Annotated in this window: 53 protein-coding genes, 1 pseudogene and 2 riboswitches (2 of these 56 cut by a window edge); of the genes and pseudogenes, 38 read left to right on the top strand and 16 right to left on the bottom strand. The window is 43.4% G+C overall.

Annotated elements, in window-relative coordinates; all coding sequences use genetic code 11:
• The 4 genes from AC6HZ4_RS19620 to AC6HZ4_RS19605 all read right to left on the bottom strand — a co-directional run.
• Window positions 1-428 carry the 5' portion of a methylthioribulose 1-phosphate dehydratase gene (locus tag AC6HZ4_RS19620; RefSeq protein WP_497491384.1) on the bottom strand. Its footprint begins 184 nt before the window's first position, so only the first 428 of its 612 coding nucleotides appear in the window; it begins with the start codon at window positions 426-428; the stop codon falls past the left edge of the window.
• The gene (locus tag AC6HZ4_RS19615; protein ID WP_497491383.1) at window positions 425-1,087 is read right to left on the bottom strand and encodes a 2-hydroxy-3-keto-5-methylthiopentenyl-1-phosphate phosphatase; all 663 of its coding nucleotides are present in this window, start codon (window positions 1,085-1,087) and stop codon (window positions 425-427) included. The genes AC6HZ4_RS19620 and AC6HZ4_RS19615 overlap by 4 nt, the downstream gene beginning before the upstream one ends.
• The gene (gene mtnW, locus AC6HZ4_RS19610; protein ID WP_497491382.1) at window positions 1,084-2,328 is read right to left on the bottom strand and encodes a 2,3-diketo-5-methylthiopentyl-1-phosphate enolase; all 1,245 of its coding nucleotides are present in this window, start codon (window positions 2,326-2,328) and stop codon (window positions 1,084-1,086) included. The genes AC6HZ4_RS19615 and mtnW overlap by 4 nt, the downstream gene beginning before the upstream one ends.
• Before the next feature lie 242 nt (window positions 2,329-2,570).
• Window positions 2,571-2,673, bottom strand: a riboswitch (SAM riboswitch).
• 47 nt (window positions 2,674-2,720) lie between these two features.
• Window positions 2,721-3,911, bottom strand: a complete 1,191-nt coding sequence (locus AC6HZ4_RS19605) for a pyridoxal phosphate-dependent aminotransferase (RefSeq protein ID WP_497491381.1) — start codon at window positions 3,909-3,911, stop codon at window positions 2,721-2,723.
• A gap of 193 nt (window positions 3,912-4,104) precedes the next feature.
• Between AC6HZ4_RS19605 and AC6HZ4_RS19600 the strand changes: the two genes are divergently transcribed.
• The 9 genes from AC6HZ4_RS19600 to AC6HZ4_RS19560 all read left to right on the top strand — a co-directional run bounded on the left by AC6HZ4_RS19600 (window position 4,105) and on the right by AC6HZ4_RS19560 (window position 12,594).
• Window positions 4,105-4,884, top strand: a complete 780-nt coding sequence (locus tag AC6HZ4_RS19600; RefSeq protein ID WP_497491380.1) for a carbon-nitrogen family hydrolase — start codon at window positions 4,105-4,107, stop codon at window positions 4,882-4,884.
• 84 nt (window positions 4,885-4,968) lie between these two features.
• Window positions 4,969-5,114: riboswitch (SAM riboswitch) on the top strand.
• A gap of 97 nt (window positions 5,115-5,211) precedes the next feature.
• Complete coding sequence (mtnK, locus tag AC6HZ4_RS19595) at window positions 5,212-6,393, top strand: S-methyl-5-thioribose kinase (protein ID WP_497491379.1); 1,182 nt, start codon at window positions 5,212-5,214, stop codon at window positions 6,391-6,393.
• A complete protein-coding gene (gene mtnA / locus AC6HZ4_RS19590; RefSeq protein WP_497491378.1) occupies window positions 6,390-7,436 on the top strand; it encodes an S-methyl-5-thioribose-1-phosphate isomerase in 1,047 nt (348 codons plus the stop codon). The genes mtnK and mtnA overlap by 4 nt, the downstream gene beginning before the upstream one ends.
• A 340-nt stretch (window positions 7,437-7,776) precedes the next feature.
• Window positions 7,777-7,995 (top strand): hypothetical protein, encoded by a 219-nt coding sequence (locus tag AC6HZ4_RS19585; protein WP_497491377.1) that lies wholly within the window; start codon window positions 7,777-7,779, stop codon window positions 7,993-7,995.
• Window positions 7,992-9,104 carry a GerAB/ArcD/ProY family transporter gene (locus tag AC6HZ4_RS19580; RefSeq protein ID WP_497491376.1) on the top strand — a complete coding sequence of 371 codons (1,113 nt, stop codon included), beginning with the start codon at window positions 7,992-7,994 and terminating at the stop codon, window positions 9,102-9,104. Before AC6HZ4_RS19585 ends, AC6HZ4_RS19580 begins: the two co-directional genes overlap by 4 nt.
• Window positions 9,094-10,650 carry a spore germination protein gene (locus AC6HZ4_RS19575; protein WP_497491375.1) on the top strand — a complete coding sequence of 519 codons (1,557 nt, stop codon included), beginning with the start codon at window positions 9,094-9,096 and terminating at the stop codon, window positions 10,648-10,650. Before AC6HZ4_RS19580 ends, AC6HZ4_RS19575 begins: the two co-directional genes overlap by 11 nt.
• Entirely contained in the window at window positions 10,650-11,837 is a 1,188-nt protein-coding gene (locus AC6HZ4_RS19570; RefSeq protein WP_497491374.1) for a Ger(x)C family spore germination protein, read from the top strand. Before AC6HZ4_RS19575 ends, AC6HZ4_RS19570 begins: the two co-directional genes overlap by 1 nt.
• A gap of 51 nt (window positions 11,838-11,888) precedes the next feature.
• Window positions 11,889-12,035, top strand: a complete 147-nt coding sequence (locus tag AC6HZ4_RS19565; RefSeq protein ID WP_497491373.1) for a YvrJ family protein — start codon at window positions 11,889-11,891, stop codon at window positions 12,033-12,035.
• A 109-nt stretch (window positions 12,036-12,144) separates the two neighbouring features.
• A complete protein-coding gene (locus AC6HZ4_RS19560; protein ID WP_497491372.1) occupies window positions 12,145-12,594 on the top strand; it encodes a DinB family protein in 450 nt (149 codons plus the stop codon).
• A gap of 71 nt (window positions 12,595-12,665) precedes the next feature.
• On the opposite strand, the gene AC6HZ4_RS19555 is transcribed toward AC6HZ4_RS19560, so the two are convergent.
• A complete protein-coding gene (locus tag AC6HZ4_RS19555; protein ID WP_497491370.1) occupies window positions 12,666-13,292 on the bottom strand; it encodes a DUF955 domain-containing protein in 627 nt (208 codons plus the stop codon).
• Window positions 13,293-13,596: 304 nt separating this feature from the next.
• Between AC6HZ4_RS19555 and AC6HZ4_RS19550 the strand changes: the two genes are divergently transcribed.
• From AC6HZ4_RS19550 to AC6HZ4_RS19540, 3 genes are all read left to right on the top strand, one after another.
• Window positions 13,597-13,770 carry a hypothetical protein gene (locus AC6HZ4_RS19550; protein WP_497491369.1) on the top strand — a complete coding sequence of 58 codons (174 nt, stop codon included), beginning with the start codon at window positions 13,597-13,599 and terminating at the stop codon, window positions 13,768-13,770.
• 693 nt (window positions 13,771-14,463) lie between these two features.
• Window positions 14,464-14,643 carry a hypothetical protein gene (locus AC6HZ4_RS19545; protein ID WP_497491367.1) on the top strand — a complete coding sequence of 60 codons (180 nt, stop codon included), beginning with the start codon at window positions 14,464-14,466 and terminating at the stop codon, window positions 14,641-14,643.
• A 182-nt stretch (window positions 14,644-14,825) separates the two neighbouring features.
• On the top strand, window positions 14,826-15,275 hold the full coding sequence (locus tag AC6HZ4_RS19540; protein ID WP_497491366.1) for an NUDIX hydrolase: 450 nt from the start codon (window positions 14,826-14,828) through the stop codon (window positions 15,273-15,275).
• 146 nt (window positions 15,276-15,421) lie between these two features.
• Here AC6HZ4_RS19540 and AC6HZ4_RS19535 read toward each other — a convergent pair whose 3' ends face one another.
• On the bottom strand, window positions 15,422-15,619 hold the full coding sequence (locus AC6HZ4_RS19535; RefSeq protein WP_497491365.1) for a hypothetical protein: 198 nt from the start codon (window positions 15,617-15,619) through the stop codon (window positions 15,422-15,424).
• Between the two features lie 294 nt (window positions 15,620-15,913).
• Here AC6HZ4_RS19535 and AC6HZ4_RS19530 point away from each other — a divergent pair, with 294 nt between their 5' ends.
• On the top strand, window positions 15,914-16,444 hold the full coding sequence (locus AC6HZ4_RS19530; protein ID WP_497491364.1) for a DUF3267 domain-containing protein: 531 nt from the start codon (window positions 15,914-15,916) through the stop codon (window positions 16,442-16,444).
• Window positions 16,445-16,594: 150 nt separating this feature from the next.
• On the opposite strand, the gene AC6HZ4_RS19525 is transcribed toward AC6HZ4_RS19530, so the two are convergent.
• Window positions 16,595-17,353, bottom strand: coding sequence for a hypothetical protein (locus AC6HZ4_RS19525; protein WP_497491363.1), 759 nt, complete (start codon window positions 17,351-17,353; stop codon window positions 16,595-16,597).
• A gap of 178 nt (window positions 17,354-17,531) precedes the next feature.
• Between AC6HZ4_RS19525 and AC6HZ4_RS19520 the strand changes: the two genes are divergently transcribed.
• From AC6HZ4_RS19520 to AC6HZ4_RS19495, 6 genes are all read left to right on the top strand, one after another.
• On the top strand, window positions 17,532-19,070 hold the full coding sequence (locus AC6HZ4_RS19520; protein WP_497491362.1) for an MDR family MFS transporter: 1,539 nt from the start codon (window positions 17,532-17,534) through the stop codon (window positions 19,068-19,070).
• A gap of 132 nt (window positions 19,071-19,202) precedes the next feature.
• Window positions 19,203-19,883, top strand: coding sequence for a response regulator transcription factor (locus AC6HZ4_RS19515; protein ID WP_497491361.1), 681 nt, complete (start codon window positions 19,203-19,205; stop codon window positions 19,881-19,883).
• Complete coding sequence (locus AC6HZ4_RS19510) at window positions 19,883-21,358, top strand: sensor histidine kinase (RefSeq protein WP_497495783.1); 1,476 nt, start codon at window positions 19,883-19,885, stop codon at window positions 21,356-21,358. Before AC6HZ4_RS19515 ends, AC6HZ4_RS19510 begins: the two co-directional genes overlap by 1 nt.
• Before the next feature lie 298 nt (window positions 21,359-21,656).
• Complete coding sequence (locus AC6HZ4_RS19505) at window positions 21,657-23,417, top strand: alpha-glycosidase (protein WP_497495782.1); 1,761 nt, start codon at window positions 21,657-21,659, stop codon at window positions 23,415-23,417.
• A 250-nt stretch (window positions 23,418-23,667) separates the two neighbouring features.
• Window positions 23,668-24,342, top strand: coding sequence for a response regulator transcription factor (locus AC6HZ4_RS19500; protein ID WP_497491360.1), 675 nt, complete (start codon window positions 23,668-23,670; stop codon window positions 24,340-24,342).
• On the top strand, window positions 24,339-25,331 hold the full coding sequence (locus AC6HZ4_RS19495) for a sensor histidine kinase (protein ID WP_497491359.1): 993 nt from the start codon (window positions 24,339-24,341) through the stop codon (window positions 25,329-25,331). The genes AC6HZ4_RS19500 and AC6HZ4_RS19495 overlap by 4 nt, the downstream gene beginning before the upstream one ends.
• On the opposite strand, the gene AC6HZ4_RS19490 is transcribed toward AC6HZ4_RS19495, so the two are convergent.
• From AC6HZ4_RS19490 to AC6HZ4_RS19480, 3 genes are all read right to left on the bottom strand, one after another.
• Window positions 25,332-27,302, bottom strand: a complete 1,971-nt coding sequence (locus AC6HZ4_RS19490) for an FtsX-like permease family protein (protein WP_497491358.1) — start codon at window positions 27,300-27,302, stop codon at window positions 25,332-25,334.
• Entirely contained in the window at window positions 27,299-28,045 is a 747-nt protein-coding gene (locus tag AC6HZ4_RS19485; RefSeq protein ID WP_497491357.1) for an ABC transporter ATP-binding protein, read from the bottom strand. The genes AC6HZ4_RS19490 and AC6HZ4_RS19485 overlap by 4 nt, the downstream gene beginning before the upstream one ends.
• An 85-nt stretch (window positions 28,046-28,130) precedes the next feature.
• The gene (locus AC6HZ4_RS19480) at window positions 28,131-29,021 is read right to left on the bottom strand and encodes a LysR family transcriptional regulator (protein ID WP_497491356.1); all 891 of its coding nucleotides are present in this window, start codon (window positions 29,019-29,021) and stop codon (window positions 28,131-28,133) included.
• Window positions 29,022-29,118: 97 nt separating this feature from the next.
• Between AC6HZ4_RS19480 and AC6HZ4_RS19475 the strand changes: the two genes are divergently transcribed.
• The 6 genes from AC6HZ4_RS19475 (at window position 29,119) to AC6HZ4_RS19450 (ending at window position 35,968) form a co-directional block, all read left to right on the top strand.
• Complete coding sequence (locus tag AC6HZ4_RS19475) at window positions 29,119-30,030, top strand: DMT family transporter (protein ID WP_497491355.1); 912 nt, start codon at window positions 29,119-29,121, stop codon at window positions 30,028-30,030.
• A gap of 546 nt (window positions 30,031-30,576) precedes the next feature.
• A complete protein-coding gene (locus AC6HZ4_RS19470) occupies window positions 30,577-32,769 on the top strand; it encodes an ArnT family glycosyltransferase (RefSeq protein ID WP_497491354.1) in 2,193 nt (730 codons plus the stop codon).
• 247 nt (window positions 32,770-33,016) lie between these two features.
• Entirely contained in the window at window positions 33,017-33,994 is a 978-nt protein-coding gene (locus AC6HZ4_RS19465) for a glycosyltransferase family 2 protein (protein WP_497491353.1), read from the top strand.
• On the top strand, window positions 33,981-34,394 hold the full coding sequence (locus AC6HZ4_RS19460; protein ID WP_497491352.1) for a GtrA family protein: 414 nt from the start codon (window positions 33,981-33,983) through the stop codon (window positions 34,392-34,394). The genes AC6HZ4_RS19465 and AC6HZ4_RS19460 overlap by 14 nt, the downstream gene beginning before the upstream one ends.
• Entirely contained in the window at window positions 34,394-35,296 is a 903-nt protein-coding gene (galU, locus tag AC6HZ4_RS19455) for a UTP--glucose-1-phosphate uridylyltransferase GalU (protein ID WP_497491351.1), read from the top strand. Before AC6HZ4_RS19460 ends, galU begins: the two co-directional genes overlap by 1 nt.
• A 246-nt stretch (window positions 35,297-35,542) precedes the next feature.
• Window positions 35,543-35,968 carry a DUF4395 domain-containing protein gene (locus AC6HZ4_RS19450; protein ID WP_497495780.1) on the top strand — a complete coding sequence of 142 codons (426 nt, stop codon included), beginning with the start codon at window positions 35,543-35,545 and terminating at the stop codon, window positions 35,966-35,968.
• A gap of 82 nt (window positions 35,969-36,050) precedes the next feature.
• Here AC6HZ4_RS19450 and AC6HZ4_RS19445 read toward each other — a convergent pair whose 3' ends face one another.
• A complete protein-coding gene (locus tag AC6HZ4_RS19445; RefSeq protein WP_497491350.1) occupies window positions 36,051-37,217 on the bottom strand; it encodes a cation:proton antiporter in 1,167 nt (388 codons plus the stop codon).
• A 331-nt stretch (window positions 37,218-37,548) separates the two neighbouring features.
• On the opposite strand from AC6HZ4_RS19445, the gene AC6HZ4_RS19440 reads away from it, so the two are divergent.
• A complete protein-coding gene (locus AC6HZ4_RS19440; RefSeq protein ID WP_497491349.1) occupies window positions 37,549-38,040 on the top strand; it encodes a DUF6141 family protein in 492 nt (163 codons plus the stop codon).
• A gap of 467 nt (window positions 38,041-38,507) precedes the next feature.
• Window positions 38,508-39,227: a TerC family protein gene (locus AC6HZ4_RS19435; RefSeq protein WP_497491348.1), complete on the top strand. Its 720-nt coding sequence runs from the start codon at window positions 38,508-38,510 to the stop codon at window positions 39,225-39,227.
• A gap of 118 nt (window positions 39,228-39,345) precedes the next feature.
• Here AC6HZ4_RS19435 and AC6HZ4_RS19430 read toward each other — a convergent pair.
• Window positions 39,346-39,492: pseudogene (locus tag AC6HZ4_RS19430) on the bottom strand (DapH/DapD/GlmU-related protein); the annotation flags it as partial.
• A 180-nt stretch (window positions 39,493-39,672) separates the two neighbouring features.
• On the opposite strand from AC6HZ4_RS19430, the gene AC6HZ4_RS19425 reads away from it, so the two are divergent.
• The 3 genes from AC6HZ4_RS19425 to AC6HZ4_RS19415 are packed head-to-tail and all read left to right on the top strand — an operon-like array spanning window position 39,673 to window position 41,714.
• Window positions 39,673-40,197 (top strand): sigma-70 family RNA polymerase sigma factor, encoded by a 525-nt coding sequence (locus tag AC6HZ4_RS19425; protein ID WP_497491347.1) that lies wholly within the window; start codon window positions 39,673-39,675, stop codon window positions 40,195-40,197.
• Window positions 40,190-40,786 (top strand): hypothetical protein, encoded by a 597-nt coding sequence (locus AC6HZ4_RS19420; protein WP_497491346.1) that lies wholly within the window; start codon window positions 40,190-40,192, stop codon window positions 40,784-40,786. The genes AC6HZ4_RS19425 and AC6HZ4_RS19420 overlap by 8 nt, the downstream gene beginning before the upstream one ends.
• A gap of 16 nt (window positions 40,787-40,802) precedes the next feature.
• Complete coding sequence (locus AC6HZ4_RS19415; protein ID WP_497491345.1) at window positions 40,803-41,714, top strand: DUF4349 domain-containing protein; 912 nt, start codon at window positions 40,803-40,805, stop codon at window positions 41,712-41,714.
• Window positions 41,715-41,800: 86 nt separating this feature from the next.
• Here AC6HZ4_RS19415 and AC6HZ4_RS19410 read toward each other — a convergent pair whose 3' ends face one another.
• Window positions 41,801-42,994 carry a YhgE/Pip domain-containing protein gene (locus AC6HZ4_RS19410; protein ID WP_497495779.1) on the bottom strand — a complete coding sequence of 398 codons (1,194 nt, stop codon included), beginning with the start codon at window positions 42,992-42,994 and terminating at the stop codon, window positions 41,801-41,803.
• Between the two features lie 197 nt (window positions 42,995-43,191).
• On the opposite strand from AC6HZ4_RS19410, the gene AC6HZ4_RS19405 reads away from it, so the two are divergent.
• On the top strand, window positions 43,192-43,809 hold the full coding sequence (locus AC6HZ4_RS19405) for a TetR/AcrR family transcriptional regulator (RefSeq protein WP_497491344.1): 618 nt from the start codon (window positions 43,192-43,194) through the stop codon (window positions 43,807-43,809).
• Window positions 43,810-44,035: 226 nt separating this feature from the next.
• On the opposite strand, the gene AC6HZ4_RS19400 is transcribed toward AC6HZ4_RS19405, so the two are convergent.
• Together AC6HZ4_RS19400 and AC6HZ4_RS19395 are read right to left on the bottom strand one after the other, a co-directional pair.
• Window positions 44,036-47,236 carry a sensor domain-containing protein gene (locus AC6HZ4_RS19400; RefSeq protein WP_497491343.1) on the bottom strand — a complete coding sequence of 1,067 codons (3,201 nt, stop codon included), beginning with the start codon at window positions 47,234-47,236 and terminating at the stop codon, window positions 44,036-44,038.
• Between the two features lie 46 nt (window positions 47,237-47,282).
• Entirely contained in the window at window positions 47,283-47,453 is a 171-nt protein-coding gene (locus tag AC6HZ4_RS19395) for an AbrB/MazE/SpoVT family DNA-binding domain-containing protein (protein ID WP_497491342.1), read from the bottom strand.
• Between the two features lie 301 nt (window positions 47,454-47,754).
• Between AC6HZ4_RS19395 and bioA the strand changes: the two genes are divergently transcribed.
• From bioA to AC6HZ4_RS19370, 5 genes are all read left to right on the top strand, one after another.
• The gene (gene bioA / locus AC6HZ4_RS19390) at window positions 47,755-49,119 is read left to right on the top strand and encodes an adenosylmethionine--8-amino-7-oxononanoate transaminase (protein ID WP_497491341.1); all 1,365 of its coding nucleotides are present in this window, start codon (window positions 47,755-47,757) and stop codon (window positions 49,117-49,119) included.
• Window positions 49,116-50,267 carry an 8-amino-7-oxononanoate synthase gene (bioF, locus tag AC6HZ4_RS19385; protein ID WP_497491339.1) on the top strand — a complete coding sequence of 384 codons (1,152 nt, stop codon included), beginning with the start codon at window positions 49,116-49,118 and terminating at the stop codon, window positions 50,265-50,267. The genes bioA and bioF overlap by 4 nt, the downstream gene beginning before the upstream one ends.
• 16 nt (window positions 50,268-50,283) lie before the next feature.
• Window positions 50,284-51,048 carry a dethiobiotin synthase gene (gene bioD / locus AC6HZ4_RS19380; protein ID WP_497491338.1) on the top strand — a complete coding sequence of 255 codons (765 nt, stop codon included), beginning with the start codon at window positions 50,284-50,286 and terminating at the stop codon, window positions 51,046-51,048.
• On the top strand, window positions 50,999-51,991 hold the full coding sequence (gene bioB / locus AC6HZ4_RS19375) for a biotin synthase BioB (protein WP_497491337.1): 993 nt from the start codon (window positions 50,999-51,001) through the stop codon (window positions 51,989-51,991). The genes bioD and bioB overlap by 50 nt, the downstream gene beginning before the upstream one ends.
• A gap of 70 nt (window positions 51,992-52,061) precedes the next feature.
• Entirely contained in the window at window positions 52,062-52,817 is a 756-nt protein-coding gene (locus AC6HZ4_RS19370) for a 6-carboxyhexanoate--CoA ligase (RefSeq protein WP_497491336.1), read from the top strand.
• Window positions 52,818-53,156: 339 nt separating this feature from the next.
• Here AC6HZ4_RS19370 and ltrA read toward each other — a convergent pair whose 3' ends face one another.
• The gene (ltrA, locus tag AC6HZ4_RS19365) at window positions 53,157-54,818 is read right to left on the bottom strand and encodes a group II intron reverse transcriptase/maturase (protein ID WP_497490542.1); all 1,662 of its coding nucleotides are present in this window, start codon (window positions 54,816-54,818) and stop codon (window positions 53,157-53,159) included.
• A 741-nt stretch (window positions 54,819-55,559) separates the two neighbouring features.
• On the opposite strand from ltrA, the gene AC6HZ4_RS19360 reads away from it, so the two are divergent.
• Window positions 55,560-56,693: a sugar ABC transporter substrate-binding protein gene (locus AC6HZ4_RS19360; protein WP_497491335.1), complete on the top strand. Its 1,134-nt coding sequence runs from the start codon at window positions 55,560-55,562 to the stop codon at window positions 56,691-56,693.
• Window positions 56,694-56,710: 17 nt separating this feature from the next.
• Window positions 56,711-57,132: the 5' end (the start) of a methyl-accepting chemotaxis protein gene (locus tag AC6HZ4_RS19355; protein ID WP_497491334.1), read on the top strand. The gene runs 1,291 nt beyond the window's last position; 422 of the gene's 1,713 nt are visible here — the first part of the coding sequence; it begins with the start codon at window positions 56,711-56,713; the stop codon falls past the right edge of the window.

The following is a 57,132-nucleotide window of genomic DNA, read 5'->3' as shown; positions in this document are numbered from 1 at the left end:
GCATGGTTTTCGATAATCGGAATGGAGATTTCTGCACCTTCCTCCCAAATACCGAGTGCTTTAATGATTTCTTGATCGCGCAGCTTTACTTCTTTATTATATAGATTTGTGATGACATTGTTTTCTACAGTATGAACGTGAAGCACACAGCCGGCATTGCTGTTATTGTAGACGTGAACGTGCAGCAGCGTTTCTGCCGATGGGCGAAGATGCGTTTCCATAGCTGGCTTGCCGTCCTTGTCAACAAGTAAAAAATCATCCGGCGTTGTTTTTGTTTTATCCTTGCCGCTTGCAGTGATTAAAAACGTTAACGGCTCATCGCTTACTTTGATGGAAATATTGCCGCTCGTTGCCGGAAACCAATCACGGTTTGCCAGCTCCTTTTTCACGTCGCTAAGCTCTTGCCAGCGCCGAAACAATTCCTTCATCCTGTTGTTACCTCCACTAGTTTCTCTAGTTCTTTTTGAATGTCATAAAACGTTTCAAACGGTGTATACGCAATGCCGAGCTCCTCGCACTTTTTAATTAAATAATCGCGTGCAAATACTTTGTCCGCAAGCTTCGCGGCTTGCACGTCCGTAACGGAATCTCCGATCATAATTTTCATGCTGCCTTCCTTGCCAAGCTTGCGGATGACAGTTGGCTTACATAAGCCGCAGTCGTTGTCGCAGGCATCATCGCATGAATGAATCCAATTGACGAGAATATGCTCACCGGAAAAATCAGTCGCGTTGCAATATACATGCTCTTCATCAATAAGACCATCAAGCATTGGAAGGACAAAAAAGTCCATGCCGCCCGATACAACGTAAAAATCGATATCATGCTTCTTTGTAAAGGCAAGCAGTTCCTCAAAGCCCGGGCGGATGAGTGCAGTTTCCTTTATGTAGGAGACAATGTCTTCTTTTAAGGAAACTGGAAGAAGACCAAACATACGATGCACGCCTTCACGGATAGAAAGCTCCTGTGATAGCACCTGCTCAATGATATCGTTGACTTTTGGAGGACCAAATTTTTTCATGATGGCAACGATGTTGTCGCTGCTTGTGATGGTGCCGTCAAAGTCGCAAAAAATTTGGATGCTCATGCTTTCACCTCTTCAGTCGGGTTGCCCCATAAACGAAGCGCTGTTTGCAAATGCTCATCTTCATATTGACTGAGCGGAATGCCTTTGATAACAGCGTCAATCGCTGCGCGGAACGCTTTGCCGCCCGCTGCTGTGCCGGCAGGGTGACCGTGTACGCCGCCGCCTGCATTGACAATCGAATCGATGCCAAAGTCGTTGAACAATAGCGGTACAAGTCCCGGATGAATGCCAGCTGATGGTACCGGAATGGAACGCTTAAATGGTTCATTTGTATCGCTAAGCGCTACTGCGATGCCGAGAGCCTGCTCGCGCTCAAGCGCTACGCTGCCGTACGGAGACGGGAAGAGTGAGAAGTCCGCCCCGCAGATGCGCAGCAATTTTCCAAGCAGAAGCGGAGAGGAAAAGCCATAAAACTCAGACGGTGTCAGAGCTCCGCTTACAGATGGATGCGCCATAATTGGGATATAAATATCCTTGTCCTCTGCCAATGCTTGCAGCACGTCAAGTCCGTAAGCAAACACGTTGAATAATAGAACATCTGCACCAAGATCTGCTGCGCGTTTTGCTTTTTCCCTTAAATCGTATGTGCGTCCTGATAGATTGACCGCATACAGCGTGCGAGTACCTTGCTCCTCATAAACGGAGCGAAGCACCTCTTTGCCTGCTGTGATGCGTTCTTCAAATGGTGTGAGCGGGTTATCGAATAGAATCTCGTCATCCTTTACAAGATCAACGCCGCCTAATGCCTGTTCCTTCAGCTGCTCTGTTAGGTATGCCATGTCTCGTCCAATGACACCTTTAAAAATGCTCATTAAAAGCGGGCGGTCATAGACATTAATGAGATCGCGAATCCCGTCTGTGCCAAACTTTGGACCTGGGAACGCTTGCTTTAAATCGTCAGAAAATATTAAATCAACAAGCTTGACCGTTCCGTCAAGAGACAGCTTTCCGAATGCCGTTACAAGCATCGCCGGCAGATCAGGGCTGTAATTTGCGCTTGGATAGTGGATTGTCACTAAGCCGCGCGTCACACGTTTTCCTAAGTATGCGTTTGCCGCGGCGTTTTCCTCTAGCTCTTCGATGCGAATGACATTGCCTTTATGCTTTTGCAGCTGCTGCTGCTCGAGCAGCGGCAGGTCAGTCCATGACCCAATTGTTAAGCCGAGCGCAATGCCTTCAGCTTTTTTGGCTAAGTTATGAGAGCTGTCGTGTATAAGATAAGTAGCTGTAATCCCGCTCATTGTATCCCTCCTAAATAAAGAAAACTTGACCAGCGCCAAGCCCTTGGAAAGGTTGGTGATAGCCTAACTGTACTTATATATGTAGCATTTCCCGCTGCATCGAATTGGTTCTTGTATGGAAATATTTTCTACACTTTAGGAATAAAGTGTAAGTGCAGCTGCGGCTCTGTCTTCGCCAATCGGCGGGTTTCCTTTAAAAGAATAAAAAAACCTCTCGACAAGGAGAGGTTGTATGACCTGATTCCTTATCTATCAGCGCCTGCGCTGTGAGAATTAGCACCGTGCTCAGTCGAGTCGGTTGCCGGGCTTCGTCGGGCTCATCCCTCCGCCTGCTCTTGATAAGAATGGACTAGTGTACAAATTTTGCTATATTGGATTCTGACAGAAAGTACTTACATTGTCAATGTTTTTTGGAAAAGGCCAAGCTTTGCAATGCGGCGGATCGCTTCCTGTAAGCGCTCCTCTGTATGGAGCAGACCGACGCGCACATATCCTTCGCCATGTTCACCAAAGCCATTGCCCGGAGCAACTGCGACGTGCGCCTGTTCTAGTAAGATATCGGCGAATTGCTGCGATGTATAGCCACTCGGAACAGGGAGCCATGCAAAGAAGGAGCCTTCTGGTGCCTTCACATTCCAGCCAATGGAATGACAGGCAGATACTAATGCTTCGCGGCGTAATGCATAGCGGGCTACAAGCTCGTCAACGCACGTTTGCGGCTGGAGCAATGCTTCCCTTGTTGCTTCTTGAATGGCACCAAAAATGCTCACATACATATGATCCTGCAGCAGGTTAATCGCTTCAATGACGCTTTCGTTTCCGACTGCAAAGGCGATGCGCCAGCCAGCCATATTGTAAGTTTTCGACATTGTGTAGATTTCAATACCTGTTTCCTTTGCGTCCTCTGCTTGAAGGAAGCTAATCGGCTTTTTCCCGTCGAACCCGATTGCGCCGTATGCGAAATCGTGGCAAACTAAAATATTATGCTTATTTGCGAAAGCAACTGTTTCCTCAAAGAACTCCTTTGTCGCGATTGCACCTGTCGGATTGTTCGGGTAGTTGAGGAACATGAGCTTTGCTTCGTCCGCAATTTCCGGTGCAACCCTGCTATAATCAGGAAGAAAGTTGTTTTCGGCAAGCAGCGGCATCATGCTCATCTTTGCGTTTGCAAGAGCGACGCCGGACCAATAATCCGGATAGCCTGGGTCCGGTACTAAAATCGTGTCTCCGGGCTCAGTAAAACAGATAGGAAGTTCGACAAGGCCGGCTTTGCCCCCAAATAAAATTGCGACTTCCTTTTCCGGATCAAGTGTTACACCGTATTCGCGCTTATAAAACACCGCAACTGCTTCCTTTAAGCTGTGTGTTCCGCGAAATGGAGGATATTTATGATGCACAGGATTTGCGGCAGCCTCCTGCAGTGCTTGTACGATATGGTCCGGAGTTGGTTGATCCGGGTTCCCTTGTCCTAGATTGATGACATCATGCCCTTCGCTCATCACTTTGTTTACCTTTTGTACGAGTGAGGCGAAAAATTGAGTCGGCAGCTGTGTTAAAGTGTGAGAAGTTTTAAAAGATTTCATATCTTTCACCTCTTTGAAAAAATCTTGCAATTCTAGTGACCAATCATATATGTTTATGAGTGGTTTGTAAAGAAAAAAATGGGGGCGGGAATAGCGCTGTTTTTACGATTTTAATGGAATATGTAAGTTTTTTCTATTGTCCCCTTTTCTATAATTATAATATAAAAACTAGATACAGGAGGTTCTTATAATTATGAAAGTAGCATGCTTGCAAATGGACATTGTATTTGGCGATATTGAGGAAAATGTAAAGCGCGCGGCGGAGCAGCTCTCTGCTGTAATGGAGCAGAAGCCTGATGTTGTTGTGCTGCCCGAGCTTTGGACAACCGGATATGATTTAACGCGTCTTGATGTGCTTGGTGATGTTGACGGAGTACATGCAAAGAAGGTAATGAGTGATTGGGCAAAAACGTATAGCGTAAACATCGTCGGCGGTTCGATTGCGAAGCGTACGGACGATGGCGTAACAAATACAATGTATATGTTCGACCGAAGCGGCGAGCTTGTCGGCGAGTACAGTAAAGTGCATTTGTTCCAGCTGATGGATGAGCATAAGTTTTTAGCATCTGGCAGCGACGCAGGGCATTTCACAATCGACAATGTGCTATGCGCCGGCTTTATTTGCTACGACATTCGTTTTCCTGAGTGGCTGCGCGTGCATACGTCGAAGGGAGCAGAGGTGCTGTTTATCGTTGCGGAATGGCCGCTGCCGCGTCTTGCGCATTGGCGTACATTGCTGACGGCACGCGCGATTGAAAATCAATGCTACGTCGTGGCATGCAACCGCGCTGGAAGTGATCCAAACAATGTGTTTGCGGGGCATTCCATGATCATTGATCCTTGGGGCGAAATTGCAGCGGAGGCAGGAGAAGAAGCCGAAACGCTCGTTGGTACGCTTGATTTTGCGAAAATCCCTGAGGTGCGTCGCGGCATTCCAGTTTTTGAGGATCGCCGTCCAGATTTATACAAGTAAAAATAGCAGAAAAGCTATTGACTTTCCTATCTTTGAACTGTATATTCTTTTCAGAATCTTAAAATTTTCTGACAATCATATATACTCTTATCAAGAGCAGGCGGAGGGATTTGGCCCGATGAAGCCCAGCAACCGGCCGTAATACCATTGTGAAATGGGGCGCAAACGTGGCGCCTAGTAAGGCACGGTGCTAATTCCAGCAGAAAGAGAAACTTTCTGACAGATAAGAGGGGAGAAGAATGCTTTCAAACCTCTTTCGTTAACGAAAGGGGTTTTTCTTATGGAAAACCCCTTATTTACGAATACTAATTTAGGGGGGCTATTACGATGACATATAAACCATTAACAGTAGAAACTGCAGTCGAGCTGGCAAAGCAGCACGGATATTTTGAAGAAGATGCGCTCTTAACGTGCAATGAAATCGGAGACGGTAATTTAAACCTGGTGTTCCACATTACAAGTGAAGAGAGGGGAATTATCATTAAACAGGCCCTTCCATATGCAAAGGTTGTCGGCGAAAGCTGGCCGCTCTCTCTTCGCCGCGCGACGATTGAAAGCAATGCGCTGCAAACAGCAGCGAAATATGTACCGGAGCTTGTGCCGGAGGTTTTCTATCATAATGAGGAAATGGCGATTACTGTTATGGAGGATTTATCCCGCATGACAATTGCGCGCAAGGGGCTCATCGACGGCGAGGATTATCCGTTATTATCTGAGCATATCGGAATGTACGCGGCGAAAACTTTGTTTTACACATCTGACTTCGGTATGGAAGCACAAGAAAAACGCGTGCTAGAAGGGAAATTTGTGAATCCGGACTTATCTAAAATTACGGAGGACTTAGTCTTTACGGATCCGTTTGGAAACTACAATACAAACAACTTTGAGCCAGAGCTGCAGCCAGCGGTTGAGGAGCTTTGGAACGACAGAGAGTTAAAGCTGCAGGCGGCACAATATAAATATAAGTTTTTAACGAATAAACAGGCATTAATGCACGGCGATTTGCATACAGGAAGTATTTTTGCAACTGCGTCTGAAACGAAGGTGATTGATCCTGAGTTTGCCACGTTCGGGCCGATCGGTTTTGATTTGGGACAATTTTTCGCAAACCTGCTGATGAATGCAATCTCTCGTGAGAAGGCAAAGCGTGAGATTTTGTTCTGGCATGTTGAGAATACTTGGAAGGTATTTTCGCAAACCTTTACAGCGCTGTGGCAAACAGAGGGCGCAGATGCTTACGTGAATGCTGCTCCGGAGTGGCTGGAGGTCGTACTTGAAAACATCTTCCGCGATGCGGTCGGATTTGCAGGCTGTGAAACAATCCGCCGTACAATCGGTTTGGCGCATGTAGCTGACTTAGATGGCATTGCTGACAAAGAGGCTCGTTTAGAAGCAAAGCGTCATGCGCTTCGTCTTGGCAGAGCGCTGCTTCTTGCAAAGGAACCGGCCCTTGATATTTTCCGCACACAGTTTACAGCAGCGGAACAAAGAAAGGAAGTACAAGCATGAGCACAGTATTAGCGATTCCTCAGTCTGTAGAATGGAAGGGCGACTTTATTTCTTTATTAAATCAAACAAAGCTTCCAACAGAAGTAGAATATAAAGCTTTAACAACGATCGAGGATGTATGGAACAGCATCGTCGCGCTTGAGGTGCGCGGTGCCCCTGCAATTGGTATTACTGCTGCATTTGGACTTGCGATGCGTGCGAAGCAGTATGATACAAACGATATCGCAGAGTTTTTAACAAATCTGCGCCGTGACCGTGACTACTTGGCAAGCTCCCGTCCGACGGCAGTGAACCTGTTTTGGGCGCTTGACCGTGTTGTGGCGAGCGTAAATGATACGTTCACAGTTGCAGAGGCGAAGGCACGTGTGGAGGAAGAGGCGCTTCGCATTCAGCAGGAGGACGAAGAGGTGTGCCGCGCGATTGGTGAAAATGCGTTTACGCTCTTTAAAGATGGGGATAAAGTCATGACGATTTGCAACGCGGGAAGCATTGCAACAGCCCGTTACGGCACAGCGCTTGCTCCGTTTTATGTAGCGAAGGAAAAAGGAGTAGACTTAAAAGTATATGCAAGCGAAACACGTCCTGTACTGCAAGGTGCTCGTCTGACAGCTTGGGAGCTGCAGCAGGCTGGAGTCGATGTCACGCTCATTACAGATAATATGGCAGCAAATACAATGGCGACAAAAGGCATTGCTGCAGTGATTGTCGGCGCGGACCGAATTGTCGCAAATGGTGATACAGCGAACAAAATTGGAACGTTTGGCCTGGCAGTACTCGCTAAGCATTTTGGTATTCCCTTCTATGTGGCTGCTCCTCTGTCCACATTTGATCCTACGCTTGCGACAGGTGATGAGATTGTGATTGAAGAGCGCAATGAAGCAGAGGTTACGCATGTGCATGGTACACGTGTTGCACCAGAAGGCGTTGCGGTATATAACCCGGCATTTGACGTGACGCCAAATGAGCTCATTACAGGAATTATAACGGAAAAAGGAATTCTTCGCGGCAATTATAAGGAAGAAATCGCGAGGCTGTTTGCGTAAAAAGATTGTTAAGAGTTTTTTAGTGCAAGCAAATGAGATAGCACATAAAATATTATGGGTTTTACGCAAAAACGCTGTTGAACGATGCAACAGCGTTTTTTATTTCGAGATTTGAATCCTCTAATTCTTCTCATTTTTTAACTTTGTTCCTCATTCAGCATCTCAAAAACAGTAAATCAGTGATGGCTTCCATTGATGAATTACGAGGCAGTTCATCTCTTTCCCAAAGTGCAATAGAGGTCGTTCCTATATACGGACTATTGAATTATATACTCTGCATTTCTTTCCAAGTGTTACACATACTACAAGTAATGAAAATCGCAGCAGCAAGGAGGGAAATATGGTGAGTACAATGGTCTTTGTCTTATATTTCTTTATTCTTATAGCATTTACGGCATTATTAGATTCCTTCTTGTATCAACAAAGCTTTTGGAAGGCCTTATTCCGTCTTGTTACATACTCTGAGCATCGTCTTGTTATCTTTATGACGCTATTTATGGGGTTAGCCTGGAGTGGCGTGAATGACTGGCGCAGTAGAAAGAAGGAAAGGAATCTATGAACGAATCAATGAAGGAACATCTCTCAGCTTGGCAGGCTCTTATCCTCATTATGAATTTTGAAATCGGCAGTGCCGTTGTTGTTGGAATTGGCGTGGAGGCGAAACAGGACGCGTGGATTGCAATTGTAATCGCAACTGTGCTCGGGGTGCTTATTGTTTGCGTCTACAGCTATCTCCTTTCGCTCGCGCAAGGAGAGAACCTATACAGTGCGCTTGATCGAGGATTTGGAAAATGGATTGGCCATCTCGTTACCTTTTTATACACAGTCTATTTTTTGTATTTAGCCGCACGTATTATCCGCGATTTTTGCGAGCTTGTGAATACCGCTATTTTGCCGTATACACCAATGGAGATCATTATTTTTTCTTTCCTTATTATCATGGCATATATGGTGTATAAGGGAATTGAGGTGATGGGGAGAACAGCGGAGGTTTTTTCTCCTTTTGCCCTGTTATTCGTGCTTGTGATTAGCTTTTTGCTATGGGCCAGCGGTGCGCTGCACCTTGATGAATTCCAGCCTATCCTTGGTGACGGCTTTGCTCCAGTATTCCACGCTGTCTTTCCAGAGCTCCTTACCTTTCCGTTTGGAGAGACGATTTCGTTTCTGCTTGTGCTGCCTCTCCTTCGACATCAGAAGCATGCTAGGAAGGTTGCGGTTTGGGGCGTTATAATAAGCGGTGTTTTATTAGTAATTTCTGCGTTTGTTCAAATTGCATCGCTCGGATACGAGGCGCGCACGCGTTCGAGTTTTCCGCTTTTAAGCGCAGCGAAAAACATTTCGATCGGTGATTTTTTTGAACGTGTCGATGCGTTAGTTGTATTCGTGATGATGCTGGGAATCGTTGTGAAATCAAGTATCTTTCTTTTTTGCGGCTTAAAGGGGATTGAGCACTTAACGAAGCGTCCGTACCGTCATTTTACAATGCCTGTTTCATTTCTCGTTGCACTTACTGCTGTATGTATGTCCTACAATTACGCAGAGCACATCGAGGAGGGCATTAAGCTTGTTACGATGTATTTTCATGTTCCTATGCAGTTTGTCCTGCCGAGCTTTCTATTAGGTATGCTGTGGCTGAAGAAGAGAAGGAGGGAGAAGAATGCCTCATAAGAAGGAAGACAAGTATATTCATGTTTCGGATGCACCGCTATCTTCGAAGCTTAAAGAAAATAGAAGCCGATTGCTGGAGACATTCGGACATACAAGCGATTTAGTGGAAATCTCTGTTACAGTGGCCGGTCAGGAGGGCATATTATTATTTTTTAGTACGCTTGTGGATGCCAAGGGATTAAACAAAGAGATAGCGGAAGTGTTGACTCAAATTGATTTGCAATATAAGCAAAACATTCTCAGTATAGAACAATTCGAAAATATTCGAAAGCAATTTTTAAATGGGCTTCCTTTTAAATATGTACACACCTTGCATGAGGCAGCAGCCGCTTTGTTGGAGGGACATGTTATTTTGCTGCTGCACGGATTCATATCATCGCTTGCGTTAAGCGTTACAAATCCGAAGATGAGATCCATTGCGGAGCCTAGCACACAGACCATTGTGCGCGGGCCAAAGGATAGCTTTATTGAGGCGCTCGAGGTAAATAAAGGCCTGATTCGGCAGCGGCTCAAAAATTCCCGTCTCCGTTTTGCCGACTTCATGATTGGCTCTGAAACGCAAACGATCGTGTGCATTGCCTATTTAGAAGGAGTCGTGAAGAAGGAGCTTCTCGAAGAGGTGAAAAAGCGCCTTAATGATATAAAGGCTGTCTCTATCATAGATTCAGGGCAGATTGAGGAATTTATTACCGATAAAGCCATTACACTTTTTCCGACAACGTATAATACGGAACGCCCTGATATTTTAACCTTGCATATTTTAGAGGGGAAAGTGGCTATTCTTGTAGATGGAACACCATTTGCGTTGAGCGTTCCTGCTTTTTTTAGTGATTTCTTCCAAGTATCTGAGGATTATTATCAGCCGTTTTTCATGTCCTCCTTCGTCCGGTTTGTACGTTATTTGTCTTATTTTCTTTCTCTTCTTATGCCGGGGCTATATGTGGCGCTTACTACGTATCATTTGGAGCTTATTCCCACCCCGCTTCTTGTTAGCATTATTGGGCAAAGGGAAAATGTGCCGTTTCCTGCCATCGTGGAATTGTTCATTATGGAAATCACCTTTGAAGTTCTGCGTGAAGCTGGTGTCCGTATGCCGCGTGCCGTCGGCCAAACAGTATCAATCGTAGGCGCATTAGTTATCGGACAGGCAGCGGTAGAAGCCGGCATTGTCTCTACAGTGATGGTGATTGTCGTTGCGGTAACAGCGATTGCAAGCTTTGTATCGCCTATTTACAGCTTTTCAAGCTCGTCGAGGCTTCTTCGTTTTTTGATTGCAGTTAGTGCCGCTATATTTGGTTTATATGGTATTTTGCTGATTTTAATCACGGTTGTTATCCATTTATCTGCAATCCGAACATTTGGTGCTCCCTATCTTGCCCCGATTGCGCCGCTCATTACGGAGGATCAAAAGGATGTATTTATCCGTATGCCGACATGGATGATGCAAAAGGGCGCAAACAGGATGAAGAGGGATTTTTATGTGAACGAACAGGATACAGCTACTCCCATTCACGACCATATAGAAAAAGAGAGGGAGAAAGAGTGATGCGCAAGCTGACAGCTCTTATTTGTATGCTGCTGATGCTGAGCGGTTGTTGGGATGCAATGGAGTTAAATGATATTTCGCTTGTAACTGGAATTGGACTCGATCCAGGTAAGAATAAGCGTTATCGTGTCAGCGTTGAGGCATTGAATGCAACGGAATACTCGAAGGGACAATCCTCGCAGGCTGGTTCTTCAAATTCGGTTGTTGTCTCTGTTGAGGGAGATAACGTTCAGGAAGTGCTGGAGCGTCTTCATACGAAGCTTGCGCGATATTTAGTTTTTTCACATATGCAAATGGTTATTGTGAACGAGAAGGTAGCGCGGGCAGGATTTAATGATGTGCTCGATTGGCTCGAACGAAGCCGGCAAACACGCAATAAGCTAAGCTTTGTAATCGCAAAGGATGCGACAGCCGCTAAACTGCTGCAAACGACCTATCCAATTCAAAAGGTAAGTACGCTAAAGCTGAAAAAGCAGCTATATTCTGCTAGCCGGTATTGGGCCCTAAGTATCGATGTACAAATTCGTGATTTTTTACGGGGGATGTCGCAAAGGGAAGGTGACGCTGTTTTGCCGGCGGTTACACTTACAGGAAGCAGAAAGGGTGGGAAAAGCTTAGCAGACCCGTCGCCAAAGCCGATTGTAACGATTTCTAATTTGGCTGTTTTTAAAGGCTATAAACTTAAAGGCTTTTTGCCGCTTGCCGATGTGAAAAATGTAATGTGGGTGAGGGGGAAAATAAAACGTACTGAGGTAAGAGTGTTTTGTGAAAAAGGAGGAGAAAAGGATTCTTTTTCAGTGAATTTATATGATGTGCATACAAAGATTCGAGCGTTCTACAAAGAAAATATCCCGTATTTTCATGTAGCTATTACGCAGGAGGGAAGAATCGACAATAGCGAATGCAGTGAATCCTTAATATCTAGTGATATGTATAAGAAGATGAATAATCAGGTTTCGCAAATGGTGAGAAATGAAATTATAAGCACAATCCATAATGTACAGAAAACATACAAGGCTGACATTTTTGGCTTTGGAGAAGAGATGTACCGTCAGAAGTATAAGCAATTTAAGAAGATAAAGAATTGGGATGAGGAGTTTACCCGTGCTCAAGTTAGTGTAAGCGTTGAGACAAATCTTGTTCGCTCCGGCATGCGTACAGATTCCTTTATAAATTTTAAGCGGTAGCCTATTTTCCCTCCTTTTCTTTATATATAAAGTGAAAAGGAGGGAGTAGCTATGGAAGAATGGATGAGGCAAATCGGCAATGTTGGCTTTCCAATTGTGGTAACGCTATATTTGCTGCACCGTATTGAAAGCAAGCTGGATGCCGTCGTTGTGGCCATTGAAAAGCTGCCGCAGCACTTTTCCGTAAACGACAAGTAGAGAAGAGAGCGTGTGAAGGATGCTGCAGTGTGCGTATCCTTTTACAGCGCTCTTTCTTTTTTGTATAGTAAAGATTGGAAATGTATGCTTTTCAGAGGGGGAGATCTATATGTCAAAGCAATTTGAATTAACGCGCGGCGCCTTGCTTCGCTTTGCGGCGAGCTTAGATGAAGGTAAGGCAGATGTGCAGCCGCAAGGATTTAACAACACGATTCGCTGGCATATTGGCCATGTGCTCGTAGTAACGGAGCAGCTTTTTTTTGGATATCCAGATCGTTCGGCTAATATTCCTGCATCCTATAAAGCAATGTTTGGGAATGGTACAAAGCCTGCTGATTGGAAGGGCCATGCACCGACGCTTGAGGAGTTAACTGCGCAGCTGGAGGAGCAAGCGAAGCGTGTTCGCGAGCTGCCGGAGGATTTCTTCGCGCAAAAGCTTCCGTTTCAATTGCCGTTTGGGAATTTTGAAACATTTGGAGAGCTATTCTGCTTTGCGTTGTATCATGAAGCCGAGCACCTTGGTCAAATGAAGGCAATGAAGCGTATAATTGAAGTGTAATAAAAGAAAAACTGCCGCAGCCTGTTTTGCTCTCTGCGTTCGTTAGATATAAACAAAAGCAACCGGTTTAATTATCGCCGGTTGCTTTTTTCTTTTAATAGCGGGCTGTGCAATGCGGTTTGCCGCTGATTGGATGTGAGTAAATCCTCTGGATGGCGCCACGACTTCGGAGAAGGAATAATCGGGTACATCAGGTTATGGGAATTTGGATGATGCACTTGACCGTCGGGACTGTCTGGATCTGAATTTGTCCATACTCCTTGTTCGCGGCGTGTTAGTAAAATATGTCCAAGCTCATGGGCGAGCGTGTATAAATTTGAATGGGATGCCGCGCCGTTTGTTAAAACAATAAAGCCCTTTAGGATTCCATTTGAGACGCGAGAGCAGGCACAGGCAATCACGTTCTCTTCCCGGAAGTAGTCACCGCCAACATAGCATACATAAATATCTGCTCTTGGGGAAAGCGCTGTAGCATGATGCATCAGACGGTGTACCTTTGGCTGCTCCGTAAACGGGGTAAGGTAGCTGATTTCCCGGTCGGTGAAGATGTAAGAGGAGCTAAGACGAACGATGCGCGTAACCGAGAAGCGAATGGGGTACCAAATATCCTCCGCGCACAAAAAATCCCGTTTTAAGCGGTTATAATCCGCTTCTGCACCGGGGGCAATGCATATACATACGTTAACATACAGAGTCATAACGACACCTCTGAAGTGAGATACGACAGTATATGAGATACTTCTCTGTTTTGTTTGTACGATTATCTTGGTTATCCAGGAAAAAACGGTGCTCTTGTCGGAAAAAGGTGAATGGAAAACGTCGAAAGTCATTTTCTTTTTTTGTATAATAAAAATGGATAAATCTAGAAAATGCAGGAGTTATAAACAGTGTATTTTATCTCGTATAAAATCGTAAAAAACAATCTTATATTTTGGCCTTATAGCTTTTAGATTGTCTGTTTCTTGCTTTCAAGCTCAAATGAGCGCAGAGGGAGGAATACTGATGAATAAAGGAAGAAAGAAAACATTTATGTTTAGTTTGCTGGCATCGGCCTGTTTTAGCGGCGGAATTGCACTGAAGCCTGTGATGGCAAGTGCTCCGACTGTAGGTGTGTTTTTCGGAACGATTTGTGTGCTGGCTGCCGCATTTTTCCTAGGAAAAACAGAAGCAAAGTAACAAAAGGACAAGACTGCATTCCTTGCTTCTTTTGTTGTTAAAGATTAGGAAGATATAACTTTTTGGGATGTTGTCTAGCTCCATTCTGAAAAATAATCTTCCCCAGCGTATTGGCAAAAAGCGTTTGTAGTGGTAAAGAGCGCACAGAATACTTCCGTGAACCTGCTCCGCCCGAACCGCGCGGTTTATGCGCAAGTTGTTTTGCTGCGGGAGCAAAGGCGAGGAGTAGTGCCGCTGCCTTATTTATAGCTCTGTTATATGGTATTATTGATTTAAAAATACAAGGAAGAGGCTGCTGTATTTAAACAGAGCCTCTTCTTTGCTTGTTGTCCAAAAACAAATGACACAGTCAAAATAATCACGACTGGAATGATCATTAGTGGATGTACAAAAAATGTTGTCGGAACTGGAAGGCAGCCAAACTCAAAACTAAGATAGGTACAAGTGTTGGCACATCATGCAGTTAAGCTAGAATTCTCGCTCTTTTAAGAAAGTGCTGTCTTTTTTTGTTGAGAAAACAAGGATTTCTCCGTTTTTCGGCGAATGTTATAGGTTATATAGAAAAAGTGGGCAAATGCTAAAGGGGACTGAGAGATTGTATGAGAGTGAAGTGCATTTTACGTTCGTACCTCGGCAGAACAGATAGGGCGGCGCTTTCCTGCATGTTGCTGCAACCACATGGAGGTTGAATATATGCAGCTCGTTTGGTTGTTTGTATGTACGGCGCCAATTACAGCATTTTTATTTCTACATCAGTGTTTGTCGATGACAAGAAAGAAGAGAAGAGAAGAGCCTCATGGGAATGGCGTATTTACTGCTTTTACGCTTATCTATATAGTAGGCACGATGCTGCTGCTGACGATAGGAGGTTAGCAGTTTTCCGTGTGAAAGCAGAGTTTGCTGTGAATAAAAGAAATGTATGGATAGATGAAAGGAGAACATATTATATAGATAGTATGTTCTTTTTTTGTGGACATATATGAGAAAGGATTTATATTGTTTGAGAAAGAATCCGCCTAAAAGCTGGAAGATAAGAATAGAGGAGGAATGGCAGAATGGGATATATAGAGGAACTGCGCGGAGCGGTGGGAACGAGGCCGCTTATTTTGACCGGATCAGCTATTATCGTGCTCAATAATTTGCAGGAAGTGCTGCTCCAGCTGCGGACGGATACGAATGATTGGAGTGTACCAGGCGGAGCGATGGAAGCGGGGGAAACGATTGAGGAAACGGCATCGCGTGAGCTGCTCGAGGAAACGGGATTAACGGGCAAATCGCTGCAATTTCTTGGCGTTTTATCCGGGAAGGAGCTGTATTATAAGTATCCGAACGGAGATGAAGTATATAACGTAATCCATGTGTTTCAATCAGATTCGGTTGCAGGCTCCTTGCGAACGGACAGGGAAGGACAAGCTCTGCAATATTTTCCAATTGGAAAGCTGCCAAAGCTAAATCCGGTGACAGAGCGTATTTTACATAAGTTTTTATTCGCATTAACAGAGTAAGCTTTAAATAAAAAAGAGGCCTCCTTAAAGGAAGCCTTTTCACTTTGAACATATGGGGAAAGTCCTAATGCTTGTATTCTATGCTATAGTATATGCTGCATGTTCACCTTTTATGACATTGTAATGCAACAGAACATTCAAACCCTTCACGCGGGAATTGAACGTGATAGAATGCTTTGGATTATAAATCGAGCTTTTTCAATGGATCCTTCGCCGGCTCCGACAATGGCAGCATCCACATGAATACTTTCATTCAGCTGAGGGAAGGAGCGGATATGCTCGGAATCGCGCCAATATGGCTCTGGAAAGCGGGGCATTTCCTTGGAATGGTTATATTCGTTCATAAAATCTTCCTCCACTTCTTTTTTACAGCGTTGTCTAGCGCCCGCGGGCCATACTCCAGTCTTGAAATAACCTTTGAAAAAAGAAAAAACACCTTGTGTGCCAGAGAACACACGGAAAGCGTCGATGCATCAGCTTCACCCAACTCGCGCGTTTTGTGAGAGGGTTGTTCTTCCGCAGGAACAAGGGTGGGCCGTGTCCGCTTTTCTTATAGGACTCCCGTTATATGGAATATAATTCCTTGTAGTATTTTTTATGCTATGATCGTTACAATGATGTAAGAAGGAGGGGAGTATATGAAGCGGTCAGAAGTGCTCCTTGACCCGAAGAATCTAAATAAAATGGCTATCGTGTATATGGCTGTTATCGGGCTAATAGCGATGGCTGTCTATATTTTGATTTGGGGTGTTCAGCTGGAACTGCAATTTTCCTTTTTCATTAAGCTGGTTGTGCTATATATAGTCGGCATTTTGCTGCATGAATGGTTTCATGCCGTCGGTTTTTTTCTATTTGGAAAGGCAGCTTGGGATGATGTGGAGTTCGGGTTGGCCCGTAAACATTTTGTTCCGTATGTACATTGTAAAATTCCGCTGGCAATCCGCGCTTATCGCATCGCCTTATTGCTTCCGCTTTCGATAACCGGGATTTTGCCTCTTGTGATTGGTATCATGATTGGCAAGGGAATACTTGTGGTTGCAGCTGTGCTATTAATAGCTGGAGGGGTCGGCGATTGGCTGATTTTTCAAAGGCTTCGTCCGTTTAGCGATGATGCGAGGGTGGAGGATCATGCGAGTGAGATCGGCTGCATTGTTTATGAAGCTGTGTGAAAGGGACGGTATTGCCGTCCCTTTTATGATAATTGAACAGGGACATTGGGAAGCCCTAAACGAAAGAGCGTTCCCAATGTTTAACGGCAATTTCTTTATTGCATAATTTTATAAAGAGGGAGAAACGCTTTGGATTTAATCTGTTCTCCATCATTCTGAGAAAAACTTATGTTCTACAAGCAGCAGTAAATTGGCTGCTTTGCTTGTCAGCAATGCGAGGAGTTCCTGTGCTTGATTCTCCTTATCCGTCAGGAATGAAGCAGGCCATGACTGTTCATGAAGCCAGCGGTTTAGAAATAACATGCAGCTGGAGCTAGTTTCGGCGATTGTGTCAGAATCGAGCTCCCAAAAGCTGTCCGACGGATCGCATATCTCCAGCAGCAGCATAGCTGTCGACTCAAGCGCCGTTTGCAGGGAGAATGGTGTATCTGCTTGTAAATCGATGCTCATGCGCTCGTTTGCTTCCAGCAGCATCCCATATATGTAGAGGAGCGATACGATCGCATCTTGTTGTTGAAAAGACTGAAGTACTTTCATTTCGTCAAAGGGAAAGCTATGTTCTTTCCAAACAGAAAAGCGAATATAATGAACGAGTTTGCCAAATTCCTGATCGGATTGCCGGGTAGAGTTTTTGTAGGAAGCAGCTGACCAGGACACAATTTCATTTGATACAAGCTGTGCAATTACACTGCTCTTGAGCGGGTCTGCTTGCGGAAACAGCGGATTCGCATGGTGCAAAGTGCGCAGCAGTATGCCGCTAAATAATGTCTCCAATCCGTATGCCTCCAGCTTTTCCTCACGATGCACGGCAGGATTTTGCAATGCGATGGCTGCATCATGGAAGACATCAACGAGTCCCTCAATAAAAGGATGCAGCTCCACGCTGCGCTTAGGTGGAACAATAGACATGACGGGTTCCTCATTTCTTTTTCTTAGTTTTGAATAGGCTATGCGTATTTTACCATATGAAGGACTAAACCTGGTAGAGACTGGTGCTGCATCCTTTCTTTTTACTCAAAATCAGAAAGGTTGATGAGAAATTAGATTTAAATATATAATAAGGAATAGTATGGAAAGGAGCTGGCATATGGTTAAACAAGATGCGAATATACGTTTCGTCCTAGCGGGTCTGCTGCTGGGTATTTTTATGGCTGCAATTGATAATACAATTGTTGCCACAGCGCTAGGAGCCATTGTATATGATTTAGGCGGAATTGATAAATTCGTCTGGGTTACATCAGCTTACATGGTTACAGTGATGGCCGGCATGCCAATTTTCGGGAAGCTGTCCGATATGTACGGACGAAAGCGATTTTTTATTTTTGGCCTTTTGGTATTTTTAATTGGTTCTGCACTTTGCGGCTTGGCGCAAAATATTGAACAGCTTAGCATTTACCGGGCGATTCAAGGAATCGGGGGCGGGGCGCTTATGCCAATTGCGTTCACGATTATTTTTGACGTGTTTCCGCCAGAGAAGCGGGGAAAGATGACAGGTTTATTCGGGGCGGTATTTGGACTTTCGAGCGTGATTGGTCCGCTGCTGGGGGCGTACATTACAGAGTACATAAGCTGGCACTGGGTATTTTATGTAAACGTACCGATTGGTGCTGTATCTTTATTTTTTATCTGGAAGTTTTATAAGGAATCCACTGAGCACCGCAAGCAAAAAATTGACTGGTGGGGCGCAATTACACTCGTTGTTGCTGTTGTTAGCCTTATGTTTGCGCTAGAGCTTGGCGGAAAGGAATATGCGTGGGATTCTACACAAATTATTGGGTTATTTTCATTATTCGGTGTATTCTTCCTTGCCTTTTTGTACGTGGAAACAAAGGCATCTGAACCGATTATTTCATTTTGGATGTTTAAGAGGAGAATTTTTGCAACGTCGCAGGCTCTCGCGTTTTTATATGGTTCTACATTTGTTATTTTAACAATTTATATCCCGTTGTTCATTCAGGCTGTATACGGCGGCTCTGCGACAAACGCAGGCTTTATTCTAATGCCGCTTATGCTGGGATCTGTTGTAGGAAGCGGCTTTGGCGGCTCGCTCCAAACGAAGCTGAAATTCCGTACCCTTATGATCGTTTCTATTATTGCGTATACATTCGGTTTTTATTTACTGACAACGCTCACACCAGAAACAGCGCGTTGGCTGCTAACGGTGTACATGATTATTACGGGCTTTGGGATGGGCTTTTCATTCTCGTTATTGCCGTCTGCCTCTGTACACAATCTTGATCCGCGCTTTAGGGGATCAGCTAACTCGACGAACTCGTTTTTCCGTTCTCTTGGTATGACGCTTGGGATTACGATTTTTGGAACGATTCAGACGAATGCCTTTACAGATCAGCTGAAGGAGGCATTCAAAGGAATGCAAGGGGGCAATATGTCTAATCTCGGTGATCCGCGCTCTATCTTTGAAGCAGGGCAGCGGGCTAAGATTCCGGCTCCGATTCTTGATAAAATTGTGCAGGCGATGTCTGATTCGATTACAAGTGCCTTTACTTGGGCGCTTATACCCATTGCGGCTGCTTTCATTGTTGTGTTGTTTATGGGCAATGCACGGGTAGAGGTGAGAAAAGAAGGAAAAGGCACTCTGCCAGAAGGAAGAATGGCAGGACAATAAAATGCGACAAAAAGCATCGGCTTATTCCGATGCTTTTTGTCGTATTTTCAACAAATCTTCAGTTTTCCTTCAGCACTGTTTAAGATAAAAAGTACATAATGAAAGATAAATAGAAGAATCGGAGGAACGTGTATGCAGCAGCTACAAGGCTTTAAAATATTAGTAGTAGATGATGAGCCTCATATTGTCCAATTTTTAGAGTTCGGGCTGGAGAATGAGGGCTTTGAGGTGCGGACAGCCTTTGATGGCATGTCAGCCATTGCCGCAGCAAAGGAATTTCAGCCGCATGTTGTTATTTTGGATGTGATGATGCCGGGAATGAATGGATTTGAAGTGTGCAGAATGCTGAAAAAAACGGAGAATGTGGCAGTAATTATGCTAACGGCGAAGGATGAGGTAGATGATCGGGTGAAGGGATTAACGCTCGGTGCCGATGATTATGTGATTAAGCCGTTTAGCTTCGAGGAGCTGCTGGCGCGCATTTATGCCCGCATCCGCAATCAGTTTCCGAATTTATTCGGTGAGGTTGTTATCGGTCCGTTTCAAATTGATGACAGACGGAAGGAGATTAAGTTTGATGGCCGTGTGCTTGAATTATCTCCAACTGAGTACGGATTGCTCCATTTTTTAGTTTTGAATCATGGCCTTGTGATTAGTAAGGCAGTTATTTTAGATAAGGTATGGGGATATGATTTTGGCGGAGATGAAAATATCGTTGAAGTGTACATTCGTTCGCTGCGCGATAAATTGCAGGATAAAGATCGGCAGTTTATTAAAACGGTGCGTGGTGCGGGCTACCGGGTCGATTTATGATGAGAAATAGATTTCGTCGATTGAGGGAATTGTTTCCTTTAGGGTCGCTCCGCGTTCAGCTTTTATCCCGCACGTTGCTTATTTTGGCTGCGCTATTAATGCTAGTCGGTTTGCTGCAGTATGTATTTATGAAGGATGTTGTTTATAAGAGTAAGGCGAGCAGCTTGCAAAGTCAGGCTATGTCGATTCCTCCTATTGCTTGGGAGAGAATGGAAGGCAATAAGAAGAATGAAAAGGATCAGCCGCCATTCTTTTTTATTCCTGAGGCAAATTTGGTTTTTATAGATTGGGACGGCAACTATACAATATTGTCTGACGGCAATCAGAATGCAGCACCGCCAAAACTCGCAGAGGAGCAATATGCAAAAGCATTAAAGCGAAAGCCCGAGCTGAAGTATAGCATTGTGAAAAACAGTGCAGCAGCGGAGCAGCTTGTCGTGCTGCATCCTGTTGTTTCTAATATTGGAAACGTTATTGGAGTTGTTCAAATTAGTACACCGACGGCTCCGCTGAAAGAGCTGCTCCTCAGGCAGCTCGCAACCTTTATCGCTTTGTCGCTGCTCGCAATGCTGCTCGGTTTGTTTGGTTATTTGCCGGTGCTGAGAAGAACGCTTATTCCTCTTTTTAATATGGTGGAAACAGCAGAGCAAATTGATGCAGGGAATTTGGCAAGACGATTTCCAACTGCGCAGCGTCAGGAAGAAATTGATCGGCTCGCCGCTTCCTTCAATGGAATGCTAGAGCGTTTGGAAGCATCATTTAAAGCGGAGCAGGAGACGAAGGAGCAGATGCGCCGCTTTGTAGCGGATGCTTCTCATGAGCTGCGAACGCCGTTAACATCGATACATGGATTTTTGGAGGTGCTGTTAAGAGGGGCGGCCAATAAGCCGGATCAGCTGAATCGTGCACTGCAAAGCATGCATAGCGAATCAGAGCGTCTTAATAAGCTCGTACAAAATCTTCTGTTGCTGGCTAAGCTTGATCGTACGCCAAATCTAGAACTCATAACAGGGGATTTAGGGGGGATGCTGCGAGAGATGGAGCCGCAGCTGCGCATTTTGGCAGGTGAGCGGCAGGTGAGTCTGGAAATAAAAGGGGATATGACGTGCAAGTGTGACAGAGATCAATTAAAGCAGGTTGTGTTAAATCTATTTCATAATGCAGTCCAACATACAGATTCTAAGGAAGGACGTATTCGTATCATACTGACAGAGGAAAAGAACAGTGTGCAGCTGGCTGTTTCTGATAACGGACCGGGAATAGGACCCGAGCATTTGCCGCATGTATTTGAACGATTTTATCGAAGTGACTCATCTCGTACTCGCAAGTACGGAGGAGCGGGGCTGGGTTTATCAATTACGAAAGCAATTGTGGATGCACATGGAGGAACGATTCATGCTGTAAGCGAGGAGGGGAAGGGCAGCAGCTTTTACGTACGACTGCCGAAGGAGCTGACGAGTCCAGACTTTTCTTAATCAAGAAACCCTGTACCCGCCAATCTGAAAGTGAAAAATACCCTCAGGCGAGAATTTTTTACATATTCAATTTGAAGATGTTAATGTTCTCGTTTTGAGGGTATTTGTTTTTACTAGGCGATGTCTATTTTTATCTATCCATAAGCTTCTCTTCCATTTTACATATCGGCACATATGAAGAATGATTTAGCAATGTTGAGTGAAAATAATGGATACATTACTTTCACTCAAGCAAGATATCCTTAACGTAAACATTTCTAATAACTAACGCTTTGATGAGAATGGGGGAATCATTATGATTACTCGAGAAGCAATCTATCATCGTCCGAAAAATAACTTTGCATACGCTTATGATACACAAACGCTGCATATTCGTTTGCGCACTAAGAAGAATGATGTAAAGACAGTAACCCTCATTCATGGTGATCCGTATGTATGGCAGGAAGGTGCTTGGCAATACAAAACAAGCACGATGCATAAAATAGCGGCTACAGAGCTATTCGACTATTGGTTTGTTGCGATTCAGCCAGAGTTTCGGCGTTTACGTTACGGCTTTGAATTAAAAAGCGATGAGGAAACAGTTGTATATACGGAGAGAGGATTTTTTAATGAAATCGTTAATAAGGATATTGCTCCTTATTTTTGTTTCCCGTATTTAAATGCAGAAGATGTATTTACTCCTCCTGCTTGGGTGCATGACACAGTATGGTATCAAATTTTTCCGGAACGATTTGGTAACGGAAATCCTTCGCTTAATCCTAAAGGTACATTGCCATGGGGCAGCGAAGAGCCGACACCGGCAAGCTTCTTCGGCGGCGATTTTGAAGGCGTCATTCAGCATATGGATCATCTTGTGCAATTAGGCATTACAGGCATTTACTTCACACCAATTTTCAAAGCAACAACAAACCATAAATACGACACAGTAGATTATATGGAGATTGATCCGCAATTTGGAGATAAGGAAACGTTTAAACGTCTTGTGCAGGTTTGTCATGAAAATGGAATAAAGGTGATGCTGGACGCCGTATTCAACCATAGCGGTTTCTACTTCGCACAATTCCAGGATGTATTAGAGAGAGGCGAATCATCGAAATACAAAGATTGGTTCTACATTCGGAGCTTCCCCGTACAGACAGAACCTGTACCTAACTACGATACATTCGCATTCACTCATATGATGCCTAAACTGAACACCTCTCACCCAGAAGTACGTGAATATTTATTAGAGGTAGGCCGCTACTGGATCCGTGAGTTTGACATCGATGGCTGGCGCTTAGATGTAGCAAACGAAGTGGGACACGATTTCTGGCGTGCATTTCGCAAAGAGGTAAAGGCTATTAAACCGGACGTATACATTCTCGGTGAAATTTGGCATGATGCCATGCCGTGGCTGCAAGGAGATCAATTTGATGCAGTGATGAATTACCCTTATTCAAGTGCAGCCATTCAATTCTTCGCCCAAGGTACGATGCAAGCAGAAGAATTTGCATACAAAACATCAGAAGCACTTATGATGTATTCAGAAAACATAGCCGAAGCAGCCTTCAATTTATTAGGAAGCCACGACACACCCCGTATTTTAACAGTATGCAAGGATAATAAGGAAAAAGTAAAACAGCTGTTTATCTTTCTGCTTTCGTCTCCGGGTACACCTTGTATTTATTACGGGGATGAAATTGGTATAGCAGGGGATGTGGACCCCGGCTGCCGCAAGTGTATGATTTGGGATGAAGAAAAGCAGGACAAAGATATGTTTCATTTCGTTGCTACGTGCATTCGTTTACGCAAGGAAAACCCAGCATTCGGCAATCGAGGCACATTTCGATTTATTGCGGCAAGCAATGAAACAAACCATATTATGTATACAAAAACATTTGAAGAGCAGACAGTGCTATTTGCATTCAACAACTCTGATAAAGAAATTACAGTGGATGTACCGTTTAACTTAAAAGGCAAAAAGGTTACGAACTTGCTGACGGGCGAAGAATCTGCATATGAAGCAGAGCATGTAGATGTAGTTCTTGCGGCGCATGGATTTGTTGTATTGGAATTTTAATAAAAAAGGACTGTATCCCATCGCCATCAAGGTAAGAAAAACTAAATTTATGAAGTAAGAGTGTAATGTCTCTTACATACTAAATAAAATGTGGTCCAAACGATCGTGAAAGAGGCGGTCGAGCGGTACCAGTGTTACGAGTGCCGCTTGCTTGTTGTTGTCGGAATAACGGTCAGTCCTAGCATAAAAATCTCCCAAAGATTGTGCTAAAATAAATGCAGTGACCATTCTTACAATGATGAGGGATTTTATGTATAGAATAATGATGATTGAGGACGATGAAAAAATTAGACGGATTGTCGCTGATACGTTAAAAAAGTGGCAGTATGATGTGGTGGAAGTGACCCAATTTGACCAGGTGCTAACGGAATTTGAGCAAGCAGATCCACACCTCATTCTATTAGATATCAATCTTCCCATTTTTGATGGATACTACTGGTGCCAGCAAATACGCTCGGTTTCCAAGGTGCCGATTATATTCCTTTCATCCAGAAATCAGAATATGGATATCATTATGGCGATTAATATGGGTGGGGATGATTTTATCCAGAAGCCATTTGATTTGGATATTCTTGTCGCGAAAGTCAGTGCGCTCATCCGCCGGAAATATACCTATCAGGAAGGTGAGAGCATCCGATTCATCCATCGGGGCTTGAAATTAAATGTAACCAATTCAACAATTGAATATAAAGGAGAAAGCACAGAGTTAAGCCGAAATGAATTTATCCTTTTACAATTGATGATGCGGAATATCGGGAAAATTGTTTCGCGCGAGGACTTAATGCAGGCACTATGGAATGAAGAACAGTTTGTCGATGATAACACACTAACCGTGAACGTGAACCGGATGCGCAGGAAAATCGCTGCGCTTGGGCTGGAGGAGTTCATTGTCACCCGGAAAGGAATGGGGTATTTGATCGAATGACCTTCCTTCGCTATCTAGCCTATGAAAAGCCTTATATTTATCTGTATCTAGCCGGTTTCCTGATCTCAGCCGCGGTATTTTTTACCGATAGTAATGGAGGCTTGGCATGGGAGACATTCTTCTATGCCTTTGCTCTATCATCGATTGTGTTACTCGGATTTTTATTATTTCGCTACCAGCAAAATGTACGTGTGATCCGACAAATGAAAAGTGAGGATTATGACAGTTTGTCGCTGGAAGGAGAATTCGCAAAGCAGCACATCGATGAACTGAAAAAGCAGCATATCCGTGAAATGAATCGGATTCAAGACAGGCAGAATGAGCATTATGATTTTATCGTCTCCTGGTTCCATGAGATAAAAACACCGATTGCGGTTCTTCGCTTACTGCAGCAAACCGATATGGACGCGGATAGTTTAAGGGAAGAGATCACGAAAATTGAAAATTATGTCGATCAAGCTCTCTATTACGCCAAGCTCGATAGCTTCAATCAGGATTACGATATTCAAAATTGTGACATTATCCAGATTGCGAAAGAAATCGTTAAGGCTCATTCGAAAACCTTTTTTTCAAAAAAAATCCGCATTGACATCCAGGCAGGTTCACTGGAGGTTCAAAGTGATCCTAAATGGCTGCAGTTTATCGTCAATCAGTTATTGACGAACAGTTTAAAATATACAGAACATGGCGGGGAGATTACCATTTCAGCATCCGAAACACCAAAAGAAAAACGGCTCATAATTCGGGACAGCGGGATTGGCATCAGCCAAAAAGACCTTCCGCGAATTTTTAATCGTGGTTTTACCGGAGAGACGGGACGGACGTATACGAAGTCGACAGGAATGGGTTTATATTTGGCGCAGCAATTATCGAACAAGCTTGGCCATTATATTACCTGCACGTCCGAGGTCGGCGTATATACCCAATTTATCATTCATTTTCCGAAAGATGATGATCCGTATTTATTTTTACAGCAAAAAACGCAATGACTAGCTCATTGCGTTTTTTTGGTTGACAATTTTAAAGTAAACACTGGAAGAGGATAAATAAAACAGAAAATAGATGACAAAATACAGAATCAGGACCGCTGTAATAATCGATGTGAGTTGTGGGAAATCTTTTACTTCCTCCAAGAGTGGATAATACAGGAAAAACCAGCTGTGAAGCATACCGAGGAAGAGCGGAGGCAAGAACACAAACAGTAATTGTTTGCGTATGACCCATTTCATTTCACTGTCATCCACTCCGATTTTTCGTAAAATCGAATATTGTCTTTGTTCTTCTGTCGCTTCTCGTAATTGCTTGAAATAGATGATGCTTCCTAAGGAAAATAATGCGATGACTGCTAGAAAAGCAGCGGAAAATAACAGCAAGGATGAACTTTCAATTTGAATCGAATAAAGATCGGAAAACGAAGCGTAGTACGTTCCCGGTGTTTTTGAAACAAGGGCACGAACTTTTCGCGATAAAGCAGCAGCATTTTTGGCATCCTCGATTTGATAGATTTCGAACGAGGCAAGGACTTCCTCCCGCTTTAGGCTTTCAAATGCTTCATCGGAAATAATCAATATGGAAGGTTTCATGCCTACATTGCCGCTTGACTCTGTAGCCCTGCTTAGTAAAGCATAGTCTCTTTTTTCAACCAGATTGAATGTAGTTTCTTCCTTAAGGTGTACGGTAAATCTTGGCTGTTTGCTTTCTGTAAACTTTATTGGTTGATCTATTCCTTTTGAAAGGGCAACCGCTTCTTGATTCTGCAAATTCACTTGTCCTTCATCGCCGCGCAGACTGACGATGTCATTAAATTGTGACTCTGAGAATAGAAGGACTTTTTCAGTAAATTCATATGCCTCTTCAAAGGCGATTTCCCTGTCAGTAACTGGTTTTGCAGATAGCCCCTCGATCCTCTTATGATCAATAATCGGATGTTCCTCCTCAATGATTCGTTCAATTTGTTTCTGTGTTTTTTCATCCTGCGAGGCAAACGCAATATGGTTCGGATATTCTCTCCCCACCGCATCAAATTGAACCGCATAGTTAATGGAAACGAAGCCTACTAAAAAAATGATTACCGCACTGAATAATGAAATAAAGGTAAGATTCAAGGTATTTCCACGAATCGAAAAACGCAAAGAAGAAATCCATAACATCTTGTTACCCTCATAATATTTTTCCCGGTGGCACATCTTTTCCAAAACCCAGCCAGAAAATTGTCGAAAAAATAAGTATGTCCCACCGATGATTCCCACTGTCACTGCAATCATGCTTGCCATGAGGTTTTCTTTCCAAAAAAACGAGTTTCCTGCCTGACTTATGAGAAAGAAGGCTACTCCTATCAACAGGACTGATAATAATGCAAGCCATGAGGAAAACTTAAGCGGCTTGTCCATTTTTGCTTTTGCATGAAATAATTCTATCAATTGGACCCTGCGCACACTTAAATAACTTTGGACACTAATAATGCTAATCAATAAGATGAATAAAAGAATGGTGAACCCCACTGCCTCTATCGGGAAGGCAAAGGAAATTACATCATCGTATTGCATCAAATTCATCAACAGCATGCCAAAGAATTTTGATAGTAAACCGCCGACCAAAATCCCGCTGACGAGTGAAATCGCGCTGAGAAATAAAGTCTCAAGAAAGACCATCAAGGCAATTTGCCGTTCACTCATTCCGTAAAGCAAATACATCCCAAATTCCTTTTTTCGCTGTTTCATAAAAAACGAATTAGCATAAAGGATGAAGAAAATAATGAACAGGAATACCACAACAGACGCGATGGACACGCTGATTTGGAAGTTCTCTTTATTTTCGATCGCAGCTAAAATATCGTCATTGAACATTAAGGATGAAAACGTAAAATGAATGATGACTCCGATAAGCATGGAAATGAAATAGATCGAATACAGCCGAAAATCTCGTTTAATGTTGCGCCATGATAAATCGAGCAAACTCATCGTCGATCGCCCCCTATGGCACTTTGAATCGTTAGGATTCGGTCAAAGAATTCTTTTTCTGATTGTTCACCTTTAAACATTTCATTGACGATTTTTCCGTCACGGAGAAAAATTACACGCTGGCAGTAGCTCGCTGCATACGGATCATGGGTAATCATCAGAACCGTTGTCTTAAATGTTTTATTGAGCAATTGAATTTGTTCTAGCAGCTGGGTAGCAGATCGGGAATCAAGTGCACCCGTCGGCTCATCAGCAAACACAATCGCTGGATTGGTAATGATCGCCCGTGCTGCAGCCGTGCGCTGCTTTTGGCCACCGGAAATTTCAGACGGATAATGATGTAAGATCGATTCAATATTTAACGCTTCAATTAATTTTGCTAATCGCTTCTCCATTTCTGCGACAGGTGTTTTTTGTAACGAGAGCGGCAGCAGAATATTTTCTTTCACTGTTAATGTATCCAGTAAGTTGTAATCTTGAAAAATAAATCCCATTCGTTTTTGGCGGAATTCCCGTAAGGCTTTCTTTTTCAAATCTAACAGCGATTTTCCCTCGATCCAAACATCCCCGCCGTTAAAGGTGTCAATCGTTGAGAGGGTATTCATTAATGTCGTTTTCCCAGAGCCAGATGGCCCCATAATCGCGGTGAATTCCCCTTGTTCAATTGTCAAATCAATATTTTTTAAGACTTGTGTTTTTCCGTAAGATTTCAATAAGTTCTTTGTTTGTATAATTTTAGCCATTGTTTCGCCCTCCTTCACCACCATACTATACCGACTAATTTGTCCTCCAGCCATCGACTTAACAACATCTAAAGTGACATTTTTGTCATGTTGAGTGAAGATCGGATAAATAAAGCTCTCTTGCTGTTTGTATGAACAGCTTAACCGCGACAGAAGCCTCTTTTAAGGAAGGAATCGCCAAGTTGATTTCTCTAAACGGCTGCGGGTTAATCGTACGGACTTGGACATTAGGCGGTAATGTTGACATCGACAACGAGATTTTGGATACGATCGCCGTACCCAGCCCTTCTTGAACCATATTTAACGCCGCGTTTATGTTATGAACATCGAATTTTGCCTGCAGGGTGGCTCCGGATTTGTGAAACAGTTCGTAAATCGGCGTATCAAAACCGCCTTTACAAAGAATCATAGGTTCATTACTCAAATCGGTGATTTGAATGTGCGGATGGTTCTGCAAGGGATGATCGTCTCGCAAGAGTAAACACAAATTGTCTTTGAGAAACGGAAGGATGTCAAACTCATCATTGGGCGGCATAATCCAGCCGACATCGATGAATCTAGACGATAGCCATTCTTTAATCTCCTCGATTGTTCCTTCATACAGTTCAAATTTTATTCCGGGATACTTCTCTCCAAAGACCCGCAGAATCTTAGGCAAGAAGTGGGCAGAAACAATCGGAAAGGATCCGATGCGAATTATTCCGACCTCATAGCCCTTTTCAGCTGTAACTTCTTGCTCCACCCTATTAAAGCCATTCAAAATCTCTCTAAATATCACAAGTAAACGTTCGCCTATATCTGTAAGAATAATTCCTTTTTTTCTATCTCGAATAATGAGTGTGACCCCTAATTCCGATTCAAGCGTAGAGATGGCGCGACTAACAGCAGGCTGTGTCATATTCAATTCTTGTCCTGCTTTTGTGAAGTTTCCGGTCTCGGCTATTTTTACGAACAATAGAAGTTGTGAATGAGTCATAACAATTTTGATATACCTCCTATAATAAACATTCATTTTATTTATTATAAGATACATTGTATCATGATAAGAAATAAATAACAGGAGTTGAAGAGGTATGTTACAACTTTCGCGTACGCGGGCAGCTGTTTATATTTTGTTTCTTGTTATTATGTGGGGGGTAAACTGGCCGCTATCCAAATATGCGCTCGAGTTCACACCTCCATTACTTTTTGCCGGCTTGAGGATATTTATTGGGGGTCTCATATTAGTTCTCTTCGCTTTACCCCGTTACAAAAAGCTTGATCTGAAAAATACGTGGCACATCTATCTCATCTCCTCAGTTTTGAACATTATTGTATTTTACGTACTCCAAACCATAGGGCTGAAATTTCTGCCTGCCGGACTTTTTGCAACGATTGTTTTCTTTCAACCGGTACTGCTTGGCATTTGCTCTTGGGTGTGGCTGGGGGAAGAAATGTTCTTCCGGAAAATTGTTGGCCTGATTCTTGGTTTCCTCGGAGTCGCTGCAATCAGCCTTAACGGAGGTTCTGGCCATATTTCATCTGTTGGGATTTTGCTCGGTTTAGGAAGCTCGGTTTGTTGGACTTTCGGTACGATATATATGAAGAAAACAGCAGCACGGGTGGATGCCGTCTGGGTGGTTGCTCTTCAGATTTTCATTGGCGGAATCGTATTATTAGTTATCGGTTCCTCCATTGAAAATTGGAATGATATCGTCTGGAAAATGCCATTCATATTGAATTTGTTGTTTATTTCGGTTTTCGTTACTGCTTTGGGCTGGCTTGCTTTCTTTAAACTTGTCGGCTCGGGCGAAGCAAGCAAAGTGGGTTCTTTTACCTTTCTTATACCGCTAATAGCGCTTATGACCAGCGTCATCTTCTTTGGTGAGACGGTAACCTTTAAGTTGGTGGCGGGACTTGTTCTGATTATTACCAGTATTGTCTTGGTTAACTCAAAACCGAAAGCTTTACGTATGAAAGAACAGGGTTTATATCAAGAGTCCTAAACAGAATCATTCATTCCTCGTTAATTTTCTGGATATAGGGGTTCTGACGCATGCCCATCAAGCTGATCTAACGATATGTTCTCTAGAAGAGAAAAACGCTATCCTTTTACTAGAATTATTAAAAAGGATGGCGTTTTTTTATGAATATCCTACTCTCACAAGAATTGCAACTCTTTGTTCAGGAACTATATCCCCTCAACTTCTTCAGAGACTGATTTATCCGCCTTCGCGAACAAAGGCGGACCGATTCCGCTTTTCTCGTTGTCTAGCTTTATCGGCCTGTTCTCTATGAGGAAAATGCCTGTATCAATGAGGAAAAAAGCGACTTGTACGTGGATTATTCTTCGACAGGACAAGAGTGGGTAGTAAGATCTTTTCTTATTTTGGCTGGAAGCCTTGCTTTCAGCAAACATTCAGCTATCCCTCAAGAAGTGCTCAGTTTCTCTTAAGGGGCAATTCAGTTTCAGTGTGTATGCTAGAGACAGTCAGAAATAAGAACAAACCTAGAGCTGAGTCTAGGGTAAGGGATGAGAGGAGAAATAGAACATGAACACAAAACAACATAGGCGGTTTGACATTGTTCTCGTCGGAATCGCCATACTCTCCGCTTTCTTAAATATCTTCAATATTTGGAACAGCGGAAACGCAAACGCATATTACACCGCGGCGGTTACAAGTATGCTGCAAAGCTTTCATAATTTCTTTTACGCTTCGTTTGATCCAGCCGGATTTATTACGGTAGATAAGCCGCCGGTTGTATTTTGGGTGCAAACAGCGTTTGCTGCAGTCTTTGGTGTACATGGCTGGAGTGTTATTTTGCCGCAGGCTTTAGCAGGAGTAGGCTCGGTACTGCTTATGTATACACTTGTGAAACCGACGTTTGGCAGGACAGCCGCGCGGCTTTCGAGCTTAGTTATGGCATGTATGCCAGTTGCGGTAGCGGTGAGCCGTACGAATAATATTGACAGCTTATTAGTGTTTACGCTTCTTCTTGGAGCATGGATGCTGCTTCGCGGCGTTCGCAGCGGCAAGCTTGGCTGGGTGCTTGGCGCCTTTGCTATGATTGGTCTTGGCTTTAATATGAAAATGATGCAGGCATTTATGGTTGCTCCAGCATTTTACTTATTATATGTTCTTGCTTTTAAAGCACAATGGAAAAAGAAATTAATAGGTCTTGTAGCAGCAACAATGCTTATGTTTGGTGTGTCCGTGTCATGGGCTGTTGTAGTAGATTCGATTCCAGCAGAGGATCGTCCTTATATCGGCAGCAGCTCCACAAACTCTGTTCTAGAGCTTGCCTTTGGGTATAACGGGCTTTCCCGTTTGACAGGTAATAATTCTGTAGGCGGGCAGAGTGGAAGCGGCACGAAGCAACAGGATACGACAGCCGCGAGCCAACAAAACAATGGGAATACAGCAAATGCACAACAGACACAAAATGATACAACAAATACACAACAAAACGGAGGCACTCCGCCAAGCGGGGGACTACAAGGAGGAATGGGCGGTAACGGTGCCAGCGGCTTATTTGGCACAGGTCAAGCAGGTCCGCTTCGCCTCTTCCAAAAGGAATTGTCAGGACAAGCAAGCTGGCTGCTTCCTTTTGCAGCATTTGCAAGCGCAGCATTACTTGCGGGTATTCGTCTTCGTCAGAAATTTACGGATAAACAAATCGAGACTTTGTTTTGGTTAGCCTGGTTATTGCCAATTGCAGCATTCTTTAGTGTAGCGGGCTTCTTCCATCACTATTACTTAATCATGCTGGCACCAGCAATCGCAGGAATTTCTGGAGCGGGCTGGGTAGAGCTTTGGAGCAAGTATCGCAATAAGGAAGGATGGAAAACATGGTTATTACCTTCTTCTATTGTCGTAACAACAGCATTCCAATTGTATATTTTGCAGGCATATAGCAGCACAATCGGCATCGGCTGGTTAATTGCTGTAGGTGTTGCAGGGATGGGGACAGCACTCGCATTATTCTTTGCTCGTTCAAACAAAACGCTATCTTCACGGATAGCTTTAGCAGGAATGCTTGCTTTATTGATTGGCCCGTTATATTGGGCAGCGACACCGATTATTTACGGTGATAACACAATGATACCGCAAGCGGGTCCAAGCAGCCAAGGCGGACCAGGCGGTATGATGGGCAATGGGCCAAATGACGGCAATATGCCGCAGGGCGGACCGCCATCATTTGGAGCAACGTCTGAAAATAGTTCGACTAGCAGCACGATATCACAAGATGGAGGGCAGCAAATGAATGGTACAATGACACAAAATGGGGGATCACAACCAAGTGGCACAGGTACTGAAGCAAGAGCAGCACAGGACGGCGGAAGATCCGGAATAGGCGGCGGACAGGGAAGCGGAGTGAATGAAGCATTGCTTAGCTATGTGACAAAGAACAATACAGGTGAAACATTCTTATTTGGAACTACAAATTCTAACGCTGCTTCCTCGTATATTATTGAAACAGGAAAAGCAGTTATGGCAATGGGCGGATTCTCAGGAGAAGACCCTGCACTTACAGTCGAAAAGCTTCAAAAAATGGTAGACAATAATGAAATTAAATTCTTCTATATTTCAGATAATGGTCCAGATAGAGGCAATTCAGATGTACTGACTTGGATTAAGGAGCACAGCACAGAGGTACCGGCAAGTGAATGGCAAGGAAGCTCATCCCAGTCAAACACAATGGGAATGGGTGGATCAGGTACACTGTATCAAATTAATAAATAAGGCTGTTTCCGCAGATATTATTGCTTGTTTTTCTTGCCAAGCAGCACGTATAAAGCACTGGGAGAAGAGACGGGAAGTCGGAAATGAGAGATCAGTTGCAAGAGGCGAACAGCCTCTTGCTTATATCGAAACACGCTCTTTTATTCCTGAAGCAGCAATTGTTTAGAAAAGAGCCATAAATAAAGGGTGAGCAGGCGCGGCTCGCACCGACGAGCCGCCGGCTGTAAAAAGATTAGGAGGTTATCAGATGAGTCAAACTGTTCGGTATTCCGTCATTATTCCTGTCTATAATGAGGAAGCTGTCGTAGAGGAAACATATCGCCGTCTAACAGATGTAATGAAATCATTACAAGAGCCATATGAGCTATTGTTCATCAACGATGGAAGCAAGGACCGCACAGCGGAAATTGTAGAGGGAATCTCAAAACGGGACCATAGTGTAAAGCTGCTGGACTTCTCGCGCAATTTTGGGCATCAAATCGCAATTACAGCAGGTATGGACTATGCGCGAGGTGATGCGATTGTTATTATTGATGCTGATTTACAAGATCCGCCTGAATTAATTCCTGACATGATTGAAAAGTGGAAGGAAGGCTACGAGGTTGTGTATGCGAAGCGTTCAAAGCGAAAGGGAGAGACGTTGTTTAAAAAATGGACTGCTGCTGTATTTTATCGCACGCTCCGATCGTTAACTGAGGTTGACATTCCGGTCGATACAGGGGATTTTCGTTTAATGGACGGCCGTGTATGCGAAGCAATGCGCAGCATTCGAGAAAAAAACCGCTTTGTTCGCGGGCTTGTAAGCTGGGTAGGCTTTCGCCAAACAGCAATCGAATACGAACGTGATGAGCGCTTTGCGGGAGAAACGAAATATCCGCTTAAGAAAATGCTTCGCTTCTCGATGGACGGGATTACATCATTTTCCTATAAACCATTAAAGCTGGCAACGTATCTTGGCTTTTTCATCTCCTTCTCAAGCTTTGTGTATTTACTGGTAACATTATTCCTGCGATTGTTTACAACAAGCACGATTGCTGGCTGGACATCGCTCATTGCCTGCGTGCTGCTGTTAAATGGGGTTATTCTTATTCTGCTCGGAGTTCTTGGAGAGTATGTTGGCAGAATTTACGATGAAACGAAGGGACGCCCGCTTTATTTGCTGCGGAACAATCCGTATGCTGAAGTCTCTGTGCATAAAGAGGTGAGCGCAAGTGCTGGGCAATAAGCAAGGCGCCATTCAGTTTTTACGCTTTTGCATAGTAGGGGGAATGAATACGGCTGTCGACTTTGCTGCCTTTTTTCTTCTTCATTTCATAGGAGTACCATACACAGCAGCCCAGGTGTTATCGTATTCCTGCGGGACAGCAAACAGCTTTTTCTTTAATAGGAAATGGACGTTTGGCCTTACGCACGGTGTGAACATGCCGGAGATTATCAAGTTTCTCGCTGTAAACGGGGCTTCTCTGCTGTGTTCGTTTGGTTTGCTGTTTCTCTTATACGACACGTATCAATGGAATCTTTGGATCAGCAAGCTAATCGCAACTGGATTTGGTGTAGTCGTGAATTATATCGGCAGCCGGCTTTGGGTATTTACACAGAAGGAACAAACAAGGAGTGAGATATAATGAAAGTGAAAAAAGCTATTATCCCTGCGGCAGGGCTTGGAACGAGATTTTTACCTGCCACAAAGGCGCAGCCAAAGGAAATGCTGCCGCTTGTTGATAAGCCGGCCATTCAATATATTATCGAAGAGGCCGTTTGGTCCGGCATTGAAAGCATTATTATTGTGACAGGACGGAATAAGCGATCTATTGAGGACCATTTTGACAAATCAATTGAGCTTGAGAAAACGCTCGCTGAAACAGGAAAGCACGAAATGCTGCAAACGGTGCAAGGCATTTCAAAAATGGCGAATATTCACTACATCCGCCAGCAGGAGGCGCTTGGACTTGGGCATGCCGTGTTATGTGCGCAGCAATTCATTGGCGACGAACCGTTTGCAGTACTGCTTGGCGATGATATTATGGTGTCTGACAAACCGGCTCTCGGACAAATGATTGACCTGTATGAGAAATTTGATACAGAGGTACTTGGCGTAAGAGAAGTGGCGCCTGAGGATGTGCATAAATACGGGATTGTGGCACCGAAGACAGATATCATGCAAAGCGCAAAAGAAGCGATGTATGTGCAGGATGTGGTAGAAAAGCCATCATTAGCTGAAGCGCCATCACGGCTTGCGGTTATCGGCCGCTATATTTTAAAGCCGTCAATCTTCCCGATTTTGCAGCAGCTGCAGCCCGGAAAAGGAGGAGAGATTCAGCTTACGGATGCATTGAAGGAGCTATGCCTGAACCATCCGCTGCTCGCCCTTCCGCTTACAGGACGCCGCTTTGATGTTGGTGATAAGCTTGGGTTTATACAAGCTACGATTGACCTCGCATTAGAACGGCCGGAGCTTCGCTTAGATTTGCTTGCTTTTATGGAAGATTTACTAATGAGAGAGCGAAAGGAAGCCAATGGGCGATAAAATAGATTTTATTTGGAGGAAGATGACATATATCTAAATGGATACGGAGGCTGGAGTCATTGTGATGCAGCTGGATGAAAGCAATATACTTACAAACAAAGAGCTGATCTTACAAGCTGGCAAGCATCTTGTGAGATCAGCTCTTTTCGCGTCGATTTCTTTATTTGCTATATAAACAGACTCTTTTATAAGCGGATGAAAGAGCACTCTCATTCACATACTTTTATATAAAAGGTGTGAATTATGATGAAGGAAGAAATTCGCTCCATTCCTCGTCCTCTTGTCCGAACGAACCAATGGTTTCTCGTAGTGAGTGTACTGGCTACCTGGGTTTCTGGACAGGCATGGTTGCTTGCGTTGCCGCTTATAGCCGGGCTAATGGGTCTAATTTTTCATTTCAATCCGGTGATGCGGTTTGCTAGGCTCTTTTTACGTAAATCACCCTCTGAGTATATTCCAGAGGATTGGGAGCAGCAGCAATTCAATCAAAAGATTGCAGTAGTATGTTTGACGATTGGGCTTGTTAGCTACTTAGCCCATTGGATGATTGCAGCCTATATTTTTACTGCGATGGTGGCGTTGGCTGCTTTTATAGCGATTTTAGGCTTTTGCATTGGCTGCTTCATTCGATATCAGTGGCTGCAATATCGTTATCGACGAACGTCTAAGTAATCCTAAAGCAATATAGATGTCTGTGAAAAAGCCAGTCTCCTTCAGCTCAGCAGGAGACTGGCCTTTTCTTGTTACAGTTTGTTTAGTGCTGCGAATCCGTTGCAGCAGCACCCTTTAATTGCTTCTGCTGTGTAAACAGCAACTTCATCATTGGCGGTGTTACGATCGTTGTCACAAGAACAACGACAACAATAACTGCGAACAGCTCTTGACTGAGCAGATTGCTCTCGAGTCCAATGGCTGAGATAATTAACGCTACTTCACCGCGCGACACCATAGCCGCTCCGATGCCTAACGAGCTTCTCCAGCCGAACCCGGAGGCTTTTGCGCCTAACGACGCACCAACTAGCTTTGTTACAATGGCTACAATGCTTAATGAAAGAATTAAGCCGATGTTTTCTAGAATTCCGGAAAATTGTGCACTCACACCGATGGATGTAAAAAACACCGGCACAAAAATAGAATAGCTAATTGTTTCTACCTTTTCAAAAATCTCATGCTTGTAGGTTGTTACACTGATGGAAACCCCGGCAATATATGCACCGATAATTGCTGCTACCCCTGCATACTCTGCCAAGTACGCATACATAAAGCAAATAATTAAAGCAGCAGAAATGACAGCTTCAGTCACCCGCAGCGGTGCGAACTGTTTAAGAAGCCAAGGAACAATTTTCCATCCTATAAGAATTGCCGCTGCAAAGAATACGATCTTCTTCAAAATGATTGTTCCTAAATGAACATCTCCGCCGGCCATACTCATCAAAAATGCCAGCGCAATAATGACGACAACATCATCAATGACAGCGGCACCTAAAATCGTTGCTCCTTCACGGGATTTTAACTGATTCATCTCCTTAAGAGCCTGTACAGAAATGCTCACGCTTGTTGCTGACAGCAGCAATCCTAAAAACCAGGATTCTATGGAAGACAAATTTAAAATCATTCCTGATACATAGCCTAAAAGAAGAGGAACAATAATTCCGCCAATTCCTACAAGAGAGGATGCTTTCCCCGTACGTTTGAATTCATCCATATCTGTTTCCAATCCGGCGATAAACATCAATAGGATAACACCGATTTGACTGAGCTCCTCTAATATTTCTGTATCGTGAACAAGTCCTAATACAGACGGCCCAAGCACAATACCGATGAGGAGCTTTCCAAGAACGGAAGGCTGTCCTAATCTTACGCTTATGTCTCCAGCAATTTTGGAGGCAAGCAAAATAATTGCAAGTTGAAATACCAACATATATATTCCCGCCTTTCTCTATGGTATATCGTGTGCAAGTATTTCAAAAAAAACACAAAAAGAGCCTGTCACCATAGGACATAGTTATCCCATGGTGACAGGCTCCTCCGAAATACGCACTTGTTTTTTATCATTATAGCATAGATTGTTGATTTTGTTTACCATATTTTTATGGAAATTCGATTTGTCTGGAATTGTATTTTGAATTGGCGGTGAAATTCTCTTTGTCCGCTTGGACGGTATGGTAGAATGAAGGAAAACTGAAGTCGGATGTATCAAATTTTGTTCATTCTGCTTTTCTGGGAGTTGAGCAGGAAGGAGGTGGGAAGGAATGAAGCAAACATATCAAGAAGTTCAATATATGCCGTGGTATATGTGCATGCCTATCATATTAGTAAGCGGATTTATATGGTATGGACTGATTCAACAGGTGTTTTTTGGAAGCTCATTTGGGGATAAGCCGGCGAGTAATGCGGAGCTTTGGATGGGGGGCCTGCTAGGTTTAGCGCTGCCGCTCTTTTTCTTAACGATGAGACTTGTCACGCAAGCAGATCAGGATGGCATTACGGTTCATTTTCCCCCCCTTAAGTCGCGATACATTCCGTATACAAAGGTCATAGAAATTGAAGTTGTCAGTTATCATCTGCTGTCGTATGGTGGTCTGGGATTAAGATGGGTACCGGCTAAGGGCTGGGCTTATATAATGGGCAGCAAGCGTGGCCTAAAGCTGCGGTTTGCGGATGGAGAGGAATTGCTAATCGGGAGTAGGAATCCGGAGGGGCTGCTTCGGTTTATGGAGAGCCAAAATGAAAGTGACGGCTAGAGCTGCTGTGAATGGCTTAAGCATGGGCGCTACTATGCATGGTTTGGGTGAGATAGAACACACCCGAACATTGCGCAGGTGACGCCGATGTTTTTCTTTGTGCTTTCCAAAATCTTATACACAAAATCGTCATAAGTTATGCTATAATGAATAAGGTCAAAAGAACTACTTTTTAGATTCGTCTGTGTACCGGACAAGCAGTGCGGTCTAGAGGATGCCTATAGGGTAGGCATAAGGCAATCAGTGAACCAGAGTTGTTGATTACAGGAGGTGTGATTCCTGGTTATAAAATCTTAGCGGCAAGCGGCCTATTGTAACATTGTTTGCTGCTCATGACGCCTCTCAGAAGGCATTTTTCATAAAATGGTGTGAGAAGCGCTGCAGTATGTCTCTTTTCCTGGTTCGGAGATTGCCCTGCAATCTATTATTCTAGATTTCATGTGATTTTAGTAGCCAGGCAGTATTGTATGGAATATGTATTTCCCGTTTTAGGTGCGATCGTTTCTTCAGGTGCGTTAATTGCTTTACTCAAAATTATTGCTATTGATATTATTCTATCTGGGGACAATGCGGTCGTAATTGCGATGGCAACAAGAAATCTGCCGAAGGAGCAGCAAGCAAAAGCGATTTTCTGGGGAACTGCGGGAGCGGTTGTGCTGCGGATTGCTTTTGCAGCAATCATAGTATATTTGCTGCAAATTCCTTATGTGAACCTTGTAGGAGGAGCATTGCTGCTTTGGATTGCTTACAAGGTACTGGTTGAAGGGGAAGAAGAAGCGAACATTAAATCCCATAATGGATTGATGAAGTCGATTCAAACAATTATCATTGCTGATGCGGTCATGAGTTTGGACAATGTAATTGCCGTCGCTGGGGCTGCCCACGGTCATATTGGCATGATTGCCCTTGGTGTCATCATTAGTATTCCAATTATGATTTTTGGTTCCAAAGCAATTGTAAAAGCGATGGAGCGTTACTCATGGATCGCCTATGCCGGTGCAGGGATTTTATCATGGACTGCTGGTGAGATGATTCTAAAGGACAGAAGCTTAAATGAATTAGTGGAAATCCCGCACGGAGTGATTGCGTACTTGATTCTAGCAGCTGTAACAGCCCTTGTATTAGGAGTAGGTTACTTCAAGAATCAAAAAAGCCGTAAAAATGAAAAGCTGCAGCAGCCAGCTTAATGTCTAGAGGAGAAAGAGCGAGTGTTTGCTTTTTCTCCTTTTTTTATGGTTTGTTATTTGTATAAAAATATGTATGAATTTAAAAGCTATGGTGAAAAAAATTTGAAACACGACGGTTTTATAATTTAATGACCTTTAGTATTTTAGCCGGATTTCCCCCAACTGCGACATTGTCAGGTACATCCTTTGTTACGACGGCACCGGAAGCGATGACAACGTTATCTCCGATTGTTATTCCAGGATTAATGGCAGCCCTGCCGCCAATTCACACATTAATTTTTTCTTTTTCAGTCATGATGATTCATCCTCTCCAATATATCTTTATTCGTATTGTTTAACAGCCGAAGAAGGTATTTATAAATTATAAAATAAATTGGAACGAAATACAGGTATCAAACGTCTAATGAAAGAATGCCATACATAGTCCGCGAATAGGAGGGGTAGGATGGATGCGGAGCAGCTCGTAAAGAAAGCAAAAAAAGGAAATAAGCAAGCATTTCTGCAGTTGATTGAAGCAGAGCAGGCAAGGCTGTATCGAACAGCTTTTTTATATGTGAAAAATCAGGATGATGCACTTGATATTGTGCAGGAGACGATTTATAAAGCCTTTACCTCGGTTGCAACGATTCGAGATCCAAGATATTTCACCACATGGCTCACGAGAATTCTGATTCATAGCGCGCTCGATCTTTTAAAAAAGAAGCAAAAGGTCATTCCGCTAGAGCTGGATCTGTCCAGCAAGGTGCCGGCAAGGGAAATAGGGATAGATGACAAGATGGATTTGTATGATGCAATTGATAAGCTAAACGAGCGCCATAAAACTATCATTATTTTACGATATTATCAAGATTTAACCGTTGCTGAAATTGCAGACATATTAGGAATTCCTGAAGGTACGGTGAAATCGAATCTTCATCGCGCTCTTCAGCAGCTTAGGCTTGAGGTAAAGGAGGGGTGCATCAATGAGTGAGGACTTTCATAAATTTAAGGAGGACATCGAGAATATAGAAATCCCGGCCGATGAACTGCAGCGAGTATTATATAGTGCGGTGAACAAAGCAGAGGCGGAAAAGCGGGGGAAGAGAAAGCGGCGGTATAAGGGGACAATGGTTTCTATAGGTGCAGCCATTCTTTCATCACTTTTTTTGTTCTCGCAAATGGATGAGATGGAAAATACATCGTTTTCCACTGAGATGTCGCAGGCTGATCAGGCGCCGCAGAGCGCGTTAAAACAAAAGAAAGCAGAGGTACAGGAAATCAAAGCGCTGCAAATTAAAGAGGTTCTTTATGATGAGGATCGTCTAGAGATTACGTACGAAGTTCCGATAGATCATGAAGCAAATGCGCCGGCAATTGAAAAAACGAATTTGCAATTGTATGCAGATGGTAATGAACTGAACTATGAAATTCATGAGACCCAGGCAGGAGAATTCGTTCGCGGGACTATTTCTGTTCTTAACAATAAGCAGCTGCCTTCATCCTTTGAGCTGGAAGTTGAAATTACAAAGCTTTTTGGAAAGCAAGGGGAATGGCGTTTTGCATTTCCGCTTCAGAGATAAGAAGAGGGGGATTCATATGAATAGAAAGAGCATTCAAAGGCTTTTCGCAGTGCTATGTTTTGTCATAGCGCTGTTCACGGGCTGTTCTAACGCTGAAGAGAAAGGCAGCACAGAGATGTCAATGTCGTCTGGAGCTGCAAAAATGCAAGATGCCGCACCAAAGGCGAAGGAAACGGCGGAGCAGCAAGCGGATACGGCCGCACCAGCAACGGATACGCCATCTGTTGCGGAAAATCGAAAGCTTATTAAAAACGTCGAAGTGCGTATGGAAACAACCGAATTTGCTGCCTCAATCAGCAAGATTGAAGCATCTGCAGGAAAGTTTGGCGGCTATGTGGAGAGTAGCAGCGTTTCGGGAGTATCCGCAGGAGAAAATAGCAGCTCTGCGCGGTCTGCTTCATATACGATTCGCATTCCAGCAAACAAGCTGGACGATTACTTGAAGGAAGCCGGTAATATTGGAAATATCGTCTCTAAGCAAATTATGACAGAGGACGTGACCGATCAATATTTTGACACGGAAGCCCGATTAAAATCGCTGAAAACCCAAGAGGAAAGACTTCTTGAATTGCTCAAGCAAACAGGCTCACTTAAGGATGTTATAGAAATTGAAAAGGAGCTCGCATCTGTACGTTATGAAATTGAAAATTTGACAACAACGCTGAAAAAGTATGATTCCCTCGTTGATTACAGTACAGTCCGGATTGAGCTTACGGAGGTCCGGTCACTTACGCCCAACGCCTCGACGCTTGGAGAGAGAATTGGAGCGGCCTTTAAAAAGAGTGTGACGGGAATTTCAAATGGTGCGCAAGGCTTGCTTGTATTTGTAATTGGTAACTCGCCTGCGCTGCTTTTGCTTGGAGCGGGAGGAGCAGCAGCTTTGTTTGTTGTGAGAAGGATTCGTAAGAACAAAAAAAGTGGTGAATAGTACGGTAACCTATCAGGAAGCCAGCACGAGTAAATAAACAAAAAAGCCCTAACCGCGCTTTTTGGCAGTTAGGGCTTTTCGATTGTCTACATGCTTGATTGAGCCTTCTCCGCCAGTTCTTGTTTCGCAGCTGGTTTTAGTACGGAAGACAATAATACGACAAGGCTGCCTGCACCAATTTCCAACAAAACAGAGGTAGACTCGTTCAAGCTTAATCCTTTTCCAAAGAAAAATAATTCGCGGAGGCCCGCCACCATAAAACGCATCGGTAACCAGGAGTAAACCCATTCACGGTAGAAGGTGGACATAAACTCCGGTGCCATCGCCAAAAGCGGTGCTCCAAAGAAAAGAATGAGAACAAAAATGGGCATTCCTTTAAAGCCAATCCATGAAAGAACGGCAGAGATCATTAAGAAAAAGCAGAAATACGTAATGGCTAGAAAGAAAGCTGTATCTGTAAATTGAGGGATATGGAGCCCGATCAATCCATCAGTGATCCAGGACATACCAAACCCAGTGACTAAGGCAAGTATGGCACCGATCAGCACTTGTATGATCCTCGCAAAGAACGCTTCTGCTCGATTTGTGAAAACTAGCTTGTTCATTACTATAAAGGCAATAGCTGCTCCAACGATGCTTGCCATCCAAAGTGGTTGGAATAATGATACGGGTGCATTCCCGTTTGCGCTATGTGTACCCGTTTCATGGATGTTTCTCACTTCTTTTGTAACCGGTGAAACTAAAGCAGCTGCCTGTTGCGGAGTCAAGGTTTTCCCAAGCTTCTCAAAGCCTGCCAGTAGCTGTGTACGCATGTTGGCATTCATATTGTCAACTACAGTATTCAGCATTTGCCCTGCCATGTTGGATGCTGCAGTATTCATGCCTTGATTCACCAATATTTGCACCTTTGGTGAAGAAGGATTTGCAGTTTGAAGAGAAGCCTGCTTTTGGCTGAAATCTCTCGGAATGACAAGGGCTGCGTAATATTCTTGATTATTTAATCCATTTTGTACCTCTGCATAGCTTTTTACCTCGATCCACTTTATTGCAGGCTCTTCTCCTGATTGCGCTTTTAATGCACTCTTCATATTTTCCACAATCGTCTGACCCATATTGAGTTTTGTTTGGTTAGGCAGTTCCAATCCGTTGTCTTCATTGACGATTGCAATCGGCAGATTTTTAGGAGTTGGATTTACTGACGGGACCATTGTAAGACAAAAAATGAAAACAACAGCCAATATGATCAAGGGTAACAATACAATCAGTCTATCCTTTAATATTTTCATACGGACCCTCCTTAATTTGTATAATAATCAGCTTGTAAATGGACATGATGTTGATTAGTGATCACTGTGTTCATTATAATATGCTTATAGAGAAAAGCAATCAACAATGCCTCCAAGAGTGTTCAGTATGGAACACAAATATATATATTGTTCATTATTAGAAAAAAAAATTGTGAAAAGGCTGTGTGAAAATGTCAGATCAAGCAGTAGATAAAAGAGTACTTCGAACAAAAAGAATGATTCGGGATGCGCTTACAGAGCTTATTAAGGAGAAAGGCTTTGAGGGGATTACAGTGAGAGATCTAACCGCGAAAGCCAATATCAATCGCGGGACATTTTATCTTCATTATCGTGATAAATACGATTTATTGGAGCAAAGTGAAGCTGAGCTTATTCAAGGAATACAAAGCTTTGCAAAGCAGCTCGATCCAATAACCGCTTTTACCCATCATCTGAAAAATGAGCCCTTGCCGTTCGTGGTTAAGCTCTTTGAATATTTAGAGGAGCATGCGGACTTTATCAAGGTAATATTAGGCCCAAAGGGCGACCCGGCATTTCAAGTCAAGCTTAAAGAAGTGATGAGAGAGAATATGCTTGAAAAGCTAGTAAAACAGTTAAAAGCAGAGAAGATGCTCGTTCCTGTTGAGTATTTTACCTCATTTTTCATTTCTGCTTATCTTGGAGTGATACAGAAATGGTTAGAGAGTGGAATGGTACAATCTCCGAGAGAAATGTCATTAATTTTATCAAAGATGGTTTTTCTTGGGATTCTTGATATAGCGGGAATAAAGGATAACTTGAATTTTTGAAGCGTCGAGTTGTTTTTTTGAATCTTCTGGCTTTGAGGGGATTAAGGGCTTTCCTCAAGAGATACAAATTACATCTATTGAAAAGAATGGTAATTAGATTTTGATACCGAAGAATAACTTCTTAGTCTTGGATGTTATGTTAAATTACAGAAATTTTTTAATCTCTTTGCTTAGATTGTATAGAAAAACAGAAGCCAACCTTTTGGTTGGCTTTTATCTTAATTAGCTAACGAAGAGAATGTTCATGCCCTTCATTTAGAAATATTTTTTCTAGTTGGTCACTGGTAAGGGGTTTACTAAATAAATAGCCCTGACCAACATCGCATCCATATTGAGTAAGAAGCTGGCGCTGCTCTTCTGTTTCAATCCCTTCAGCTACTACATATAAATCTAGGTTATGTGCAGTAGCAATAATGGCCTGAACCAGGAAAGCGCTTCTTTGATTTGTTAAATCCTGGGTAAATGATTTGTCCAATTTCAAGATATCAACCTGTAATTTAACTAAGTATGATAAAGAGGAAAAGCCAATTCCAAAATCATCGATGGCAATTTTCACACCGATCTCCCTTAGGGTGTCAATGGTCTGATTGGTTTTATCTATATTATGGAGCATGGTGCTTTCTGTTACCTCTACTATTAAATATTGAGGATCTACTCCTAGTACTTTGAACACAGTTGTTATATCCTTGGTTAGGGTCCCTTTCTCAATATGCTTTGCCGAGATGTTAACCGATACGGGAATCTTGCGAAAGCCAAGAGATTCCCATTTCTTCATCTGCATGCCGACCTGTTTCAGCAGCCAGTTTGTAATAGGAACAATTAAATCCAGTTCCTCGGCACGGGGGATAAATTCATTTGGAGCGATCAATCCCTTTGTGGGATGCTCCCAACGAATTAAGGCTTCAATGGATTCAATCCGCTTCGTGGAAAGATTAAATTTTGGTTGGTAAGCTAGATAAAATTCATTGTTACGAATCGCTCTTTTGATGTTATTCCTAAACGAGACATTGGAATCAAATGGAGGTGTTGCGATTTCATGACCGCAAAGCTGGTAATTGTTTCTACCTGAATGTTTTGCATTATACAGGGCTTGATCCGCATGCTTCATTAATGCGGGAATATCTTCCCCGCAAATTGGATACATTCCAATACCGATGGAAGAGGTTGTGACAAATTCATGCCCTTGAATCTTCCACGGCTCCTGCAGAACTTGTAAAATTTGTTGCGCAACGATTCCTGCCTCTTCCGGGGAAGAAACCCCCGGTAACAAAATAGCAAATTCATCCCCGCCCAATCGTGCTAACGTATCATCCTTGCGGAGGTATGTTTGTACCCGCTTCACAAACTGGATCAACAGCTCATCGCCTACATCATGTCCCAATGTATCATTCACCCATTTAAAGCGGTCAAAATCCAAGCACATCACCGCAAATAATTCCTGGCTGTGCTTTGCCTGATTGATTGTATGATGGAGGCGTTCCATAAATAAACGGCGATTGGCAGCACCGGTTAAATAATCATAGAAAGCCATTTTCTCTAATTGAGCTTCCTGTTGTTTTCGTTCTGTAATGTCCCTTGACACACAAAGAACATGCTGAAATTCTCCATGCTCATCTAACAAAGGCGTCAATTTCGTGTCAAGCCAGACAAAATAACCCTCTCCATGCTTCACACGGTATTCAATCCAACCTTGTTCTTGTGTTTCCACAACATGATGAAACTGTTCTAGTACCCTTTCAGCATCCTCCTTATGAATGAGTTGAGAGGGGAACAATTTATTCTCTTGTACTTCAATCCCCAACACGGTTTGATGAGAAGGAGAGCTATATAAAACCGTGGCATCTGCATCAAGCAGAGCGATGAGATCGGTCATATTTTCCGCAATTAATCGATACTTTTCTTCACTTTCCCGCATCCGTCGTTCTGCCTGCTTCTTCTCACTAATATCCCGTGTGATTGCCGCAACGGATGTAATTTCACCTTCCGCATTTCGGATTGGGGAGAGACTAAGGCTGACATCGATATGACTGCCATCTTTACGGCGGCGAACAACTTCCAACCCATAGATTGCTGTTCCGTCTAATACGCTCTGAAACAGCTTTTCTGATTCCATCCCCTCTTCAGGAACGAGTATAGAAAGCTTTTCTCCGCGAACTTCATTCTCTGTATAACCATACATGGATTCAAAGGCAGGATTCACGTCTGAGACACGTTGGTCCAAATCGTGAATGTCAATAGCATCCACTGTCCCGTTAAAAAAGGATTCTAATGTTTCCTTTGTTTGTACCAGTTCATTTTGAAGTCTCTTTTGTTCGGTAATATTTTTGGCAACACCAAATACGCCTATAATCGCTCCATTGACGATGATGGGCACATTAATCACTTCAACTTCTACACGTTCTCCTCTTTTGTTATAAATGACGCAGGCATAACTTCTTGTTTCTCCTCGTACAGCGGCCTGAAAATGCTCCATTGTGGTTGCCAATGTATCAGGCGTGATTAAGAAAGCAAATGAACGATGCATAAGTTCTTCTAAAGGATACCCGGTTACTTTTTCTGTCCCTTGATTTGCATTGGTAAAACGACCATTCAAATCAAACTGAAATACTGCATCGGGATGGTAATTCACAAGTGATTGATACCGTTGTCTACTCTCTTCTAATGCATACTCTTTTTCCATTTGTTCTGTGATATCCCGATAAGTTCCAATTAAACCAATAATTTCTCCATTTTGTCCCTTGAGGGCAGAATAGGACGCGCTAACATAAACCAAACTACCGTCCTTTCGTTTTCGCAAGCTTCGATGAGAGGGGATATTTCTTCCTTGTAGTAGCTCTTTCGATAAGTCCTGGTGCTCTGCCTCATACCCCTCAGGGATCAGCCCCAAATGATCAAAAAGCAATCCAATCGTTTCGTCTTCCTTCCAGCCAAACAGTTCGGTAAATCCATGATTGATGCGGATAATATTCTGATTGGTATCGATAACGAGAATTCCATCCGTTGTGCTGGCCAGAAAGGACTCCAGAAAGGCTTTTGTACGAATTAGCTCCTCCTCGTATTGCTTCCGTTTTGTAATGTCTCTTCCGATTCCTACAATATGTGTACCGATTCCTGCATCATTGAAAATAGGGCTGATCACAATATCCCCTAGGAGCCTGCCTGCGGTAGTAGGAAGGGGTTCTTCGTATCGTATGGATTGACCGGAAATCAATGCTTGCCGAAACATGTCATTGAGTGTTGATGCATATTGAGCCGGGAGAACCTCTTCAATAAATTTTCCGTAGCGCTCCTCTTGAAAACCAGCTTTGTACGCAGCCTTATTTGCTTTGAAAAATTTAAAACGCCCGTTAACAACTTCAAATAGAATAGATATATCTGACATTTGCTCAAAAGTTTGATCTAAAATATCCAATAACGAATTTGACATATGTAAACTCCTTTTAAAAACTAAAGGCAACTGATTCTGCGATAGACTACATGCCTCTCTCCTGAAGAATGAGGCTGACTACATCCACTTTTTCTATCATGATCTTGCCTTCCTCACACACAAACAGTATATTATCGCCTTGTTTAAGTCCTAATGACTCCCTTACTGGCTTTGGAATCGTGACTTGTCCTTTGGAGCTCATTTTCGCAAGCTGCATACTTTCTCTCCTTACTTTCTTACTTTTTTACTTTTTTACTTATCTTGTCTTCTCTCTTATGTTTTTATGTGTAAGAAAGATTCTATAAACAAGGCCTCCTAATTTTTGTTAGGTAAGTGATAAGCAGAGCTTCCCTTGCAAAAGCTGTATCAACATATAGCACCCTCGTTTTGACATTAGGTCCTGTAAGAAATTATGAAAGTTAAGAATTGTATAATATTTGCTCCTATGATAATATTTCCTTAATGTTAACTTAAAAATATTTTTAGTTAACAAAAGATAAGGATTAGGTGATAGAAAAATGCTTGTAAAAGAATGGGATTATGCAGAACTGGCTCAAAAGAATAAGCAGTATGTATGGCATCCTTTTACACAGATGAAAGAGTATACAGAGGATGATCCGATTATCATTGCAGAGGGAAATGGCCGAAAGCTTTATGATGTGCAGGGCAACGAATATTGGGACGGTGTGTCCTCTATTTGGCTCAATGTACATGGTCACCGCATTCAGGAGCTTGACCAAGCGGTTCGAGACCAATTGGAGCAGATTGCTCATTCTACGCTGCTTGGAATGGCGAATATCCCTGCTATTCTTCTTGCAGAAAAGCTGATTGGGCTGATGCCGCCGGGGCTTGCAAAAGTGTTCTACTCCGATTCCGGCGCCACTGCTGTTGAAATTGCGATTAAAATGGCGTTTCAATATTGGCAGCATAAAGGAAAACCACAGAAGCAGCGGTTTATTACGATGAAGGAAGCGTATCATGGGGACACAATCGGCGCTGTTTCTGTCGGGGCTATTGATTTGTATCATGAGGCATACTCCAGCTTGCTTTTTTCATCTATTAAAGTTCCGTATCCATACGTATACCGTTCTCCTATTAGCGGAGGCGAGAAAGAGCAAGCTGATTTTTTTCTAGCTAAGCTAGAAGAGGTGCTGCAGAATCATCATGAGGAAACAGCTGCACTCATTATCGAGCCGATCGTGCAAGGTGCGAGCGGTATTATTGTTATGCCAGACGGATATTTGCGAGGAGTCCGTGATTTGTGCACCAAATACAATATTCTCATGATTGCCGATGAAGTAGCTACCGGCTTCGGCCGTACCGGCCGTTGGTTCGCCTGCGACCATGAGAATGTTACCCCTGACATTTTAACAGCAGGGAAGGGACTTACCGGAGGGTATTTACCAGTTGCAATTACTGTAGCGACAAATGAAATATATGAGGCGTTTCTTGGTGAGTATGAAGAGAAAAAAACCTTTTTCCATGGCCATAGCTATACTGGAAATCAGCTTGGCTGTGCGGTAGCGATTGCGAATCTTGAATTAATAGAAAAAAAGAATCTAATCTTTGAGGTCCAACAAAAGTCTCTTTATCTCTCTAAGGAATTAGAGAGATTCCGTCATTTGCGCCATGTTGGTGATATTCGCCAAAAGGGCTTTATGATAGGACTTGAGCTTGTTGTGAATCCTGATGCGAAAGAAGCATACGATTGGTGTGAACGGATTGGCGTTCGCGTATGCAGGCGCGCGCGTGAACTCGGCATGCTCATTCGTCCCCTTGGAAATGTTATTGTCTTTATGCCGCCGCTTGCGTCAACGCTGGAGGAGCTAGAAGCTATGCTTCACATTCTTTACCAGGCGATTCAAGAGGTTACGGAAGCATGATGTGGTCGCAAGAACTTCTAGAAATGAAGGAAGCAGGATTGTACCGTCAGCTTCGGACGGTAGACGTGATTGACGATGGTGGATATGCTATCGTGAATGGAAAAAAAATGCTCATGCTCGCCTCTAATAACTATCTGGGGCTCGCCCATGATGAACGGCTCATCGAGGCATCTGTGCAAGCGACAAGGCGGCTAGGCGCAGGAGCAACCGGGTCAAGGCTAACAACTGGGAATACGACATTGCATGAACAATTGGAAAAACAGCTTGCCCAGTTTAAGCAAACGGAGTCGGCTATTGTATGCAATACAGGCTATATGGCGAACGTAGCGGCTTTAACAACAGTAGTAGGCAAGGAAGATGTCATTTTATCAGATGAGATGAATCATGCGAGCATTATTGATGGCTGTCGTTTATCACGTGCGCAAACGATGGTATACCGCCATTGTGACTTACATGATCTAGAAGAAAAGCTAAAAGCTGCGGCCCCCTGCCGAAGACGTTTGATTGTGACGGACGGTGTATTTTCGATGGACGGGAATATCGCGCCGCTCCCTGGAATTGCAGCTTTAGCACAGCGGTACGAGGCGCTTATTATGGTTGATGATGCTCATGCAACAGGCGTGCTCGGAAGCTGCGGACGAGGAACAGCTGAGCATTTTGGATTAACGGGAAGCATAGATATTCAAATGGGGACGCTCTCAAAGGCGATTGGAGCAGAGGGCGGATATATTGCGGGAAGCCGGGTATTAATTGATTATTTGTTAAATCGGGCGCGGCCGTTTATTTTTTCAACCTCCTTGCCGCCAGGTGTAATCGCGAGTGCACTCCAGGCGATCCAGATTATTCAGCAGGAGCAGGAACGAAGACAGCACCTGCTGCAAATGAGCCGGAAGCTGTATGATGGGTTAGCGGCTTTAGGGTATGAAGTATGGGGCGGAGAAACACCGATTCTTGCGGTGATTTGCAAGGAAGCAAGTAAAGCAGTTTCTCTATCTCAGGCGTTATATGAACATGGAATTTTTGCTCCTGCAATCCGGCCTCCTACTGTTCCGATGGGGACATCACGAATAAGGCTCACTGTGATGGCAAGCCATCAAAAGCAAGATATAGAACGAGTGATTGAAGCTTTTCGTATTATCCGTTGTTAAGGGAGGCCTGGAAAGTATGAATGGATTTTTCATTACTGCCACCGATACAGATGTTGGGAAGACGATTGCAGCAGGAGGAATGGCTGGTGTGCTGCGCGCAAAGGGTTATAACGTTGGTGTGTATAAGCCGGTTCAAAGCGGTCATCCTGTGAACCATCCAGATGGAGATGCTGCACGCTTAAAAGCACTATCAAATGTAGATGATTTATTGGAGGAAATTTGTCCATACGCTGCTATAGAGCCGCTTGCTCCTGTATTGGCACTAAATCGCTCTGGGCAGCGGGTTACTTTGGAGGATTTACGGCACAGATATGAGCAATTGGCTAAAAAGCATGACTTTATGTTCATTGAGGGAGCCGGAGGACTGGCGGTTCCGTATGTAGAAGACGGACTCGTTGTTGATGCGGCTGTTATGTTTGGTTTACCTATTATTATTGTAGCCCGGCCCAATTTAGGGACGGTGAATCATACTCTATTAACCATCTCATATGCAAAGCAGCACGGTTTGCAGGTTGCAGGTGTGATTCTATCAGGCTATCAGGAAAGTTCAGCAGGAATTGCAGAGAAAAGCAATCCATCGATGATTGAACAATATAGCGGAGTTCCTGTTTTAGGCATCATTCCGCATATTGAAAATTCTCGGTCACGGGAGCATGTGCTTTCTATGATCGAGCAGTCTATAGCATGGAGTAAGCTTGGGAGATTTCAAATAAAGGGAAGAGGGATGAAGGATGAAAGTGGCTCAAGCAGATTGGAAAGCATTGGCACAAAGCGTCATTGAGGGATATAAAGTCACAGCGGAGGAGGCTCTTGCAATCGTGCAGGCGCCAGATGAGGAGTTGCTGGAGATTTTGAACGCGGCTTTTGTTATTCGCCATCATTACTACGGTAAAAAGGTGAAGCTAAATATGATTATTAATACGAAGTCTGGATTATGCCCCGAAGACTGCGGCTATTGCTCCCAGTCGATCGTTTCCGAGGCTCCGATTGATAAATATGCGTGGCTGACAAAGGAGAAAATTGTAGAAGGTGCCCAGGAGTCGATTCGTCGAAAGGCAGGTACATATTGTATTGTTGCCTCAGGGCGCCGTCCGACTACGAAGGAAATTGATCATGTCATTGAAGCGGTAAAGGAGATTCGCGAAACAACAGATTTAAAAATTTGCTGTTGCCTGGGATTTTTAAATGAGGAGCATGCAAGCAAGCTTGCTGCTGCCGGCGTCCATCGCTATAACCATAACTTAAATACATCACAGGAAAACTATAAAAACATTGCATCTACCCATACATATGAGGATCGTGTAGATACGGTGGAGAAGGTAAAAGGGTCTGGTATGTCTCCGTGCTCAGGCGCTATTTTTGGTATGGGAGAATCAGATAAAGAAGCAGTTGAAATTGCATTTTCACTTCATCAGCTTGATGCGGATTCTATTCCTTGCAACTTCCTCAATTCAATTGACGGAACGCCGCTTGAGGGACGTGCTGAGCTAAATCCGCGCAAATGCTTAAAATTGCTTGCGATGATGCGCTTTGTGAATCCGACAAAGGAAATTCGCATTGCCGGAGGGCGTGAAGTGAATCTAGCTTCCTTACAGCCGCTCGGACTATATGCAGCGAATTCTATTTTTGTCGGAGATTATTTAACGACAGAGGGGCAAGAGGTTCAGTCTGACTGGAAAATAATTGAAGACCTTGGTTTTGAAATTGAGAAATGCGCCCTGTGATCATAAGGGGAGATGCTCTGCCTTTAGAAATCCTTGATGAACTGCGTAAAGAAAACATGGGGTGGTATTTGTGCAAGAAGAAATGTTTAGCATTCGAATGAGGGCGGCTGAAGGAGGCTCTCACGAGGAGGGGGGCTTTCATATATCCGGCGGGGAAACTCTTGTTGCGAAAAGATCCTTAGAGGCTGCGGCGCAGGAGTTGATTCAAAAGGCGTTAAGGCACAGCCGCGGTGACGCTGACTTTATTCAGATTGTGATGGAAAAGATTGCATCGCACAATATTTTGCGGGTTCCTCCCTTGCCCATTAAAACGGCAGCTGCAGCGAATGTACAGGAAGCTCGTCTTCATGCAGTGCGGTATCTGCAAAGCCTTTGTATCTCAGAACAAGCGGCTCTAAAGGGAATTGAATTGCTAGAGAGTCATACAAATTTACGCGGTGCTGCGATTATGAGCGCCTCAAGCGGAAAGCGTCTCGATGCAGGCCTGCGCGGTGTGCGTGCAACCCGGATGGGATGGACAGAGAAGGGCTATAAGCAATGGGCGGATCGGCATACTATTGCATCTCCGCGAATTGCGGAGGCGATCGCTCTCGCTACAAAGGTAGCACATGCCCCTTTCGTCCTTGCTGAACTCTGTTGGTCTGATGATCCTGAATATGTCACCGGATATGTTTCTTCCCTTGAGGAAGGCTACGTACGGATTCCCCACTTAAAGGAAATGGGCGACTTTAGCGGAGGCAGAGTCTTTTACGTCTCCGATGATGCAGAGCTGGAAGAGCTGGTTGCGTATTTGGAAAAAGCACCGGTTTTGATAGATGAAGCGTAGAGTTGTCAATGCATCCTTGTGCAATAAGTACGAAACATATCGGCTATAAGGTTTTATAAATCGCAAAGAATCGATACATGCCCAGTGTATCGATTCTTTCTTAATATATAAGTATAACTTTTGGGGCTAGCTCCAGCGCCTATCCCTCGCAGCTAGATAGATAGCCTTCGCCACAAAAGGCAACGGAAAGCTTCTATGAATAGACTTCGTCTTTTTGAGATTTCTCCAAGTGTAGTCGGGTAAGCGAGGGGCATCGCTGCCCCTAACTCCCCTAAGAACCGTACGTGACAGTTTCCCATCATACGGCTCAAGCCTTCTTTTTGTCCGACTTCAGTCTCTTTAATATAGGCAAGGTAAGTGAACTAATTTTAAGTTCAGATTAGACGATATGAGGTTTTGCGGAACAGGCATGTCTTTTACGACTACCTTTTCACCGTTTTGCAGTGGAATTTTGCAGATAGCACAGCGGTAACTCTGTTTTCTGGCCAGTTTCATTCTATCCATTGTGTTCTCCGTATCAAATACCTTACGGTCTCGTTTTTCCCAGTATTCTTTCAATGCTGGGTTATCAGGACTATTTTTGAATTTCACCATGTTGTGTCTCTCAATCTTAATCCACGACATGTGTAGGAGTTGAATATTTGTTTTCGGACAGGTTGGTGTCCAATCATTTCCACCATGATGTGGATATCTGTAATATCGTGCATATATCCAATTCCACGATTTCTTAGGATGGAGCTGTCGAAAATGTTTACGGATTCTCCAATAGATATAGCTATCCATTGCGCCGAAGATTTTCTTAGAAACAACGTGTTTCCAGTATTGCCCGTACCCTCTGATAATTGGGTTAAGCACTCGGATGACTTCCCCGATGGGCTGTCCTCTCATGGCACGCAAAGTATCTCCAATCTTCTTCTTAGCCTTCTGTATACTGCTCTTGCTTGGTTTAATGAATAGTTTGTTTCCTTGTTCTGTTTGATATTGGCGAATTAAGAATCCTAGGAACTCAAATCCTTCCTCAATATGTGTAACCTTCGTCTTCTCAGGACTTAATTCTAGCCCTCTGTCTTCTAAGTAGGGACGAAGTCTCGTATATACTGACAGTGCTTGTTCCTTCGTCTCAGTCAATACCACAAAATCATCTGCATAACGAATAAGAGTAAACTTACAGGCAGGATTTATGATATAGCTATCGTTTGCTTTATAGTTTTTCTTATAGGTAATACCTAAGGTTTCTTCCATTCCATGAAGGGCAATGTTAGCGAGAAGTGGGGAAATAATTCCCCCTTGTGGAGTTCCTTCTTGCGTTTCAGTGAAGAGGTTTTGCTCCATGTATCCCATTTGAAGCCATCGCTTCAATAGCTTTTTTCCTGGGAAGTGAGAAGTTTGTTTAAGTATCCATTTATGATTGAGATGATCAAAACAGCCTTGAAAATCTCCTTCAAATATCCATTTCCTCTTTGTGCCCCCGTTAATTCTATTGAAGATGCTTCGTATGGCATCATGAGTACTTCGCTTAGGACGAAAACCATAAGAAATAGCCTCAAATCTAGCTTCCCACTGTGGTTCAAGGGCATTTCTCACTATATTTTGATAAACCCTATCTTTTATAGTTGGAATACCTAGAGGTCTCAACTTCCCATTTTTCTTAGCGATGTATATACGCTTAGCTGGTTTTGGGCGATGTTGTAACGTGTTCCGTTTTTTGAGTTGTTCATAGAGGAGATTTCTTTCTCTACGACTCAATGCTACCTGCTCGTCGACACCTGCTGTTCGCTTTCCTTTATTCTGTTGTGTTACTCGTCTAATTGATAACAGTAAGTTCGCCTTGCTTCTTAAAAGTAAACGCTGAAGCTTTCTTACCTTCCTTTGTTGTTGTAACTGTTCGGCACGGTAAATTCTTTGTCGTAACTTCGTCACATACATTTGGACTGCTTTCCAATCCACTGTGTTCCAGTTTGTATACGAGACGTGCGCCGACGCTCGTTCTGAGGTATTCATAACTGCACGCTCCTATTCGTCAGAAGATAACTTACAAATGTATTTCCATGTTGAAGACCTATAAGAAGTGGGCTCCCTTTCGGGCTTGTCATGAGTTTGTCCGTGAGGACGACAATATCCGCTCAGTTATACATATACCTATGCTTTCCTGTTTCCTTTCAGATAACGGCTTTTGCTTTCTCTTATATCCTTTACCCTCTGCCACGTCGTTTGACTTTGCAGTCATCCTACTGCTTATGCAGATGACATAGGGCTTACCAAGTTTCGCATTCTACAGAGGCGACAGGGTTAGGTGGGCTCTTTACTCCGGATAAGTTGTGGGATGCAGCGCGGCAGCCTTATGAATCTACCTTTCCTCTTATCAAGACCTGGGCAAAGCTGTACATTATCCCAAGCTAAGCGTTGCGAAGCTTATGAGCCTTCACTCTCGTTCACCGTATCTGTCTTCTCCTAGCGGTGTTCTGGATTATGTACTAATCCTCTGTTTCCGCATTTCCTCATGCAACCCACGGACTCGTTACCAAGTCCGCAGTTTCGAATGGAGATAGCCTTTGCATCTAGTCTAGTAGCGGAAGCTACACTGTGAGAATGCGACTTCTTGTCGCACCATAAATATGCTTATATATACATAATTTTAACAGTTTATATTTTCTGTTCAAATATGAATATTCGATATATTATATATAAAGGTATCTATTTAGATTTAAAATTAAATTATGTTAACAAAAGGTGGGCTGAACTATGCTTGAAAAATTATCTTTCCTATTTAGGTATTCTTGCATTCTATTCATCGCTTTTATACTTAGCTTTGTTGCTGGCTGTTCTACAATATCTTCATCTTCAAAAAGCGAATCGTCTAGCGAGTTTCAAGAGCTGCAGCTAGACAAATTTGAAGAAGCGCATGGAAAAGACTTAGAAAGCAGCTCTTATCGAAAATATGAGGATAGAATTACAATTGGTTTTGCGATGGATTCTTTAAAGGAAGAGAGATGGCAAAAGGACCGAAACCTCTTTATTGCAAAAGCAAAGCAATTGAATGCCGATGTACGTATTAAAGAAGCCAATGGCGATGATCGTTTACAGCTGTCTCAAGTGGAGGCGCTTATTGCTGAAGGTGTGAATATTATCGTTGTCGTTCCTGTAAATGGAGAAAATGCGGCAGAAATCGTTAAGAAAGCTCATGAAGCTCATATAAAGGTTGTATCGTATGACAGGCTGGTCAAGAACAGTGACCTTGATTACTACGTCTCTTTTGACAATGAGAAGGTTGGTCAAATACAGGCTAACGCGATGCTGCGTGCTGTACCGAAGGGTGAGATTGCCTATGTCGGCGGTGCTCCTACAGATAACAATGCAATTTTATTTAGGAAAGGCACTATGGATGCCTTATCGGGACAAGTAGCTTCCGGAAATATTCAGCTTGTGATGGATAAGTATTCCACAGACTGGAAGCCAAGTGAAGCTTATGAAAATGTAAAACAGCTATTAAAGCAAAAGGGCAGCTCGCTAAAAGGTATCATTGCTGCAAATGATGGAACAGCGTCAGGTGCAATTGCAGCCTTAAAGGAGGCAGGGCTTGAAGGAAAGGTATTTGTAACAGGGCAGGATGCGGATTTGGCTGCCTCTCAGCGTATTGCAGAGGGCACGCAGCTTATGACCGTGTACAAGCCAGTACAGCTTATTGCACAGACGGCCGCAGAGGTTGCGGTAAAAGCTGCTAAAGGTGAAGCGGTCCAAACAACGGGAACCGTTGCAAACGGTTACGGAAACATTCCTTCCATTCTACTTGAGCCAGTTGAAGTAAATAAGGATAACCTTAAGGAAACAGTTATTAAAGACGGATTCCATAAAGAAGCAGATGTATATAAAAAGTAGATAAGGAGGATTGCATTATGAAGATCTTCATGCAGAGAATCGCTGCGAATGCAACTATAAAAACAAAGCTCATACTTGCATTTTCATCTGTCATCATACTTATGGCAGCTGTACTTACAACATTTATGTTAAAAAGCATGTCTATGAACGAGCAATACGCTACCCTGATTCAAAATATTGCAAAGGAAGGCGAAATTAAAAGGCTCGCGGATGACATGATTACACAAACAAACGCTCTCATTCGCAACTATAATGAAGAAGATGTAAAAAAATATGAGCAAACCTGGACAGAGCTTAGTCTGTTAATGATGGATATTGAAGGGAACTTACAGAACACAGATAATAAAAAGCTGTTTACCGGGTTGAAAAATACAATTATGAATATGCGCATGGACAGTAACCGTGCTATTATTGCGGTCAAAACAGGGACCAACAAGAC

The sequence above is a fragment of the Ectobacillus sp. OTK genome (assembly GCF_059698935.1).
This window is presented reverse-complemented; position numbering and strand designations above follow the sequence as displayed.

Excerpts from the sequence above, each read along its gene's own strand:
- AC6HZ4_RS19605 (WP_497491381.1), bottom strand. The coding sequence starts at position 3,911 with ATGAAATCTTTTAAAACTTCTCACACTTTAACACAGCTGCCGACTCAA.
- mtnK (WP_497491379.1), top strand. The coding sequence starts at position 5,212 with ATGACATATAAACCATTAACAGTAGAAACTGCAGTCGAGCTGGCAAAG.
- AC6HZ4_RS19490 (WP_497491358.1), bottom strand. The coding sequence starts at position 27,302 with ATGAGTTTGCTCGATTTATCATGGCGCAACATTAAACGAGATTTTCGG.
- AC6HZ4_RS19405 (WP_497491344.1), top strand. The coding sequence starts at position 43,192 with ATGTCAGATCAAGCAGTAGATAAAAGAGTACTTCGAACAAAAAGAATG.
- AC6HZ4_RS19500 (WP_497491360.1), top strand. The coding sequence starts at position 23,668 with ATGTATAGAATAATGATGATTGAGGACGATGAAAAAATTAGACGGATT.
- AC6HZ4_RS19530 (WP_497491364.1), top strand. The coding sequence starts at position 15,914 with ATGAAGCGGTCAGAAGTGCTCCTTGACCCGAAGAATCTAAATAAAATG.
- AC6HZ4_RS19360 (WP_497491335.1), top strand. The coding sequence starts at position 55,560 with ATGCTTGAAAAATTATCTTTCCTATTTAGGTATTCTTGCATTCTATTC.
- AC6HZ4_RS19580 (WP_497491376.1), top strand. The coding sequence starts at position 7,992 with ATGAACGAATCAATGAAGGAACATCTCTCAGCTTGGCAGGCTCTTATC.
- AC6HZ4_RS19535 (WP_497491365.1), bottom strand. The coding sequence starts at position 15,619 with ATGAACGAATATAACCATTCCAAGGAAATGCCCCGCTTTCCAGAGCCA.
- bioD (WP_497491338.1), top strand. The coding sequence starts at position 50,284 with ATGAATGGATTTTTCATTACTGCCACCGATACAGATGTTGGGAAGACG.
- AC6HZ4_RS19575 (WP_497491375.1), top strand. The coding sequence starts at position 9,094 with ATGCCTCATAAGAAGGAAGACAAGTATATTCATGTTTCGGATGCACCG.
- AC6HZ4_RS19545 (WP_497491367.1), top strand. The coding sequence starts at position 14,464 with ATGCAGCTCGTTTGGTTGTTTGTATGTACGGCGCCAATTACAGCATTT.
- AC6HZ4_RS19475 (WP_497491355.1), top strand. The coding sequence starts at position 29,119 with ATGTTACAACTTTCGCGTACGCGGGCAGCTGTTTATATTTTGTTTCTT.
- mtnA (WP_497491378.1), top strand. The coding sequence starts at position 6,390 with ATGAGCACAGTATTAGCGATTCCTCAGTCTGTAGAATGGAAGGGCGAC.
- mtnW (WP_497491382.1), bottom strand. The coding sequence starts at position 2,328 with ATGAGCGGGATTACAGCTACTTATCTTATACACGACAGCTCTCATAAC.
- AC6HZ4_RS19600 (WP_497491380.1), top strand. The coding sequence starts at position 4,105 with ATGAAAGTAGCATGCTTGCAAATGGACATTGTATTTGGCGATATTGAG.
- AC6HZ4_RS19415 (WP_497491345.1), top strand. The coding sequence starts at position 40,803 with ATGAATAGAAAGAGCATTCAAAGGCTTTTCGCAGTGCTATGTTTTGTC.
- AC6HZ4_RS19565 (WP_497491373.1), top strand. The coding sequence starts at position 11,889 with ATGGAAGAATGGATGAGGCAAATCGGCAATGTTGGCTTTCCAATTGTG.
- AC6HZ4_RS19425 (WP_497491347.1), top strand. The coding sequence starts at position 39,673 with ATGGATGCGGAGCAGCTCGTAAAGAAAGCAAAAAAAGGAAATAAGCAA.
- AC6HZ4_RS19570 (WP_497491374.1), top strand. The coding sequence starts at position 10,650 with ATGCGCAAGCTGACAGCTCTTATTTGTATGCTGCTGATGCTGAGCGGT.
- AC6HZ4_RS19540 (WP_497491366.1), top strand. The coding sequence starts at position 14,826 with ATGGGATATATAGAGGAACTGCGCGGAGCGGTGGGAACGAGGCCGCTT.
- AC6HZ4_RS19515 (WP_497491361.1), top strand. The coding sequence starts at position 19,203 with ATGCAGCAGCTACAAGGCTTTAAAATATTAGTAGTAGATGATGAGCCT.
- AC6HZ4_RS19520 (WP_497491362.1), top strand. The coding sequence starts at position 17,532 with ATGGTTAAACAAGATGCGAATATACGTTTCGTCCTAGCGGGTCTGCTG.
- AC6HZ4_RS19395 (WP_497491342.1), bottom strand. The coding sequence starts at position 47,453 with ATGCAGCTTGCGAAAATGAGCTCCAAAGGACAAGTCACGATTCCAAAG.
- AC6HZ4_RS19585 (WP_497491377.1), top strand. The coding sequence starts at position 7,777 with ATGGTGAGTACAATGGTCTTTGTCTTATATTTCTTTATTCTTATAGCA.
- AC6HZ4_RS19550 (WP_497491369.1), top strand. The coding sequence starts at position 13,597 with ATGAATAAAGGAAGAAAGAAAACATTTATGTTTAGTTTGCTGGCATCG.
- AC6HZ4_RS19450 (WP_497495780.1), top strand. The coding sequence starts at position 35,543 with ATGAAGGAAGAAATTCGCTCCATTCCTCGTCCTCTTGTCCGAACGAAC.
- AC6HZ4_RS19470 (WP_497491354.1), top strand. The coding sequence starts at position 30,577 with ATGAACACAAAACAACATAGGCGGTTTGACATTGTTCTCGTCGGAATC.
- bioF (WP_497491339.1), top strand. The coding sequence starts at position 49,116 with ATGATGTGGTCGCAAGAACTTCTAGAAATGAAGGAAGCAGGATTGTAC.
- AC6HZ4_RS19560 (WP_497491372.1), top strand. The coding sequence starts at position 12,145 with ATGTCAAAGCAATTTGAATTAACGCGCGGCGCCTTGCTTCGCTTTGCG.
- AC6HZ4_RS19440 (WP_497491349.1), top strand. The coding sequence starts at position 37,549 with ATGAAGCAAACATATCAAGAAGTTCAATATATGCCGTGGTATATGTGC.
- AC6HZ4_RS19510 (WP_497495783.1), top strand. The coding sequence starts at position 19,883 with ATGAGAAATAGATTTCGTCGATTGAGGGAATTGTTTCCTTTAGGGTCG.
- AC6HZ4_RS19525 (WP_497491363.1), bottom strand. The coding sequence starts at position 17,353 with ATGTCTATTGTTCCACCTAAGCGCAGCGTGGAGCTGCATCCTTTTATT.
- AC6HZ4_RS19555 (WP_497491370.1), bottom strand. The coding sequence starts at position 13,292 with ATGACTCTGTATGTTAACGTATGTATATGCATTGCCCCCGGTGCAGAA.
- AC6HZ4_RS19465 (WP_497491353.1), top strand. The coding sequence starts at position 33,017 with ATGAGTCAAACTGTTCGGTATTCCGTCATTATTCCTGTCTATAATGAG.
- galU (WP_497491351.1), top strand. The coding sequence starts at position 34,394 with ATGAAAGTGAAAAAAGCTATTATCCCTGCGGCAGGGCTTGGAACGAGA.
- AC6HZ4_RS19485 (WP_497491357.1), bottom strand. The coding sequence starts at position 28,045 with ATGGCTAAAATTATACAAACAAAGAACTTATTGAAATCTTACGGAAAA.
- ltrA (WP_497490542.1), bottom strand. The coding sequence starts at position 54,818 with ATGAATACCTCAGAACGAGCGTCGGCGCACGTCTCGTATACAAACTGG.
- bioA (WP_497491341.1), top strand. The coding sequence starts at position 47,755 with ATGCTTGTAAAAGAATGGGATTATGCAGAACTGGCTCAAAAGAATAAG.
- AC6HZ4_RS19480 (WP_497491356.1), bottom strand. The coding sequence starts at position 29,021 with ATGACTCATTCACAACTTCTATTGTTCGTAAAAATAGCCGAGACCGGA.
- AC6HZ4_RS19400 (WP_497491343.1), bottom strand. The coding sequence starts at position 47,236 with ATGTCAAATTCGTTATTGGATATTTTAGATCAAACTTTTGAGCAAATG.
- AC6HZ4_RS19615 (WP_497491383.1), bottom strand. The coding sequence starts at position 1,087 with ATGAGCATCCAAATTTTTTGCGACTTTGACGGCACCATCACAAGCAGC.
- AC6HZ4_RS19420 (WP_497491346.1), top strand. The coding sequence starts at position 40,190 with ATGAGTGAGGACTTTCATAAATTTAAGGAGGACATCGAGAATATAGAA.
- AC6HZ4_RS19435 (WP_497491348.1), top strand. The coding sequence starts at position 38,508 with ATGGAATATGTATTTCCCGTTTTAGGTGCGATCGTTTCTTCAGGTGCG.
- bioB (WP_497491337.1), top strand. The coding sequence starts at position 50,999 with ATGAAAGTGGCTCAAGCAGATTGGAAAGCATTGGCACAAAGCGTCATT.
- AC6HZ4_RS19495 (WP_497491359.1), top strand. The coding sequence starts at position 24,339 with ATGACCTTCCTTCGCTATCTAGCCTATGAAAAGCCTTATATTTATCTG.
- AC6HZ4_RS19445 (WP_497491350.1), bottom strand. The coding sequence starts at position 37,217 with ATGTTGGTATTTCAACTTGCAATTATTTTGCTTGCCTCCAAAATTGCT.